46 protein-coding genes (1 of these 46 running past the window's edge) are annotated in these 57671 nt (G+C 62.6%); 32 read left to right on the top strand and 14 right to left on the bottom strand.

What is annotated here, in order from left to right; all coding sequences use genetic code 11:
- The 5 genes from KB449_RS34280 to KB449_RS34300 all read right to left on the bottom strand — a co-directional run.
- Positions 1-133, bottom strand: the 5' end (the start) of a protein-coding gene (locus KB449_RS34280; RefSeq protein ID WP_282912646.1) for an ABC transporter substrate-binding protein. The gene continues 1214 nt to the left of window position 1, outside the view; only the first 133 of its 1347 coding nucleotides appear in the window; it begins with the start codon at positions 131-133; its stop codon lies off the left edge, out of view.
- Between the two features lie 305 nt (positions 134-438).
- Complete coding sequence (locus KB449_RS34285; protein ID WP_282912647.1) at positions 439-1974, bottom strand: response regulator; 1536 nt, start codon at positions 1972-1974, stop codon at positions 439-441.
- Positions 1967-3760 carry a cache domain-containing sensor histidine kinase gene (locus KB449_RS34290; protein ID WP_282912648.1) on the bottom strand — a complete coding sequence of 598 codons (1794 nt, stop codon included), beginning with the start codon at positions 3758-3760 and terminating at the stop codon, positions 1967-1969. The genes KB449_RS34285 and KB449_RS34290 overlap by 8 nt, the downstream gene beginning before the upstream one ends.
- A gap of 53 nt (positions 3761-3813) precedes the next feature.
- Positions 3814-4641 (bottom strand): carbohydrate ABC transporter permease, encoded by an 828-nt coding sequence (locus KB449_RS34295; RefSeq protein ID WP_282912649.1) that lies wholly within the window; start codon positions 4639-4641, stop codon positions 3814-3816.
- Positions 4642-5535 (bottom strand): carbohydrate ABC transporter permease, encoded by an 894-nt coding sequence (locus tag KB449_RS34300; RefSeq protein WP_282912650.1) that lies wholly within the window; start codon positions 5533-5535, stop codon positions 4642-4644.
- A 258-nt stretch (positions 5536-5793) separates the two neighbouring features.
- On the opposite strand from KB449_RS34300, the gene KB449_RS34305 reads away from it, so the two are divergent.
- From KB449_RS34305 to KB449_RS34315, 3 genes are all read left to right on the top strand, one after another.
- Positions 5794-7149, top strand: a complete 1356-nt coding sequence (locus tag KB449_RS34305) for a CynX/NimT family MFS transporter (protein WP_282912651.1) — start codon at positions 5794-5796, stop codon at positions 7147-7149.
- Between the two features lie 234 nt (positions 7150-7383).
- Positions 7384-7815, top strand: a complete 432-nt coding sequence (locus KB449_RS34310) for a DUF1641 domain-containing protein (RefSeq protein WP_277568086.1) — start codon at positions 7384-7386, stop codon at positions 7813-7815.
- 36 nt (positions 7816-7851) lie between these two features.
- The gene (locus KB449_RS34315; RefSeq protein WP_282912652.1) at positions 7852-9033 is read left to right on the top strand and encodes an NAD(P)/FAD-dependent oxidoreductase; all 1182 of its coding nucleotides are present in this window, start codon (positions 7852-7854) and stop codon (positions 9031-9033) included.
- 60 nt (positions 9034-9093) lie between these two features.
- Here KB449_RS34315 and KB449_RS34320 read toward each other — a convergent pair whose 3' ends face one another.
- On the bottom strand, positions 9094-9645 hold the full coding sequence (locus tag KB449_RS34320; RefSeq protein WP_282912653.1) for a hypothetical protein: 552 nt from the start codon (positions 9643-9645) through the stop codon (positions 9094-9096).
- A gap of 362 nt (positions 9646-10007) precedes the next feature.
- On the opposite strand from KB449_RS34320, the gene KB449_RS34325 reads away from it, so the two are divergent.
- The 3 genes from KB449_RS34325 to KB449_RS34335 all read left to right on the top strand — a co-directional run bounded on the left by KB449_RS34325 (position 10008) and on the right by KB449_RS34335 (position 14072).
- Positions 10008-11015 carry an ABC transporter substrate-binding protein gene (locus KB449_RS34325; protein WP_282912654.1) on the top strand — a complete coding sequence of 336 codons (1008 nt, stop codon included), beginning with the start codon at positions 10008-10010 and terminating at the stop codon, positions 11013-11015.
- A 110-nt stretch (positions 11016-11125) separates the two neighbouring features.
- A complete protein-coding gene (locus tag KB449_RS34330) occupies positions 11126-11410 on the top strand; it encodes an alpha/beta-type small acid-soluble spore protein (RefSeq protein ID WP_282912655.1) in 285 nt (94 codons plus the stop codon).
- A 154-nt stretch (positions 11411-11564) separates the two neighbouring features.
- Complete coding sequence (locus tag KB449_RS34335; RefSeq protein ID WP_282912656.1) at positions 11565-14072, top strand: ATP-dependent DNA helicase; 2508 nt, start codon at positions 11565-11567, stop codon at positions 14070-14072.
- Here the strand turns inward: KB449_RS34335 and KB449_RS34340 are convergent.
- Positions 14069-14704, bottom strand: a complete 636-nt coding sequence (locus tag KB449_RS34340; RefSeq protein ID WP_282912657.1) for a hypothetical protein — start codon at positions 14702-14704, stop codon at positions 14069-14071. The two genes, KB449_RS34335 and KB449_RS34340, sit on opposite strands and share 4 nt — an antisense overlap.
- Before the next feature lie 281 nt (positions 14705-14985).
- Here KB449_RS34340 and KB449_RS34345 point away from each other — a divergent pair, with 281 nt between their 5' ends.
- Both KB449_RS34345 and KB449_RS34350 read left to right on the top strand, forming a co-directional pair.
- The gene (locus KB449_RS34345) at positions 14986-16293 is read left to right on the top strand and encodes an HNH endonuclease (RefSeq protein WP_282912658.1); all 1308 of its coding nucleotides are present in this window, start codon (positions 14986-14988) and stop codon (positions 16291-16293) included.
- Between the two features lie 137 nt (positions 16294-16430).
- On the top strand, positions 16431-16709 hold the full coding sequence (locus KB449_RS34350; protein ID WP_282912659.1) for a hypothetical protein: 279 nt from the start codon (positions 16431-16433) through the stop codon (positions 16707-16709).
- 257 nt (positions 16710-16966) lie between these two features.
- Here the strand turns inward: KB449_RS34350 and KB449_RS34355 are convergent, their stop codons facing one another.
- Complete coding sequence (locus KB449_RS34355) at positions 16967-17224, bottom strand: hypothetical protein (RefSeq protein WP_282912660.1); 258 nt, start codon at positions 17222-17224, stop codon at positions 16967-16969.
- A gap of 299 nt (positions 17225-17523) precedes the next feature.
- Positions 17524-18420 (bottom strand): AraC family transcriptional regulator, encoded by an 897-nt coding sequence (locus KB449_RS34360; RefSeq protein WP_282912661.1) that lies wholly within the window; start codon positions 18418-18420, stop codon positions 17524-17526.
- A gap of 193 nt (positions 18421-18613) precedes the next feature.
- Here KB449_RS34360 and KB449_RS34365 point away from each other — a divergent pair, with 193 nt between their 5' ends.
- A complete protein-coding gene (locus tag KB449_RS34365) occupies positions 18614-19438 on the top strand; it encodes a phytanoyl-CoA dioxygenase family protein (RefSeq protein ID WP_282912662.1) in 825 nt (274 codons plus the stop codon).
- Between the two features lie 375 nt (positions 19439-19813).
- Here KB449_RS34365 and KB449_RS34370 read toward each other — a convergent pair whose 3' ends face one another.
- Complete coding sequence (locus tag KB449_RS34370) at positions 19814-20644, bottom strand: phytanoyl-CoA dioxygenase family protein (protein WP_282912663.1); 831 nt, start codon at positions 20642-20644, stop codon at positions 19814-19816.
- 204 nt (positions 20645-20848) lie between these two features.
- On the opposite strand from KB449_RS34370, the gene KB449_RS34375 reads away from it, so the two are divergent.
- The 7 genes from KB449_RS34375 (at position 20849) to bglB (ending at position 32259) form a co-directional block, all read left to right on the top strand.
- On the top strand, positions 20849-21721 hold the full coding sequence (locus KB449_RS34375) for an AraC family transcriptional regulator (protein ID WP_282912664.1): 873 nt from the start codon (positions 20849-20851) through the stop codon (positions 21719-21721).
- 63 nt (positions 21722-21784) lie between these two features.
- Entirely contained in the window at positions 21785-23425 is a 1641-nt protein-coding gene (locus KB449_RS34380; protein ID WP_282912665.1) for a response regulator transcription factor, read from the top strand.
- A 35-nt stretch (positions 23426-23460) separates the two neighbouring features.
- Complete coding sequence (locus KB449_RS34385; protein ID WP_282912666.1) at positions 23461-24543, top strand: glycoside hydrolase family 88/105 protein; 1083 nt, start codon at positions 23461-23463, stop codon at positions 24541-24543.
- Between the two features lie 12 nt (positions 24544-24555).
- Positions 24556-26343: a sensor histidine kinase gene (locus KB449_RS34390; protein WP_282912667.1), complete on the top strand. Its 1788-nt coding sequence runs from the start codon at positions 24556-24558 to the stop codon at positions 26341-26343.
- 1050 nt (positions 26344-27393) lie between these two features.
- Positions 27394-29286, top strand: a complete 1893-nt coding sequence (locus KB449_RS34395; RefSeq protein WP_282912668.1) for a heparinase II/III domain-containing protein — start codon at positions 27394-27396, stop codon at positions 29284-29286.
- 498 nt (positions 29287-29784) lie between these two features.
- On the top strand, positions 29785-31116 hold the full coding sequence (locus KB449_RS34400; RefSeq protein WP_282912669.1) for a trans-sulfuration enzyme family protein: 1332 nt from the start codon (positions 29785-29787) through the stop codon (positions 31114-31116).
- A gap of 51 nt (positions 31117-31167) precedes the next feature.
- Positions 31168-32259: a beta-galactosidase BglB gene (gene bglB / locus KB449_RS34405; protein WP_282912670.1), complete on the top strand. Its 1092-nt coding sequence runs from the start codon at positions 31168-31170 to the stop codon at positions 32257-32259.
- Here the strand turns inward: bglB and KB449_RS34410 are convergent.
- Positions 32256-32393 (bottom strand): hypothetical protein, encoded by a 138-nt coding sequence (locus tag KB449_RS34410; RefSeq protein WP_282912671.1) that lies wholly within the window; start codon positions 32391-32393, stop codon positions 32256-32258. The genes bglB and KB449_RS34410 overlap by 4 nt on opposite strands.
- 48 nt (positions 32394-32441) lie before the next feature.
- Between KB449_RS34410 and KB449_RS34415 the strand changes: the two genes are divergently transcribed.
- The 14 genes from KB449_RS34415 to KB449_RS34480 all read left to right on the top strand — a co-directional run bounded on the left by KB449_RS34415 (position 32442) and on the right by KB449_RS34480 (position 51820).
- Entirely contained in the window at positions 32442-33335 is an 894-nt protein-coding gene (locus tag KB449_RS34415; protein ID WP_282912672.1) for an ABC transporter permease, read from the top strand.
- Positions 33329-34309 carry a carbohydrate ABC transporter permease gene (locus KB449_RS34420; RefSeq protein ID WP_282912673.1) on the top strand — a complete coding sequence of 327 codons (981 nt, stop codon included), beginning with the start codon at positions 33329-33331 and terminating at the stop codon, positions 34307-34309. Before KB449_RS34415 ends, KB449_RS34420 begins: the two co-directional genes overlap by 7 nt.
- Positions 34310-34389: 80 nt before the next feature.
- Positions 34390-36036 (top strand): extracellular solute-binding protein, encoded by a 1647-nt coding sequence (locus tag KB449_RS34425; RefSeq protein WP_282912674.1) that lies wholly within the window; start codon positions 34390-34392, stop codon positions 36034-36036.
- A gap of 94 nt (positions 36037-36130) precedes the next feature.
- The gene (locus KB449_RS34430) at positions 36131-37840 is read left to right on the top strand and encodes a hypothetical protein (RefSeq protein WP_282912675.1); all 1710 of its coding nucleotides are present in this window, start codon (positions 36131-36133) and stop codon (positions 37838-37840) included.
- 51 nt (positions 37841-37891) lie between these two features.
- A complete protein-coding gene (locus KB449_RS34435; protein ID WP_282912676.1) occupies positions 37892-38893 on the top strand; it encodes a Gfo/Idh/MocA family protein in 1002 nt (333 codons plus the stop codon).
- Positions 38894-39030: 137 nt separating this feature from the next.
- Positions 39031-40797, top strand: coding sequence for a cache domain-containing sensor histidine kinase (locus KB449_RS34440; protein ID WP_282912677.1), 1767 nt, complete (start codon positions 39031-39033; stop codon positions 40795-40797).
- A complete protein-coding gene (locus KB449_RS34445) occupies positions 40772-42541 on the top strand; it encodes a response regulator (RefSeq protein WP_282912678.1) in 1770 nt (589 codons plus the stop codon). The genes KB449_RS34440 and KB449_RS34445 overlap by 26 nt, the downstream gene beginning before the upstream one ends.
- Before the next feature lie 547 nt (positions 42542-43088).
- Entirely contained in the window at positions 43089-44429 is a 1341-nt protein-coding gene (locus KB449_RS34450) for an ABC transporter substrate-binding protein (RefSeq protein WP_282912679.1), read from the top strand.
- 85 nt (positions 44430-44514) lie between these two features.
- Entirely contained in the window at positions 44515-45435 is a 921-nt protein-coding gene (locus KB449_RS34455) for a carbohydrate ABC transporter permease (protein ID WP_217595118.1), read from the top strand.
- Position 45436: 1 nt separating this feature from the next.
- A complete protein-coding gene (locus KB449_RS34460) occupies positions 45437-46261 on the top strand; it encodes a carbohydrate ABC transporter permease (RefSeq protein WP_282912680.1) in 825 nt (274 codons plus the stop codon).
- 302 nt (positions 46262-46563) lie between these two features.
- Positions 46564-49329 carry an alpha-L-rhamnosidase gene (locus tag KB449_RS34465; RefSeq protein ID WP_282912681.1) on the top strand — a complete coding sequence of 922 codons (2766 nt, stop codon included), beginning with the start codon at positions 46564-46566 and terminating at the stop codon, positions 49327-49329.
- Positions 49326-50060: a cyclase family protein gene (locus tag KB449_RS34470; protein ID WP_282912682.1), complete on the top strand. Its 735-nt coding sequence runs from the start codon at positions 49326-49328 to the stop codon at positions 50058-50060. Before KB449_RS34465 ends, KB449_RS34470 begins: the two co-directional genes overlap by 4 nt.
- Positions 50057-51034, top strand: a complete 978-nt coding sequence (locus tag KB449_RS34475) for a C-terminal binding protein (RefSeq protein WP_282912683.1) — start codon at positions 50057-50059, stop codon at positions 51032-51034. The genes KB449_RS34470 and KB449_RS34475 overlap by 4 nt, the downstream gene beginning before the upstream one ends.
- A gap of 21 nt (positions 51035-51055) precedes the next feature.
- On the top strand, positions 51056-51820 hold the full coding sequence (locus KB449_RS34480) for an SDR family NAD(P)-dependent oxidoreductase (RefSeq protein ID WP_282912684.1): 765 nt from the start codon (positions 51056-51058) through the stop codon (positions 51818-51820).
- Between the two features lie 192 nt (positions 51821-52012).
- Here the strand turns inward: KB449_RS34480 and KB449_RS34485 are convergent, their stop codons facing one another.
- A complete protein-coding gene (locus tag KB449_RS34485) occupies positions 52013-52954 on the bottom strand; it encodes an NHL repeat-containing protein (RefSeq protein WP_282912685.1) in 942 nt (313 codons plus the stop codon).
- A gap of 200 nt (positions 52955-53154) precedes the next feature.
- Positions 53155-53961 carry a phytanoyl-CoA dioxygenase family protein gene (locus tag KB449_RS34490; protein WP_282912686.1) on the bottom strand — a complete coding sequence of 269 codons (807 nt, stop codon included), beginning with the start codon at positions 53959-53961 and terminating at the stop codon, positions 53155-53157.
- Positions 53962-54078: 117 nt separating this feature from the next.
- Here KB449_RS34490 and KB449_RS34495 point away from each other — a divergent pair, with 117 nt between their 5' ends.
- A complete protein-coding gene (locus KB449_RS34495) occupies positions 54079-54987 on the top strand; it encodes an AraC family transcriptional regulator (RefSeq protein ID WP_282912687.1) in 909 nt (302 codons plus the stop codon).
- 31 nt (positions 54988-55018) lie between these two features.
- Here the strand turns inward: KB449_RS34495 and KB449_RS34500 are convergent, their stop codons facing one another.
- A complete protein-coding gene (locus KB449_RS34500; protein WP_282912688.1) occupies positions 55019-55603 on the bottom strand; it encodes a death domain-containing protein in 585 nt (194 codons plus the stop codon).
- A 256-nt stretch (positions 55604-55859) separates the two neighbouring features.
- Between KB449_RS34500 and KB449_RS34505 the strand changes: the two genes are divergently transcribed.
- On the top strand, positions 55860-57410 hold the full coding sequence (locus KB449_RS34505; RefSeq protein WP_282912689.1) for a GGDEF domain-containing protein: 1551 nt from the start codon (positions 55860-55862) through the stop codon (positions 57408-57410).
- The last annotated feature ends 261 nt before the right edge of the window (positions 57411-57671 follow it).

The following is a 57671-nucleotide window of genomic DNA, read 5'->3' on the forward strand; positions in this document are numbered from 1 at the left end:
ACGCGCTCGCGGAAGGGGCCGAAGCGGAGGCGGAACCGCCGTTCGCCGCGTTATTCTTTTCGTTGCCGCCGCATGCGCCGAGCGACGCAGCCATCAACACCGACAAGCCGATAACCAACCCTTTTTTTCTCATATTTACTCCTCCGGTTCGAATGGGATAAGGCACAATTCCATGCTAGGGAAAATGGCGGCGAAAGCCTATGACTTAAAATTCGTGTTTGTTCCTTTATTTTCGGATGTCGGCCGCGGCGGCCGCGCCGCGCAGACGAACGAAACGATTTGCCGTGAATTTCGAACGATTTTCATAAAAGGAATGAACCGGACAAACCGTATGCGCGGCTGCGCAGGACGGCATATCCGGCTCATGTTAGGAAGTAGGGGAACGCTTGTGCGCCGCTTCGTATCGGGCGGCTGTCGCTTCCAGGACGACGGACCGCGTCAAGGTTCCTCGCGTGCGGATCCGCCGTAGCCGGCCTGCTCGCGATATTGCGTCGGCGTCCTGTCGAAGCGCTTGCGGAACAGCGTGCTGAAATATTTGGAGCTCGTATAGCCGACGGCTTCGCACACCTCGTACATCTTCATGTCGGTCTCCTGCAGCAAACGGCGCGCCTCGTCCAGACGGACGTCCGTTATGTAATCGATGAACTTCTGTCCCGTGGACGCCTTGAACAGCTCGCTCAAGTAGGTCGGGTTCAAGTATACGCTCGCCGCGGCTTGCTCTAGCGTAAAGCTCGGCTTGGCGTACTCGCGCCGAATCATCTCCTTCACCCTGCCGATGATCTTGCGCTCTTCGGGCAGGGCATGCCGGGCCGAGGCGATCCGCCCGGCGAACGCTTCGATCTCGGCCAGCAGCGCGGACGGATCGCGGGAGAAGAGCAGCCGGCCGGTCAAGCTCGCCAGTTCGGGCTGCAGCGCCCGGATCAGGGGATTCATCCCGCGGTTCATCTGCGGTCCCGTGATGAACGAGATCAAACGGTAGGCGCCCTGCATCGTCAGCGCGGCATCCGTCCTGAGCCAGGCCGCCCACTGGCGGATCGCCGCCGCGGCGCTGGCGGGATCGTTCGTCTCCAGCGCGGCCGTCAGCCGGGCCGCGTGCTCGGACTCCGCCTCGGAAGCCGCCTCCATCGTTGCCGTTCCGCTTAGCAGACGTCCCTGGACGGTCCTGAACAGCGTGGGCAGGTCCGCGGGATCGGCGACGGGGTCGCCGCAGCCGGACAGGGTGCACGCCGCTCGTTCGTCTTCTGTCACCGGCAGCTCCGCGGCGACCGGCAGCCCCTCGCCCGCAACGAACAGCAGGTCGCACGTCTCGGCGAGCGGCACGACGACCCATTTGCGGACGACGGCGCCCGCGCGCCGAAGCGCGTCGAGATCCGCTTCGACGCGCACCTGGCGAACCCCCTTGCCGGGTACGAGATCGGACGCACAGGCGCCGTCGCCGTCCCGCAAGTAGATCGTCAGCTTCAAATTAAAGCTCGCTCCCGGACGCAGGAGCCCGTCCTCGGCCAGCAAGCGATTGAGGGCCTGAAGCCGCTCCGGCTTGCCTGCAACAATCCATTCGCCGAGCGCTTGCACGAACAGCAGGTCGCGCTGCCTGCGCTTCGCTTCGATGCGTTCCTCGGCCTTCATAATCGCCGCCTTCAGCTCGTCGCGCTGCACGGGCTTGAGCAGATAATCGCTGACGCCGCTGCGGAGCGCGGCCTGAACGTGATCGAACTTGTCGAAGCCGGTCAGCATGACGATCGCGATATCCGGCTTCTCGCGCGCCAGACGATCGGCGAGCGCGAGGCCGCTCTCGCCGGGCATGCCGATATCGAGAATAAGCAGATCCGGACGTTCTGCGGCGATGGCCGACCACGCGGACGCTGCATCCTCGCACGCGCCGATCACTTGCCAGGACGGCAGCAGCCGGGGCACGATCTGCGACAGTCCCGCCCGGATCATCTCCTCGTCGTCCACGATCAATAGCTTAGGCACCGCGATCACGCTCCTTATGGATGTCGGTCAACCGGATCTCTACGACCGTGCCCCCTTCGGCGCGGTTCGAGACGAACAGCCCGTAGCCGTCGCCGCACAGGAACCGGATCCGGCGATGGACGTTGCGCAGGCCGATATGCTCGCCGTCTTCCGCCTCCTCGGTCTCCGCCGCGCTCAGGCGGACGCGGAGCCACTCTAGCCGGTCCGGGGCGATGCCCGTGCCGTTGTCCTCCACGAAGATCGTCAATTCGCCGCCTGCGCCGGCCTTCGCCCGAACTCGAATCCAGCCCTCCTTTTTGGCGGGTACGCGTCCGTGAATGATCGCATTCTCGATGAGCGGCTGAACGATCCACTGCGGAACGTCCAGCGCCAGCAAGCTGTCCGGAATGTCCGTCTCGAACGTCATGCGGGGGAACCGGATACGCTGGAGGCGCATAAACACGCTTACATATTCCAGCTCGCGAAATAGCGGAACCGTCTCGGCCTCCGAGCGAAGGGAGAGCCGGAACAGCTTGCCCAGCAGCGTCACCATGTCGGCGACCTCGTAGTCGCCGTTCATCTCGGCCTTCATGTTGATCGATTCGAGCGTATTGTACAAAAAGTGCGGATTGATCTGGCTTCGCAGCACGGACACCTGCGCTTGCTGACGGTAGATTTTCATATGAAGCACATGGTTGACCAACTCGTTGAGCTTGGCCACCATCGCGTTGAAGCTGCGGCCGAGCCGGTTCATCTCATCGTTCGAGCGCGTCTGGAACTTGACGTTGTAGTCGCCCATCTCGACCCGATGCATCAGGCGCTTCAGCTCCTTCAGGGGGCGGTTGATCGTCGTCGTCAGCAGTCCGGTCAGCGTGATGGAGACGAGCAGCAGCACGATGGCCGAATTCCACAGCAGCCTGCGGAGAATGACGAGCTCGTTGGACAGATGGCTGACCTCGATCGTGTTGACGAGCGTCCAGCCCGTCGCGGGGGAACGGACATAGTGGATCATCGTGGCGACGCCGCCGATATCGTCCTTGTAGTAGCCGTAGGAAGCATCCGTCTGAAGCGGGAAGGGCTGGAGCATGCGCGCAGGGTCCGGATGGTAGGCGATGCGTCCGCTGCCGTCGAGAATGAACAGCGTGCCGGCTGCGGAGCTTTTCAGATTTTCCGTCAGGTCTTTAAGGCCGTCCGTCGAAAAATCGAGCAGCAGGACGCCGTAGGACTGCCGATTGCTCACGTTGACGATGCTGCGCGCATAGGACAGCACGAATTTTTCGCCCGACCTCGTATTCACCTTGTACGGCGGGATTAACAGTCCCTTGCCGTCCATCTTCAGCACCTGTTCGTACCAGCCGGCCTCCTCGAAGCCCGTATGGTCGATCCATTCGCCAGTGCCGTATTGGGAGTACATCACCTGGCCGTCCCCGATCCAGTACGCGCCGAGCAGATCGGAGAAGGGGATGGCCAGCAAAATATTGCGGAGCGCGCGATCGACCATCACCTTCTCGCGGAAGGCGTCGGCGGGGTTGCCGCGGTCGATCTTGGGGCTGATCGTGTCCCAGACGTCGAGATAAAAGGTCGAGGCCATGCGATCGATCTGCTGTACGTACGTGTCGAGATTTTTGCTCACCTGATCGGTAAGGCTCAGGCCGTATTCGCCGACCTTGCGCTGCAGGTTTTCATTGTAGCGCTGGAAGCCGAACATCGTCAGCAGAATGACAGGCACGATGATCGTGACCGAATAGAGTGAGATGAGCTTGGCGTTAAGATTCCATTCCCGAATCGGGAAGGGCCGCGGATTCATGGCGTCGCCCCCTGAGGATGATGAACCTGCTGAACGAGCGTCGCCTTGCCCGCCTACCCTTTGACGGAGCCGGCGGCGATTCCTTTAATAATATACTTTTGGAGGAAAAGGTAAGCGGCCAGCAGCGGAATCACCGACAGCACCATGCCGGGAAACAGCAGGGACCAGTTGGTGACATGCTCGCCGACGAACATGTACAGCTCGATCGTGATCGTCCGCCGGTCCTGATCCTGGAGGAACAGCAGCGGGATGATAAAATCGTTCCACGTGCTGAGCGAGCACAGCACCGCGACCGTCGCAGTCGCGGGCTTGACGATCGGGAACACGGCGACCCAGAACGCTCTGAAGCGGGAGCAGCCGTCGATCCAGGCGGCCTCCTCCAGCTCTCTGGGCGTGGCCTTCAGAAATCCGGCATAAAGAAAGATCGCCATCGGCAGGTTGATCGCCGAATAGATCAGCACCGCGCCGTGGTAGGTATTTACCAGATGCAGCGCGTTGACGAATCGGTACAGCGGGACCATGGCCAGCTGGAACGGCACCATAATGCCGGCGATAAAATAAATGTACAGAAAATTATAAATTCGGTTCGATTTCCTGGCAAGCGGGTAGGCGGCGAGCGAGCCGAACAGGACGAGCGCCGCCACGGCGCTCGCGGTGATGAGCAGCGTGTTGCCGAGCACGGTCGGGAACCGCATCATGCGCCAGGTGTCCGCATAGTTGTCGAACCGGAGCGAGCCGGGCAGGGAGAGGGGAAAACCCGCCATCTCCTCGGGCGATTTGAATGTCATGGCGACGATGAAGTAGAACGGAATAAAAAAGACGGTGGCTGCGGCGATCATGACGGCTTCAAGGACGATGGTGTTGCGTCGCGCGGTATTCATTCAGGCGGTCACCTCTCTTTTGCGAAGCAGGAAGATCTGCAGGACGGAGACGATCAGGACGAGGAAAAACATAACGACGCCGATCGAGGTGCCGTAGCCGAACTGGTTGCGGGAGAAGGCCGTACTGAACAGCAGCGTCGTGATCGTCTCCGTCGCCTGAAAAGGTCCGCCCTTCGTCGTTACGTAAATGATATCGAAAGCCTTCAGGGAGCCGATGCTGGCCAGCACGATATTGATCGTGAGCGACGGCGCCATGAGCGGGAAGGTAATCGATCTGAACTTACGCCAGCCGCCGGCCCCGTCAATATCTGCGGCCTCGTAGTAATCGCCCGGAATCGATTGGAGATTGGCCACGAAAATGACCATCGAGTACCCGACATATTGCCACAGCACGATCAGCACGATGGCGTACAGGGCGAACCGGGGATCGCCGAGCCAGGGCTGCTCCCAGTCTCCCAGACCGACGGCCCGAAGCAGACTGTTGAGCAGGCCGCTCTGCGGCTGGTAGATATAGAGCCACGTATAGCCGACGACCAGCGGACTAAGAATGGCGGGCGAGAAGAACACCGCGCGCAGCAGCGCTTTGGTCTTCAGCTTGGCGTCAAGCGCCAGCGCGAGGGGGATCGCCAGTCCGTTCTGGAGCAGGACGACGAGTACCGTGAACAGGAACGTATTGCGGAGCGCCTTGAGGAAGGCCGCGTCCGACGCCAGATGCGCGAAGTTGCGCAGGCCGACGAAGTCCATCGTCTTGGAGAGCCCGTTCCAGTTCGTCATGCTGTAATAAAAGCTGGTGACGACGGGCCCCAAAAAGATAATCGTATAGATCAGAAACGCCGGTGCGATAAACAAGGCCCAGCTTGCGTGCTCTCTTTTGCCGAGCGACCATTTTGCCACTTCCATCTCTCCTTGCTGCGCTGCCCGGCGAGCGGCGGGCGGCTTGAATTACGTCTAGCATACAAGCGTGGGAATGGATTCAAAATGATGTAAAATTCATGTTGCTTCTCTTTTTTTCGGCTTTTTGAAATTTGGAGGGGACCGCACTGTGTTACAATGCTAAGCGGAACGGATGGCGACGCCTGAAGGTTGAATCGCATGACGGACGAAAGCGCACGCTATTCAAGCGAGCCGCGGACGCGCTGGAGGATGAAAGAATTGAACAAACAGACGAAAATACACAATTCGCGGCCGGCGGCGGATGCGTACGCGCATTCTGAACAAGAAGGCGCGCAATCCCGGCGCGAGCTCGAGCTGGAGATTGCCCAGGAACGCGAGCGCGAGGTGAAAGCGAAACGCGGACGGCTGCTCTGGCTGGCCGTCGGCATCGTGCTCATCGCGGCCAACCTGCGCGGCGCCTTAACGGCGGTCGGTCCGGTCGTCGGCCGGATCAAGGACGACCTGAGCCTGTCCGGCGCGGGCGCCGGCATGCTCACGACGCTCGGCCTGCTTGCCTTCGCCGTGATCTCGCCGGTAGCGCCCAAGCTGTCGCGCCGCTTCGGCGCGGAGAACATGCTGCTTGCCGGCATGGCCTTGATCACGGTGGGCGTGATCGTGCGTGCCGCGCCTTATTCGGCGCTGTTGTTCGCGGGCACCGTATTGATCGGTATCGGCATCGGCGTGGGCAACGTGCTCGTGCCCGCGCTCATCAAGCGGGACTTCGAGAACCGCGCAGGCCTCATGACCGGCATCTATTCGGTCGCGCTGACGCTCGTCGCCGGCATCGCATCCGGCGTCAGCATTCCGATCGCGGACGCGCCGGGCTTCGGCTGGCGCGGCGCGCTCGGCGTATGGGGGCTCGCCTCGGCGCTGGCGATGGTCGCCTGGCTGCCGCAGGTCAGCCGCGGCCGGCGCGAGCGGGGCGTCAGCCGTCCGGCTTCGGCGTCCGCGCGCCCTTGGCGGTCCCCGCTAGCGTGGCAGGTATCGCTCTTCATGGGCTTCCAATCGATCATTTTTTACGTCAACGTCACCTGGCTGCCGGAGCTTCTGCAGGACCGCGGGATGAGCCCGGGCACGGCGGGGTGGATGCTGTCGCTCATGCAGATCATCGGCTTGCCCGCGAACTTCCTCGCGCCGGTGCTGGCTGCGCGGCGTCCGAGCCAGCGGGGCATCATGGCGGTCGTCATGGCGATGCTGCTCGTCGGTTACGGGGGCCTGCTTTTCGATTCCGGCACCGGGCCTCTTACGGTTGCGTGGGTGCTCCTGATCGGGATCGGCGCGGGCGCGAGCTTCAGCCTCTGCCTCGTGTTTTTCTCGCTGCGTACGCGCACCGCATCCGAGGCGACGGAGCTGTCGGGCATGGCCCAGTTCGTGGGCTACCTCGTGGCGGCCGTCGGCCCTGCTTTTATCGGCTTCGTTCACGACCGCTCCGGCGGCTGGCAGACGCCGCTTGTCGTGATGGTCGTTGTCGTGGCGCTGGCTGCGCTGTTCGGGCTCGGTTCGAGCCGCGCCGCCTACGTCTCGTCAACTTCCGCGCAAGCGTCCAACAATCCGACAAGCTCTGACACAAAATAGACACAATTAACCTTTTTAATTTTTTTACATCTGGGACGCAAACGGGTGTAAAATGGGGAACAAGGGTTCATTTCGACCTTCCGGATCGAATACGAAGAAGCCAAAGGAATAGCGGCACGCCTTTTTATGTGAAAAATGGTACAAATGTCGCCCGCCTCCCCGTGCCCCTTCGTCCGCCGAGACGGAGAATCGCAAGAGACCGCATGACCTTACTGTAAAGGAGGACTTTGTCTCATGACTACCACACCGCAATCGCAAGGCGCCGAGCAAGCCGTCGACGCGCAAAAGGCCCAGGATGTGCTGGATCAACTGATGAAGCCGGAAGTTCAACAATCGCTCACTACGCTGGTGGACAACCTGCCCAAGCTGACCGAGATGGTGACGACGCTGACCGCGGCGTACGACTTCGCTTCCGGCCTCGCGAAGGACCAAGTTTTCATCAACGATACGAAGGCGGGCATCGTCGAGTTTTTCACGCCGGTCGTCGACAAGGCCAAGGGTCTCGCATCTGCAGCCATCGAAGCGGGCGACCGCGCCGAAGCCGACACGCAGGCTGTGGGCCTGTTCGGTCTGCTCAAGATGCTGAAGGATCCGCAAGTGCAGAAGACGCTGCGCTACACCCAAGCATTCCTGAACGTACTGGCGGAGCGCCAGCAGCAACGCTAATCCCCAAACCACTGACTCACGAACGGAGGATGGACCATGGCTAAACAAATCTTGATCCTGGGCGGCGGTTACGGCGGATTGCTGAGCGCGCTGACGGCTCGTCAGCACCTGAGCGTCCACGAAGCGGCGATTACGGTCATCAACCGTTATCCGACCCACCAGATCATTACCGAGCTGCACCGGCTGGCTGCAGGCACGATCAGCGAACCTGCTGTTGCGCTGCCGCTTGCCAAGTTGCTGAAGAACCAAGGCATCAATGTGATCATCGATACGGTCAAGGAGATCAAGCCGAACGACAAAAAGGTAACGACGGCAGGCGGCGGCTCGTACACGTACGACAACCTCGTCATCGCCCTCGGTTCCGAGACGGCTTACTTTGGCATTCCGGGACTGCAAGAGAACAGCTTCGTGCTGAAGTCCGTCAGCGACGCCAACAAGATCCGCGAGCACGTTCATGCGCGCCTTGACGCCTACAAGGCGTCCAAGGACCCGGCCGACGCAACGATCGTCGTCGGCGGCGGCGGCCTGACGGGCATCGAGCTCGTCGGCGAATTCGCCGACAAGCTGCCTGAAGTCGCACGCGCCAAGGGCATCGACCCGGCCGACATCAAGCTCTACGTCGTGGAAGCCGGCCCGGCGATTCTGCCGATCTTCCCGCCGGAGCTCATCGCCCGCGCCCAAGCGAGCCTCGAGAAGCGCGGCGTCGAGTTCATCATCAGCGTAGCGATCACCGAAGCTTCCAAGGACACCGTCTCCCTGAAGGACGGCCGCACGCTCAAGTCCAACACCATCATCTGGACCGGCGGCGTCCAAGGCCACGAGATCGTCGCGAACTGCGGCATCGAAGTGAACCGCGGCCGCGCCTCGGTTACCGATACGCTCCAATCGACTTCGCACCCTGACGTCTATCTCGCAGGCGACTGCGCGGTCGTCATCCCTGGCGAAGGCGCGCGTCCGTATCCGCCGACTGCACAGCTGGCCTGGCAAATGGGCGAGCTCATCGGCCACAACCTGGCTGCCGTAATCAAGGGCGGCGTGCAAGACACGTTCCAACCGGTATTCTCCGGTACGCTGGGCAGCCTCGGCCGCAAGGACGCGGTCGGCACCGTCGGTGCGAGCGGCACCCGCTTTAAGGGCTTCCCTGCGACGCTGATGAAGGAAATGAGCAACATCCGCTATCTGACGCACATCAAGGGTCTGTTCGCGGTGCTTGAATAGGGTTTTCGCTCAGAAAAAAGTCGTTCCTGTCCGGTGTATGCCGGACTAGGAACGACTTTTTTATTTATACTCTAGCGCCGGGCCTTCCACAGACCAACTCGGTGTCGTACCCTTGCTAAGATTTTGATTTAGATTCACGACGACCACCTCGCCGTTTACCCGCTCCCAGAACAGTATCGCTTTTCCTTCGGATTTGTTAAGAAGCAGTGCCGGCCAATAGTCGCCAGACTTTAATGCTTCTTTCTTTACTTCGGAATTAAAGGCAGCATTAAATGAGAAGGCTTCTTTTTGCGTCAAATGATTGGTAAACTCAATATCCACATCTCCGCTGTTGATGAGTTCCCAAGCCTTGTCGTCTTGTACAGCTTCGATCTTGTTTGCTTCAAGCACTTTCAGTGCGCGATCCCAGCTGTCCTGGATCTTCTTTACGACGCTTTTGTCCTTGATACGGTCAAACATGGGTTGTTCGTAGTTGATATGAGCGGTTCCTTGATCTAATTTCTCTGCCAAGTTTGGCTCATTTGATGCATCCGTAACTTTGGTGGCCAGTATACCAGCTCCAGTAATTGATATCGCCAGGGCAGAAACCACAATTAGTTTTTTGATTTTCATAAAGTTATCCTCCTTAAACTTGATTAAGGGTTATAAACGACCTCACCGGAAAAATCGGCTGGATCGGTAAAGAGATCAGTCAATGAGAAAAACCTTTTCCTCATAATTGCTCTCTCATTTATAATAATTCTATATTATTACAAATAAAAGTGATTTGTGGAATAAATGCAATTGACCAGGAAATGGAACAGTTTTCATAAATAATAACTTTATAATTGGATTTGTTTTTGTTCCGGGCTGGCGTCTTGCCATTTCGCCAATTATCCGGTAATATAGTCCAAGTGATATTGAGAATCGTTATCGTTTATGTTCGCGGCGATCATGCAGAACCTTAACAAACCCTCCAAGGAGAGAATACTTACATGTCTAAAAAGCTTCGCAAATCCGGCTTGCTCCTCACCTTCATCCTGCTGCTCGTCAGCGTCGTTGCCGCCTGCGGCAGCAAGAACAACAATAACGCATCTTCCGGCGCATCCCCGTCCGGGAGCGAGAGTGCTTCGGCAAGCGCGAGCGCTTCGGCATCCGCATCCGCATCGTCCGATACGGGCGCGACGACAAAAAAAGTCACCGACGGCATGGGCCGCGAGGTCGAGGTGCCCGTGAAGGCGCAGCGCGTCGTCGCGCTCAACAACTTCGGCGATCTGCTGGCGCTTGGGGTCAAGCCGGTCGGCACGATCAACTACTACCTCGACAAGTACAAGGACGAGCCGGAAGCCGTCGCCGGCATCGAGAGCGTAGGCGACCAGGAAGCCGACAACGAGAAGGTACTGGGCGCGACGCCCGATCTGATCATCGTGAGCAATTACTTCAAGCCCGAAGTCGTCGACGCGCTGCAGAAGATCGCACCGACCTACGCGACTACGTTCGGCCGAACGCCATACGAGCAGCTGGACGATCTGGCCGCGCTGTTGAACGTCGAAGACCAGAAACAGGCATTCCTGGACAGCTTCAAGGCCGAAGCCGCGGACGCCAAGGAGAAGCTGAAGGGCAAGATCGCGGAAGGCGAGAAGGTCGGCATTCTGCAATTTTGGAGCAAGAAAATTTACGAACACCCGACCAAGGTGTTCACGCCGCTCTATGAGGATATCGGCTTCCTGCCGACCGAGCACGTCAAGACGCTGACCGCCACGACCGAAGTTACGCAAGAGGCCGTGCCGGCAAACGTGGCCGACGCCGATCGCCTGTTCATCATGGTCGACGGCCAACCCGACAGAGACACGTACGATGCGCTCAAAAACTCGGCTTGGAAAAACATCCCCGCGGTTCAGAAAAACCAAGTGTATCTCGTGGACAGCGGTCACTGGAACGACTTCAGCGCCGCAGCGCTGCAATGGCAGCTGCAAGACGTCGTCGAGCTGCTGAGCAAATAAGCGTCGCAAAAGGGAGTTGGCAGCATCTGCTGTCCGCTCCTTTTCTTTTTGGAATAACGGCGCGGCGAACGCGCAAGCTAGCATCATCCGATAAAAAGGTGGTGCGAGGCATGTCCAGAAGAAGATCGAGGCGGCTGGCCGTTCCCGGCGCCGAGCAAGGCGTGAACGCGTTTAAGGCCGAGGTCATGCGCAAGGAAGGCTATGCGGTGGATCCCGCGCATCCGGACGACGTAAAGTACGAGGTCGCCAAGTCGCTTGGCGTGCCGCTGACGCCGGGAGATAACGGTCATCTGACGACCGAAGACGCGGGCCATGTCGGCGGCAAGATCGGCGGCTCGATGGTGCGCGAGATGATTCGGCTGGCGCAGGAGAAACTGTCGGAAAAACAGCCCTGACCCCGCCCTGTCCCGACGGACGAACCCGCTGGCGCGCTCCGCGTCCAAGCGGGTTTGTTTGGCGTTCGCCTTTTCCCATGACGCCCGCGACGTGATACAATGAGAGAACAAATGTTCCGGCGGTAAAGCGCGAGGCGGCTTGGAGGACGGCGATATGCGAGGGACGGTCACGATCGCGGTGAGGCCGCTGGTCGAATATGCGCTGCGGAGCGGCGATCTGGCAAGCGGATTTCGCCAGACCGCATCGATGGCGGACGGCGTCAAGGCGCATCAGCAGGTACAGGAGGCTTACGGGGAGCGGGACCGCAGCGAAGTGCAGCTGCGCGCCGAGATTCTGTGGGGAGAGCTGCTGTTTGCGATCGAAGGCAGATGCGACGGCTTGCTGACCGGCGAGGATGGCGGCGTCACGATCGAGGAGATCAAGTCTACGGGCGGGAGTCTGCCGCTACTGGAGGCGGAGACGCCCGAGGTCCATTGGGCGCAAGCCTATTGCTACGCTTATATGTACGCGAATGCAGAGGGTCTGGACCGCATACGGGTGAAAATGACCTACGTGGAAACGGGAGGGGAAGGTGCCGCGCGCCGATCCTTCGAGCGGACGGCCGAATTCGTCGAGCTTGAACGCCGCATTCGGAGCTACGTAGAGAGCTATGCGCCTTTAGCGGAGCTCCAGCTGCGGCATCGCGCCGCCCGGGACGCCAGCATCGCGGGATTGGTTTTCCCGTATCCCGCGTACCGTACGGGCCAACGGAAGCTCGCGGCCGCCGTCTACCGCAGCATCGAGGCAGGCCACCAGCTGTTCGCCAGAGCGCCGACCGGCATCGGCAAGACGATGTCGACGCTCTATCCCGCCGTGAAGTCGATCGGCGAAGGCCGGCTGTCGCGCCTTTTTTACCTGACGGCCCGCACCACCACGCGCGCGTCCGCCGAGGACGCGCTCAGGCGGCTGCAGGACGGCGGGCTGCAAATGCATGCGGTGACGATCACGGCCAAGGACAAGCTGTGCTCGGCGGCTGCCGAACAAGCCGGCGGCGGGGGCTGCGCAGGCGGCTTATGCATGTATGCGGAAGGCTTTTTCGACCGGATCAACGGCGCGATCCTGGATCTGCTGTCGAACGAAACGTTGATTGGCAAGGACGAGCTGCTGCGTTACGCGGCCAAGCACCGGGTCTGTCCGTTCGAAATGTCGCTGGAGGCCGCTTATGTCGCCGATGCCGTCATTTGCGACTATAACTATATCTTCGATCCTCGTATCTCCCTCAAGCGAGTGGCCGCCGAATGGAAGGCTTCCTGCGCGCTGCTGGTCGACGAGGCGCACAATCTGCCGGACCGCGCCCGCGAGATGTACTCCGCCGAGCTGACCAAGCGAGACTTTCTGAATCTCGTACGCGCCTTCAAGGGCAAGGACAATGCCGTGCGCGCCGCGGCCAAGTCCGTCGACGCCGCTCTGCTTGCCATTCGCAAGCGGGACGAAGAGCAAGGCGCTTTTCTCGTGCTGCCCGAGGGATTGCCGGAAGCGTTGAATGAAGCGGTGGAGGCATTCGCCGAAGCGGCCGAGACGGCATTGGCCGGTCGTGAACGGAGCGCTGCTGGAGCGGACGACGCCCTGCGCGCATGGGAGACGCTGGCTATTCCTTCCTCCGGCGCGGTCAATTCCGTTGTCGCCGCGGATACGTCCGCGGATGCCGGGGACGGACCGACTGCCGAAGCGGACCCGTACGCGCTGCTGCTCGAGGCCTATTTTGCGGCTGTACACTGGATGCGAATCGTCAAGCTGTACGACGAGGAAAGGCATATCGTCTATGCCGAACGGCAGCGCGGCGACGTGCGGATCAAGCTGTTCTGCATGGACCCTTCGCGGCTGCTGCGGCAGATGCGCAAGGGCTATCGTTCGCAGATATGCTTTTCCGCGACGCTTTTTCCGCTCGGTTACTACATGGATCTCATCGGCGCGGAGGAGACGGATTATTCGGTCTCGGTGCCCTCCCCGTTTCGGGCCGAGCAGTGGGAGACGGAGGTCGTCCCGCTGTCCACCCGTTACGCGGACAGGGAAGCGAGCCGCGGCCGGATCGCTTCTCGGTTGCTCGATCTCATCTCCGGGCGACCCGGACGTTATTTGTATTTTTTCCCGTCCTATGCCTATTTGAACGCCGTTTACGAGACATTTCTCGAACAGGGCGGAGGCGTATGGCGCACGATGGCGCAGCGGCCGGACATGACCGAGGAAGAACGCGGCGCCTACCTCTCCGCGTTCGAAGCCGAGGAGGGAGCAACCTTGATCGGCTTCGCGGTGCTGGGCGGCGTCTTCTCGGAAGGCATCGATCTGGCCGGCGACCGGCTGCAGGGCGTTGCGATCGTCGGGGTGGGCATGCCGCAGCCGAGCTTCGAGCGGGATTTGATGCGTACGCATTACGATGAAGCCGGACTGCCGGGATTCGACTATGCGTACGTCTACCCGGGCATGAACAAGGTGCTGCAGGCCGGAGGGAGGCTGATCCGGACGGAGAGCGACCGCGGCGTGCTGGTGCTGATCGACGACCGGTACCGGCGCTCGCCTTATCGGCGGCTGCTGCCCGAGGAGTGGGGGGCGGACGGCGGCGGGCCAACGGAAAAATCCGCAGGGGAGCGCAAGGGCTCCGGGTCTGCGGATCCGTCATTTTAGAGATTGATATGTCCCGCCTTCATCGGACCTTCCTTGCCGGCATGGTAGACGTCCAGTCCGCCGTCAGGGCTCTCGAGAACCGCATACGGGCAGCAATCGTACAGGATCAGGCCGCGCAACGTACCCTTGACCGCATAGGATTCATGATAGCCTTTTTTCAGATCGCCAAAGTCATTGGCCGTATACACGTGCACGGTATCTCCGACCTGCTCGGCATAGTTGTGGTTCGTCCGGTTGGCTGCCTTCTTCATCGGTTTGAACGAGATATGGCCGCTCATGTATTCCTCGGTGGTGTTCTTTTCCTTGCCCTTGGCGAACTCGGGCCACAGGTCGCTGAACACCGTCAAGCCGGCCTTGTCGTTGTAAACGAGGATCAGCGGGATCGTCGCGGGGCCGTAGGGCAGCGTGAACAGGTCGATCAGCTTGCCGTCGTGGAATTTGCCGTTCGTCTGGAACAGCTGCTTCTCGCTGTCGTGCACGAATACGCGGTCGCCGACCTGCAGGGCGGCGAATCCCTTTTCACTGTCGGTCTTGACGACGGCGTTCGCCGCCTGGGCCGCACCGGGCGCGATCAGCGCGACGGCCAGCGCCGCTGCCGCAGTCAGGCGCAGCGCGGTTTTGTTGAATTTCATGCTTCGTCTCTCCTTCGTTCGTTCCGTCTCGAACGCCGCGCGAGCGGGCTCGACTATGGCATATTGTGGCACGGGGGAGCAGTAATTGGTAAGTTACCGCAGTCATGTGAAATGTAATGCCGAGGCGTGACGCGCAACTGCCGGAATAGACGGTTCCGGGGAGGCTGGAGGACGTACGCGGTGAGCGCGGCTTTGCCAGGGGCAGGGAGCGGCCAAGCCAAACGTTGGCAAATCAAGTATAATGGTCATAACACTTCTAACGAGATACGGAGCTGACAGCGTTGAGCAAGCCGACATCGACACCTGAGAGCCGGGCGGCGTCCGCGGAATTGAAGCAATGCGTGAGCTGCTTCGAGCTTAAACCGACATCGGAGTTCCGCCGCAGATCCGGACGGCGGGCGGGAGCGAACGCGCGCAGGGGCATCTGCAAGCAGTGCAGGGCGTCCTTGCCTGCAGCGGCGTCCGGCGCCGATCGCGCGCCGGGCGAGACGGACACCCCCGCTGCAGCGGCGGAGGCGGGCGTACCCGCCGGCGGCTTCGCCGAAGGCGCGGCGCCGGGCGGCAAGCGCGGCCGGCGCCGTCGCGGGCTGCCTGCGGCTGCGCCCGAGGCGGCGCTCGACGAAGCGGCTGCGCTTGCCGTCGCGCCCGAGGAGGCGCCGCGCCCCGCGCGCAAGCGCCGGCGGCGGCGCGGGGGAGCGCCCGCCGCGGGCAGCGATGCGCAGCAGCCGCAGGCGGAGCAGGCCGCGCCCGCGGCGCCGGCGGAGGAGCCGGCGCCTGCGGCTGCCGATGCGCCTAAGCGCAAGCGCCGCGGGCGGCGCAAGCGCGGTTCGGCTGCTGCGGCCGGCGCGAGCGCGCTGACTGCGCCGGAGCAGGCCGCGCCTGCGGCGCCGGCGGAGGAGCCTGCGGCGCCCGCGGCTGCCGGCGCGCCGAAGCGCAAGCGGCGCGGCCGGCGCAAGGGCCGCGGCGGCGGTGGCGCTGCAGCGCAGCAGCAGCCGGCGAAGGAAGCCGTGCTGCCGGCAGCGCAGGCAGCGCCCGCACGAGCGGCCGCGCCGCAGCCGAAGGCCGCCGCCGCAAGGCCGCAGCAGGCCAAGCCGCGCCAGGCGGCGGCCAACGAGGCTGCGCCGCGGGTTCAGCCGCGCGGCTCGGCCCGCGCCCGGGCGAGCGCGCCGGGCGGCACGGCGCGAGGCATCGACCCGCACGACGCGTCGCAGCTCCAGGCGACGCGCGAGGGATTCGTCCGCATGCGCGGCCGGACCGACAAGGGCCGCGGCTGGTACCAGGAGATCGACCTGGAGATGGCGGTCACCCTGGTGCGGGAGCACGCAGCCGTCGTCGTCAACCGCCATACGATACGCAGGCTGCTCAGCAACCGGGATTTCCGGCTGATGATCTTGAACCGGGACAAGTACACCTGCTATTTCTGTGGCGATTACGGCGATACGATCGACCATCTGCTGCCGCGCTCCAAGGGCGGGCATACGACGCCGGACAACTGCGTCTGCGCCTGCAACCTGTGCAACCAGACCAAGGCGAACCGCGACCTGGACGAGTTCGTGGCGGCGGGCATTCCTGTCAAGACGCAGGAGTAGCGCTTTGGGAGCGACAATCGAATCCGACCATAGCCGACAACCGCCAGGGCGCAGCCCTCGACGGTTGTTGTTTTGTACAGCGCCATAATGCCGGACCGCGCCATCAACTCGGCCGAAGTAGCGCTGCATAGCGCGCAATGCAGGACCGCGCCATCAACTCGCCCGAAGTGGCGCTGCACAGCGCCACAATGCCGGATCGCACCCCCAACTCGCCCGAAATAGCGCTGCACAGCGCCACAATGCCGGATCGCACCCCCAACTCGCCCGAAGTTGCGCTATACAGCGCCACAATGCCGGACCGCGCCATCAACTCGCCCGAAGTGGCGCTGCACAGCGCCACAATGCCGGATCGCGCCACCAGCTCGGCCGAAGTAGCGCTGTACAGCGCCACAATGCCGGACCGCGCCACCAACTAGCCCGAAGTGGCGTTGCACAGCGTCACAATGCCGGCTCGCGCCACCAACTAGCCCGAAGTAGCGCTGCACAGCGTCACAATGCCGGCTCGCGCCACCAACTAGCCCGAAGTAGCGTTGTACAGCGCTACATTGTGGGATCGCGCCACCAACTAGCCCGAAGTAGCGCTGTACAGCGCCACAATGCCGGCTCGCGCCACCAACTCGGCCGAAGTAGCGCTGTACAGCGCCACAATGCCGGCTCGCGCCACCAACTCGGCCTAAGTAGCGCTGTACAGCGCCACAATGCCGGCTCGCGCCCCCAACTCGGCCGAAGTAGCGCTGTACAGCGCCACAATGCCGGACCGCGCCGCCCACTCGCCCGAAGTGGCGCTGTACAGCGCCACAATGCCGGCTCGCACCCCCAACTCGCCCGAAGTAGCGCTATACAGCGCCACAATGCCGGCTCGCGCCACCAACTCAGCCGAAGTAGCGCTGTACAGCGCCACAATGCCGCGCCATTTATCGCGGCAGTACACGCCCTTGGTCTCCCCCGCAACTCTGCGTCCTTCGTCTTCCCCGCAACTCTGCGTCCTTCGTCTCCCCCGCAACTCTGCGCCCTTGGTCTCCCCCGCAACTCTGCGCCCTTCGTCTCCCCCGCAACTCTGGCCCTTGGTCTCCCCCGCAACTCTGGCCCTTGGTCTCCCCCGCAACTCTGCGCCCTTCGTCTCCCCCGCAACTCTGCGTCCTTCGTCTCCCCCGCAACTCTGCGTCCTTCGTCTTCCCCGCAACTCTGCGTCCTTCGTCTCCCCCCCGCAACTCCGCGTCTCCGCCGCCTTTACACCAATCTCCCCATCCGCCTGTAAGCGCCCGGCGAACAGCCGACCCGGCGCTTGAACAGGCGCGTGAAGTGGTGGACGGAGCCGAAGCGCAGCCGTTCGGACGTCTCTAGCGCGCTCAAGTTCTCGTCCGCCAGCAGCTTCTTGGCGAGCTCCAGCTTGCAGCCGAGGAAGTACTCGTGAGGCGACTGGCCATACAGCCTCGCGAACAGGGCGGCCGCGTGGTTTTCGTGGTAGTGGGTCCAGTCAGACAGCCATTCCCGCCGATAGGGTTCATCCGCGCGCTCGCGCAGTCTCGTCCTGACGGTCTCGAGCAGCGAGGCGGCCGGATCCTGCTCGACGCGAGCTTGCCTGACGCGCTCGTACAGCTCGGTCAGGAAGCGGATGAGCAGCGCTCTTCCGCGGAGGTGATTCAGAACGTCCGTCAAACGGAAATACTGCGCGGCCGAGGCGAAGAAGGGCTCGGCGAACCCTGTAGGCAGCGAGATGTATTCGGGGACCGCGAACCCGCTCGCGGCATCGCCCAGCACGAGCTTCGCTTCGGCCAGCGGCGGCGTTTCCGCCCCGCGCCGGATGTCGACGGGCAGCTCGTAGGGGATCGCCCCCGTCGCAGGCAGCTCGCCGATCGGCGCAAAGTGGAGTCCGTACAGGACGAAAGGCGCGTCGTCGTCGGCCTCGAACCGGTGGGGAACGCCGGGACCATAGTAAAATAGATCGCCAGGTTTTGCATCGTAGGCTCTCCCCCCGATCTCGGCGCGCCCCCTGCCCTCTGCCGTGTAGATGAACTGGTGATCCTTTACGACGCGCGGTCCGAACGCGAAGCCGGGATCGCAGGCCAGCCTGTTGGCATACGAGACGACGGGATTCAGCGCCTCCCAGCCGATCCTCCGTTCCATCTTCGATTCCTCCAGTCCTCAATGTTCAACATCTTTGCAAAGATCAAAGATCGTAAGCGCGAATCAAATACGCCTATGAATCTGCGTATTATGATGATCCTGTAGTTCATTGAACAAGTCAATCTCAAGTAGCGGCCAGTGCCGTAAGGCAAGCCGGCCTTCGCATTTGCCGCGACAACAAGGAGGAATACGAGTGTCGGAAACAAGCGGAAAGCCGCTCGGAGAGCTGGAGGATTCGATGGGGCTGCTGCACGATATCGTCGCGCTGCGGAGCCGCCTGCGCGAGGAGGGCTATCTCTTTTTTAGAGGACTGCTGGACGCTGACGAGCTGCTCGCCATTCGCGGGGATATGCTGAAGCTGGCCGACGATGCCGGATTCGTGAATCGCGACAGGCCGCTGTCGGAAGGCATCTATTCGGGGAAAACGTTCCCGGCGTCCCGCAAATTCGAAACGTCGTCGTTGTACCGCAGCATCTTGGAGCTGCCAAGGTTTAACGCCTTCGGAAGGAATCCCGTGCTGATGCTGTTGTACGGCGGCTTGCTGGACGGCCCCGTGCTGGAGCACCGCCGCCGGATCGGCCGCATCACCTTTCCGCAAAGCTTCAACAACACGACGCCCCCGCATCAGGACTACTTTTATATCAAAGGAACGCCCGATACGTACACCTGCTGGATTGCGGCAGGCGATTGTCCCGCCGAATTGGGGGGCTTGGCTGTTATGCCGCGAACGAATCATCTTGGCTATATCGAGCACGAGCCGATGTCCGGCACCGGCGGTCACGGCGTTCCGCACGACAAATGCGAGTCGCTTGGGTTGCCTTGGCTGACGACGGACTTCAAAACCGGCGATTTGCTCCTGTTCCATGGACTGACCCTGCACAAGGCGCTAGACAACCGGACCGAGAACCGGCTGCGCGTATCGCTCGAATTCAGGTATCAGCGCGCGGGAGACCCGATCGACCCGTCGTCGCAGCAGTATCACATGCAAGGCGCATTTGAAGCGGAAGAGGCAAAATAGGAGAAGCCAGGCAGAGGACAGGCAGGACAGGCAAGGCAGGACAGGCAAGGCAGGCATGCAGGCATGCAGGCAAGCAGGCAGGCAGGCAGGCAGGCAAGGCAAGGCAAGGCAAGGCAAGGCAAGGCAAGGCAAGGCAAGCAAGGCAAGCAAGGCAAGCAAGGCAGGCAAGGCTAGGCAGGCTAGGCAGGCTAGGCAGGCTAGGCAGGCTAGGCAGGCAGGAATAGTTAGACAGGCAAAATCGAAATCAGGCCCGCGTTTACGCGCTATCCCTGCCCTACTACGAACAGCCGTGCGTCGGTTCCGCGCCCTGATAGGCGCGGCCGGCGCGCGGCTGCTGCGTTCGTCAACGAGCGGGACCGATCGAATCCGGCAAGGTCAGCACTCCGCGCCCGTCAGCTCGTTGGTGAACACGCGCTTGTACTCCTGCGGCGACATCTTGTCGGACGTCTCCAGCGCGTAGTGGAATTGGAGGGCGCGCCTGCGCTTGTCGGACGTGTTGTTCGGAGTGCCGTGGAAGAGCAGTCCGTGGAAAAAGAGCGCCCCGCCCGGCGCGAGAGGCACGGCGACGTCGCGCTCGACGGGCACCGCTTCGTCGCACAGCTGCCAGTCGCGAACGGCATAATGCGGCACGGCGCCCGACATCTGCGAGCGTGGGATAACGTGCATGCAGCCGTTGTCCAAACCGGCCGCGTCCAGCGCGATCCAGACGCCGACGACCGCCTGGTGGTAAGCCAGCGGACCGTACGCCATGTCCTGGTGCCATGGCTTTTCTCCGCCACCCGTTGGCGGCTTCAGCAGCGCCATATCCTGCACGAGCTTCGCCTTGCCGCCGAGCAGCTTTTCGACGATGGACAGGATGTTGGGGTGGTAAGCCATCGCGCGCAACTGTTCGTCGTGCTCGACGAACTCGTACACCTTCCGGACGGCGAATTCCCGCTCCGCGTCGTCCTTCAGCTCGCGCTGCGGCTTCGTGAACTGGACCTTTGCCCGCGTATCCGGATTAAAGAGGATGCTCATGATCGCATTCGACGATTGCCGGACTTCGGCGGCGCTCAGAATGTCGGCGACGGCGATGAAGCCCTGCGTGCGGTAATGAAGATAATCTTCGTCGCGGAGGTTCCCCGTTCCCGGCAGCGCGGCATGAATCCCGCGGTGCTTATACAGCTTTTCGTTGATTTCCTCCGGATTGAGCGGCTTGAGACTCATCGTGATCACTCCTTCTCGTCTTTGCAGCCAGTATAGCGGCTTGCCGGGAACGCAGGAATGGAGCGAGCGGAGCCGATTTGTATGAAAACGCAACGCATGAAAATAATCCGCGGAAAGCCTTCCCGATTTTCCGGGCTTATGTATAATGTTAGGCAAAGGACGAACCAGGTGCGCATGAGGGCGTCACGGAGGGGGAGCGGCGGCATGGAATCGGAGACAAACGGGGAAAAGGCGGTCGTCCTGGACGTTCGTCCGCTGTCCGGCGTCGTGTTCGAACCGGGACGCATTATGGGCAAAGCGCGCTGCGAGCCGGGCTGGAGCTGGCATGTGCACGCGATGCCGGATTACGATTTTTGGCATGTGCTCGCTGGAACGGGCAGCATGACCGTCAACGGCAGCCGGTACCCGATCGCCCCCGGATGCTGCTTCACGCTGCGCCCCGGCGACCGGATCGACGTGGAGCAGCATCCGGACGATCGGCTGACGGTCATCTATTGCCATTTTCGCAAGGCTGTCGAGGACGCGGGCGGAGAAGCCGGGCGTTTCTCGCCGCCGCGCAGGCGGGTGGAGGTGCACGACGGCGCGCGCTTCGAGGCGCTCATGGGCAGGCTGCTGGAGCTGCGCGACATGCCGCCGTTATGGTCGGAGGTCGAGTTCGACTATACGGTCAAGCTGCTCCTGCTGGAGCTGTACCGGAGCGAACGGGAGTCGCATCCCGCCGGCAGGGCGTCCGCGCGTCACCGGGAGCTCGTGCGCAGGGCCAGCGACTCGCTCCGGCAGGGCGCTTGGGCGGAGGCCGACTTGGAGGCGGCAGCCGCGGAAGCCGGCGTCTCTCAGCGTTACTTGAGCCAGCTGTTCAAGCGGCATACCGGCCGGACGCTGAAGTCCTATGCGGCGGGACTGCGCATGGAGCGGGCCCGGCTGCTGTTGGCGGAGTCCGACATGCCGGTCACGCAGATCGCCGAAACGCTGGGCTACGCCGACTTGTACTCGTTCAGCAAGCTGTTCAAAGCCTACAGCGGGACGTCGCCGAGCGGGTACCGCAAGCGTTCGCCGGCCGCTACGCCTTTAGATTAGGGATGGCAGCCATTTTTGCAAGCGGTTCCAATTCATGAGGCTTGTGGCGAGGAGGGTTATGCCATGAAAATGACCGTCGTGGTCATCGACGATAAGCCGCTTATTTTGCAGTCGATCGTGCGTACCGTGGACTGGGAGCGCCTGGGCTGCACCGTCGTCGGGCAGGCGATGGACGGCGTCGAAGGCAAGCGGGTCATCGACGAATGCCGCCCGGATCTGTTGATTACCGACATCAAGATTCCCGGCGTCAGCGGACTGGAGCTCGCCGCGCATATGCACACTGAGCTGCCGTACTCCAAGACGATCCTCATCACCGGCTATCAGGACTTCGAGTTCGCCAAGCGGGCGGTCAGCCTCGGCGTGAAGGAGATCGTCGTCAAGCCGATCCGCAACGACGAACTGGAACGCGTCATCGGGCAGGCGGTGGACGAGATCGCCGGAGAACGGGAAGAGACGTCACGGCGGGCCGAACGCGAGGAAGCGTTCAGCCGGTTGACGGAGCGGCATCAAAGCTCGCTGCCGACCCTGCGCAGCAAGCTGGTCTCCGAGCTGATCGCCGGCGGCGGACCGGACCGGGACGAGCTCGCGAAGACTGCGGCGGAGCTCGGCGTGACCTGCAGCCGCTGCGCCGTCGTCATCGTCCGTTCGAAGCGAGCTTCGGGCGCCGCGCGGGGGGACGGCAGCCAGCGCATCGACCCGCGCCTGCGGGACGAGGTGGCTGCGCTTGCGAGGGCGGCCGCGGACAAACGCGACTTCGAGACGATCGACGGCGGGGTGCGCGACGACCTCGCACTGGCCTGCCTGTTCCCGAAGCCGCTCACGCCGCGGGAGCTGCGGATGAAGCTGCAGAGCTTCTGCCACGACCTGGTCGAGCTGGCCAGGGAGCGCCGAGGCTTGTCGTGCTGCATGGCGGTAAGCCAGGCGTACAAGCGGCTGGAGGAGCTCGGGGAGGCGTTCGCCGAAGCCTCGGCGCTGATGGAGACGAGCTTCTTTCGCACCGAAGAGCCTGTGCTGCTGCCCGCACCCGACGAGTCCGGGACGGAAAGCGGCCGGTTCGCGATCGTACGGGACCTGGAGACGTTTAACCGGATGCTGGAGCAGTCGACGGCCGAGGAGATGGGCGGCCACCTGGAGCGGTTTTTAGAGCGCGTCCAGCTGTACAGCGAGGGCAATATCCGGGTCGCGAAGGGCTTGCTGTCCGAAATCTGCCTGGCTGCCGCTCGTTACTACTATCGGACGACGGGGGACGAGCTCGGCTTCGGCAAGAGCATCGACGAGATGCTAGAGGACGTGTACCGTCTGGCGGACATGAAGGAGGCCTCCGAATACGTGGCGGCCCTGATCCGGACGGTCAAGGACAAGCTGGACGGCGGGGACAAGGACTACAGCCTCGTCGTGAAGAAGTCGATCGACTACATCAACGCGCATTTCGCCGAAACGATCAGTTTGACTTCGCTTGCCGACCACTTCGGACTCAGCTCGGGTTACCTCAGCCGTCTGCTGCGGGCGGAGACCGGCATCAACTTCGTCGATCTGGTCGTGAAGGCGAGGATCGAAGCGGCCAAGCGTCTGCTGCGGGATCCCAGGCTCAAGGTGAACGAGGTCGGCGAGACGGTCGGTTACAAGGAGTACGCCTACTTTTACCAAGTGTTCAAGAAGGTCGAGGGCGTGTCGCCCAAGGAATACAAGAACCGAAGCGAATAATTCGTTTGAAGCCGCAAAGTCGGGGAGGAAAAGCGATGGCGCCCGTGCAACCGGAGAGGGCTAAAATCGAGGACCTGATCGTTAAGGTCGTCGGAGGCATGCAGCGGCTGGAGATCGCGATCGAGGAGGATACGCCGGTCAGCATCATTTCGATGGAGGAATGGGACTGGTCGCAGGGCGTGGGCTTGTTCTCGCTCTATTTGTATTACAAAAACACGGGCGACGACCGGATGCTCGCCTATCTGACGGCGTGGTTCGACGACCGCATCGAGGAGGGGCTGCCGCCCAAAAACGTCAATACGATGTGCCCGCTGCTGACGCTGAGCTACTTGTACGAGGAGACGCGCAACCCCGAATATCTGGCCGTCTGCGAGGAATGGGCCAGCTATGCGGCCGAGGAGATGCCGCGCACGCGGGAGTTCGGCATCGCGCACTCGACGCTGGACGGGCTCAACGCCGAGGAGCTGCGTAGCGAGACTTTGTATATGACGGTGCTGTTCCTGGGGCGCATGGGGATGGCGATGAAGCGTGAGCACTACGTGCAGGAGAGCGTGCGTCAGTTTCTCGTGCATCTGAAATATTTGACCGACCGGGAAACGGGATTGTTCTATCACGGCTGGTCGTTCGCTCGCCGGGACCATTACGCAGGCGCGCTCTGGGGACGGGGCAACGCCTGGTATATGGCGGGACTGGTCGATTATCTCGATATCGTCGAGCTGCCGCTCGGCATCGAGATGTACCTGATCGCCTCGATGGAGCAGCAGGTCCGCCGGCTTGCGGAATGCCAGACCGTCGGCGGCATGTGGCGCACCCTGCTCGACGATCCGGACAGCTACGAAGAGACGTCGGCGACGGCCGGCTTCGCTTACGGCATTTTGAAGGCGGTGCGCAAAGGTTATATCAGCGAAGAATACCGCGCCGCCGGCATGGCCGCGATGCGTGCCGTCATCCGGCAGATCGATGCAGAGGGGCGGGTGCAGGGCGTGTCTTACGGCACGCGGCTCGGGACGACCAAGTCCTTTTACCGGAACGTGCCCCGTTGTCCGATGCCCTACGGCCAGTCGATGGCGCTGCTCATGCTGGTGGAGGGGCTTCACCATGTCGACGATCCGCAATAACGAGCAGGGACGGTGATCGCTTTGCGCAGCCTTAGACGTCTATATGCGGACGCGAAGCTGAGGACGAAGTTCCTGCTCGCGTTTACGGTTATCGTCATGATTACGGTATCGCTCATCAGCGGCATCAACTACTTCGTGTCGCTCGGCGTCATCAAGCGCAACTCGGGCGAATTTTCGCAATATCTGATCGGCCAGATCGGCATCAACGTCGACAAGCTGACGACGGACGTCGAGCAGGCGGCCTTCCAGCAGTTCCGCAACTCCTCGCTCAGCCAGACGCTCAGCCGGGAGCCGGACAGCGAAGCGGAGGCGTATGCGCGGAACCGGTACATCAACGATTTTCTGAGCGACCTCTTGTTCTTCGAAGACTACTACCGGTCCGTCTCCATTCTGGACGCCGCGGGACGGCCGTATTCCATCAAGCGCAAGGCCGTGAAGGACAGCGAGGACCTGATGGCGCGGATCGATCTGGCGCAGGTCCGGGAGATGCGCGGCAGGGCGCTATGGTTCAGGGACGGCGACGATACCCTCTACATGGCGAAGGCGCTGTACGACATCGAGACGTCGAGCTATGTGGGGGTCATCGCGATCGGCCTGGAGAGCGACTACGTCGGCGAGATCTTGGCGAACGTCAAGAATCTGATGGACGGGGACGTTCTTATCCTCAACGAGTTCGATCAACTGTTCGTCTCGGGCGCGCTCAGCGGCGCCGCCGAGCATTATCTCGACCAGAACCTGTACTTGTCGGGCAAGGCCAAGAGCGACTTCGAGTACGGCGGCAAGCATTATATCTCGAGCGTCCTGTCCACGGATTACGACAAGTGGAAAATCGTGCAGATCATCGACGTGGGCCGTCTCACGCGCGGGACCGAGAGTCTCAAGTACTGGACGATCGGCACGCTGCTGGCCGCGCTGCTGCTCGCTTTTCTCATGGCCGCCCGAATCTCCAAGAGTATCACCGCGAACATCCGCTTGCTGCTTCACAGCATGTCCAAGTTCACGCTCGACTCCAAGCATGAGATCATCGTCCCCCGCAGCCGCGACGAGGTGGGCATGTTGGCCGCCAGGTTCAACTCGATGGCCGAGAAGATCGACGATCTGTTCCACTCGGTCTATCGCGAGAAGATGCTCGTCCAGCAGGCCGAGTACCGTTCGCTGCAGCTCGATTACAAGGCGCTTCAGGCGCAGATGAACCCCCACTTCCTGTACAACACGCTCGAGACGATCTACAGCATGGCCAAGCTCAAGGGCGAGGAGGAGATCGGCGAGCTGATCTACCTGCTCGGCAGGCTGCTGCGCGAGAGTCTGGGCAAAAAAGGCGACGATATCACGCTCGGCGAGGAGCTCGAGTTCGTCGGCAGATACCTCGCCATTCACCAGATCATCTACGGGGACCGGATCGAAGTACGGATCGACGACGACCCGGCGCTGGCGGATTGCCGCGTCCCGAAGTTTATCCTCCAGCCGCTCGCCGAGAACGCAATCGTGCACGGCATCGAGGAAAAGCCGGGCAAGGCGCTCATTCGCATCGCCTGTCGGGCGGAGCACGGGGATCTCGTGCTCGAAGTGTCCGACAACGGCGTGGGCATGGAGCGGGAAAAGGTGGAGCGGCTGCTCCGTCCCGAGCTGTACGGCGAAGCGGGCGAAGGCTCCGGCAAGCACACCAATGTCGGCGTCATCAGCGTGCACAAGCGCATCCGGATTCTGCACGGCGATGCCTACGGACTTTCTATCGCGAGCCGCCCGGGCGAAGGGACGACCGTCACCGTCAGGCTGCCGGCCGTGCGGCGGGAAGAGTAGGAGTGGACGGGTCTAACCCGCTCGTCCACATGGCGATAAGCGCATTTGGGCGCTATCGTCCCCATCTGGCAGCTCAACCGCCCGGCGATAAGCGCATTTGGGCGCTATCGTCCCCATCTGGCAGCTCAACCGCCCGGCGATAAGCGCATTTGGGCGCTATCGTCTCCATCTGGCAGTTCAACCGCCCGGCGATAAGCGCATTTGGGCGCTATCGTCCCCATCTGGCAGCTCAACTGCCCGGCGATAAGCGCATTTGGGCGCTATCGTCCCCATCTGGCAGCTCAACCGCCCGGCGATAAGCGCATTTGGGCACTATCGTCCCCATCTGGCAGCTCAACCGCCCGGCGATAAGCGCATTTGGGCGCTATCGGACCCATCTGGCAGTTCAACCGCCCGGCGATAAGCGCATTTGGGCGCTATCGTCCCCATCTGGCAGCTCAACCGCCCGGCGATAAGCGCATTTGGGCGCTATCGGACCCATCTGGCAGCTCAACTGCCCGGCGATAAGCGCATTTGGGCGCTATCGTCCCCATCAAACCGCTCAACAGCCCGGCGATAAGCGCATTTGGGCGCTATCGGACCCATCAAACCGCTCAAATGCCCGGAGATAAGCGCATTTGGGCGCTATCGTCCCCATCTGGCAGCTCAACCGCCCGGCGATAAGCGCATTTGGGCGCTATCGTCCCCATCAAACCGCTCAACTGCCCGGCGATAAGCGCATTTGGGCGCTATCGTCCCCATCTGGCAGCTCAACCGCCCGGCGATAAGCGCAATAAGGCATTAACGGATGCGCCTGATCGCGCACTGATCCCAATCGGCCTGTCCCCCTCTTTTCAAAAACGAATCAATGGTCCCCGCTCCGACGCCGCAACATCAAAATAGCTAATATAATCGCAAAATCACCCCATAGTAAGCGCTTCCGCCAATTGCGAAAATAAGCTTGCGCAGACGCGGCCCCGAGCCCGCCCCGCCACCGCCGCGGAGCGGCCCGGGGCCGCGCCTGTCGAATCGGCCTTGCCGGACGCAAGGCTACGCGAAGGAGTGCAGCAGATGACGAACCGCACGAAGAAGATGGTGAAGGACTGGCAGGCGGTAAGGGACAAGATCGCGAACTTCGATTGGGCCCGGGGGATCGTGGAGGGCTTCAAGCCGGATACGGACTGGTGGGTCGCCCATTATGCCGACGACGCCTCGCGGATCGCGGGGTGGGGACACCATTACTTTTGCGACAAATGCTTCGCCGCGCTGATATTCGATCCCGGCAAGCCCGGCGAACACCGCTGCAGCGGCTGCGGCGAGCTCCGGGTCGCTCAGGAAGCCGACGATGCCTGGTGCTATATATACAGAACCTCGGCTTGCACCCAAGTGTTTCACGCGGCCGTGCTTTACAACCTGTACGGCGACCCGGCCTATCTTGCGTTTATCCGCAAGGTGCTCGGCTTCCTGTGCGACAACTATGGCAGCTTCGAAGTGCGCACGCCTCCCGGTCAGGAGGGCAAGTTCACCGGCTGCGACCTGACGGACGGCGTGGCCGTCATTTGGCTGCTCAACGGCATGGAACTGATCAAGGATGCATTCACGGACGAAGAGATGGAGCATTACAAGCAGACCTTTTTCATTCCCGAGGCGGCCTTCCTCATCGAGAAGGTGGGGGTGACGCCCAACATCATCTGCTGGATGAAAGCGGCGGCGGGCATGATCGGCCTGTTTTTCGGCGAAACGATCTGGTGCGAACGGGCCGCCGAAGGCGAGCACGGCATCAAGCGGAAGCTGGCGGAGGGCTTGCTGCCCGAGGGCTTCTGGTACGAGGCTTCCTTCCACTACCACTTCTACTGCGCCGAAGGGATGACCTATTACCTGGCGTTTTGCAAATTGTACGGCTACGAATTCCCGATCCTCGAGGACGCGCTGCTGCGGATGTATCGGTATCCGGTCAAGTATGCCTTCGCGAGCGGCGAGTTTCCGAATCCGAACGACGGCTGGCCGCTGCTGCGGTTCGGCAACTACGCCCACCAGTACGAATGGATCCGCGCCGTACAGGATGAAGTGCCGTTCCGTTACGCGCTGTCGCGCAGCTACGACGAGCCGAACAAGGCGCATCCCGGCGCCAATATCGGCGGTCTCGCGCGGCTGCTGTTCGGTCGGGACTGGGAAAACGAGCGCTTCGACGAAGTGCCGGCGGGGAGCGGCCTTCCGGACGGAATCTCCCGCTACGACAAGGATATTTACTTTGCTCAGCTGCATGCCGGGGAGGCGTCGGTTTTTCTCAAGTACGGCTATGTCATCGAGGGGCATGCGCATGCGGACATCATGAACTTCGAGCTGTTCGTGAAAGACGAGATCGTGTCGCGGGACCCTTCCAACAGCGGGTACGGATCGGCACTCTTCAGGGAGTGGCAGCGCAAGACGATCGCGCACAACTCGCTGATGGTCGACCGGCGCAACCAACCGAACCGCCCGAACGGCCGCATGGACCGGTTCGATGCGCAGCGCAACCTGTGCGCGGTATCCGCGGACGACGTATACCCGGGCATCGGATTTGCGCGTACGCTGCGGCTGGAGGCGGACCGGCTGCACGACGAGTTCGAGGTCAAGCCCGCTGCAGGGCACGAAGGCGTGCACGAATTCGACTGGCTGTTCCACTGCGCGGGCGAGTTCAGCTCTACGCTTGCATTCGCACCCTGCGAGCCGCCGGGCGTCGAGGACGGCTATTCGCTCATGCTGGAGACGGCGCGCTGCGACGTCGACGGCGACTGGGAGGCGGTGTGGACGCTCGCCGACAAACAGGTCACGCTCCGGATGACGGGCGCGGCCGGCACCTCCGTCTACCTGTTCAAGGGCTATGAGCATCGGCTCGACAAGCTCCGCTGGGGCGTGCTGGTCCGGCGGACGGGCCGGGAAGCGAAGTATCGGGCGACGTATAGCTGGCAGACTGAAGATTAAAGATGAGCTGCCCGCACCGCTGACGGGATAGGTACAAGGGCGTGTTCCGCGGCGTTTGAACAGTATCCCCTTCAGTCAGGAACCGAGGCGGCGCAAGGGTTTGGAGGCCACGGCAGCAGAAATCTGCGGCATTAGGCTACGCTTGCAATCGCTGTAATGCTGCAGGTAGCTTCAGCCGTCGTCGGATCGCTATAAGCGCAAAATTTTCCTCTGCAGTCCGCCTCAGCCGCTGTCGGATCGCTCTAAGAGCAAAGTTTACCGCTACAGTCCGCCTCAGCCTTCGCGGAGCCGCTGTACGCAAAATTGCGCTCTATTTCTAAACGACTCATCACTCGGTTGAGACGTAAGCGAGCTTTGCGAGGTTGCGCGGCAACGCGAAAATGCCCGCACCTGTGCGAAGGGGATACCGTTAAAACGGGCGGCGGCAGGCTGTGGGGCACGGCGGGCATGCGACGCGAAACATGGTTACTCAAACTGACCGAGACAGGGGCGAAGGAAATGAACGAGGTTACTGGAGGAGGACGGGGAGCGAAGCCGAACGCCGGGAGAGGCGAGCGGCAGGACCTGAGCGAACGGGATACGATTGTGCCCGGCGCCGGCGAATCGCTTTCAAACGAGGAGCTTGCCCCTGGCGAGCCGCTCCCGCCCGGGTCGCCCCCGGCCAAGCCGTCCTCACTCAAGCCGACGCTTAGCAAGCAGGACATTTGCCTGCATCTCGGCGACGACTACGACCGTCATCTCGGCGCGATCGTGCCGCCGATTTTTCAGAATACGCTGTTCACGCGCAAGACGACGAACCATGGCTACACCTACACCCGCGTCGCCAATCCGACGACCGAGATCGCGGAGCGGAAGATCGCGGCGCTGGAGGGGGCGGAGGCGGCTCGCTGCTTCTCCTCGGGCATGGCGGCGATCTCCGCCGCGCTCATGAGCGTCATGGAGAAGGACTGCCATATCGTCTGCCCGCTGAACGTGTATCCGCCGGTCAAGGGATTTCTCGACGTTTACATGAAGCGGTTCGGCGTGGAAACGACGTTCGTATCGGGCACCGACGTCGGCGAGATCGAGGCCGCGCTCCGCCCGAATACGCGGGCGATCTACCTGGAGACGCCGCTGTCGAACGTGTTCACGCTGCAGGACCTGCGCGCGATCGCGGCGCTGGCGAAGGCGCATGGCGCGACGACGATCGCGGACAACACGTGGGCGACGCCGCTGTACCAGAATCCGATCGCCTTCGGGATCGATATCGTCGTGCACTCCGCGACCAAGTATATGGGCGGGCACAGCGATATTCTGGCGGGCGTCATGGTAGGCAGCCTGGCGCGGATGGAGCGCGTGACGCACGAAGAGCGAGGCCTGTTCGGCGCGGCGATGGATCCGCATCAGGCGTGGCTGCTCATCCGGGGGCTGCGCACGCTGCCGCTGCGGATGAAGCAGCATCAGGAGAGCGCGATGCGGATCGCCGCGCATCTCGAGGCGCACCCGCTCGTGGAGCGGGTGCTCTATCCGGGCCTGCCGAGCCATCCGCAGCATGCGCTGGCCCGCAGCCAAATGAGCGGCTGCGCCGGCCTGCTCAGCTTCGTGCCGCGGGGCGCGCGGGAGCAGATCGTCGGCTTCGTCAAAGGCTTGGCTTTGTTCGAGGAGGGGCCGAGCTGGGGCGGCTTCGAGAGCCTGGTCAACACGCCGGGACTCGGCATCGACGAGGAGACGTCGCTGCGGACGGGGATGCCGCAGCGGCTCGTCCGTCTCTCGATCGGGCTGGAGGACGCGGACGCATTGACGGCCGATATCGATCAAGCCTTGGCAGGTATGCTCCGTGGGCGGGCCTAAGGCCTAATTTCAACATACAGACCTACAAACATCCAAACGGGAGTGGAAGCCATGATTGCACGGCAGCTAGACAGGCAGGAGGCGCAAGCGCTGATCGAGCGGGTCATCGCGGGCATGCGGGGACTGAAGGTGGCGATTCAGGAGGATACGGCTGACAGCATCATCTCGATGGACGTGTGGGACTGGTCGCAGGGCGTGGGGTTGTTTTCCCTCTACCTGTATTACAAGGAAACCGGCGACCCCGGCCTGCTCGATTATCTGACGTCCTGGTTCGACCGCCATCTCGAGCGCGGACTGCCCGGAAAAAACGTGAATACCATGTGCCCGCTGCTCACCCTCAGCTACCTTTACGAGGAGACCGGCAAGGCGGATTATCTAAAAGTCTGCGAGGAATGGGCCGACTATGCGGCCGTCCGTATGCCCCGCACGCCGGAGTCCGGCATCGCCCATACGGCGGTGGACAGCCCGAACGAGGGCGAGCTGTGGGACGACACGCTGTACATGACGGTGCTGTTCCTCGGGCGCATGGGCGTCCTGCTGAAGCGCGAAGACTACGTGGAGGAGAGCGTGCGGCAGTTTCTCGTGCATCTGAAATATTTGACGGATACGGAGACCGGCCTGTTTTTCCACGGCTGGACGTTCAAGGAGAATCATAACTTCGCCCGGGCGCGCTGGGGGCGCGGTAACGCCTGGTACACGGCCGGCCTGGTCGACTACCTGGATATCGTGGATGTATCGCCGGGCGTGCGGCGCTTCCTGCTGTCGTCGCTCGAGCGGCAGGCGGCCAAGCTGACGGAGCTTCAGGAGCCGTCCGGCATGTGGCGAACGCTGCTCGACGATCCGTCCTCGTACGAGGAGACGTCGGCGACGGCGGGCTTCGCCTACGGGCTGCTCAAGGCGGTGCGCAAAGGGTATCTGGGCGCGCGGTACAAAGAGCCGGGCCTGCGCGCGCTGCAAGCCGTCGTCGGACGGATCGACGCGGACGGCGCCGTGCAGGACGTATCCTACGGCACGCGAATGGGGCACACGCTGGACCTTTACAGGCAGATTCCCCGCTGTCCGATGCCTTACGGCCAATCGATGGCGCTGCTCATGCTGGCCGAGAGTCTCAAGCATGCGGCCGAACCGGTGCAAGAAATCTAATAAAACGTCCAATTTTCCGCATTTAAAACGCTTACAAACCCCTCTACACTAAAATCAGCAACATCGACAAGACCAGCATCATCGACAAGACCAGCATCATCGGCAAGACCAGCATTATCGGCAAGACCAGCCACATCTTAAGCCGCCGAACGCTTCGGCATTTCGCAGGGAGGGAGCGGACCGTGAAGGAATGGAAAAAAAACTATGATCTCTATTTGCTCCTCGTGCCGGCCGCCGTCTTTTTCATCGTTTTCGCCTACGTCCCGATGGGCGGGCTCGTCATCGCCTTCAAGGACTACAATCTGTTCCGGGGCCTCTGGGGCAGCGATTGGTCGGGACTCGCCAACTTTCGGGAAATGTTCTCGATCCCCGAGTTTTTCCGGATCACGCGCAATACACTGCTGCTGAATCTGCTCGGGCTGATCGTCTGCTTTCCGGCGCCGATCCTGCTCGCGCTCATGCTAAACGAGGTGCGGTCCCGGTCGCTCAAGAAAATATCGCAGTCGATGCTTTATCTGCCCCACTTCATGTCCTGGATCGTGCTCGGCGGCATCGTGTACGCGGTGCTGTCGCCGAAGTACGGCGTCATCAATCAGATTCTTCGCTGGCTGGGCATGAAGGAAATCTACTTCATGGCGGACCAGACGTGGTGGATCATCACCTACACGCTGTCGGCCGTCTGGCAGAGCGCGGGCTGGGGGACGATCATCTACCTGGCGGCGATCACGGCGATCGATCCGGCGCTGTACGAGGCCGCGTCCATCGACGGCGCGGGCCGCATCCGCAAGATCGCCAGCGTCACGCTGCCGAGCATCATGCCGACGATCGTCATCCTGTTCATCCTCGCCGTCGGCAACATGGTGTCGATCGGCATCGAGCAGCCGCTCGCGCTGGCCAATTCGGTCGTCAGCAACGTATCCGAGGTGATCAGCACGTACGTGTACCGCGTCGGCATCAAGCAGGGCGAATTCGGGCTGACGACGGCGGTCGGCATGGTGCAGTCGGTCATTAATCTATGCCTTGTCGTCGCGGCCAATCATTTTGCGAAAAGGGCGGGAGGCGAGGGACTATGGTAGGCGGCACCGCAAGCAGCTCGGCAAGCAGCTCCGCAAGCGGCGAGGCGAAGCCGACGGGCGAGCTCGCCCGTCCCGCTCCGGCGACCCGTCCGAGGAAGGCCAAGCGCACGCCCGGCGAACTCGTCTTCGACATCTTGGTTTACAGCGCGCTCATCGTATTCACGTTCATCTGCCTGTTTCCCTTTCTGAACACCCTTGCAAACGCCTTCAGCAGCAGCACCGCGATCCAGACGGGCAAGGTCCTGCTGTGGCCGGTCGAGTTCCAGGTCGGTTCCATGAAGATGATCCTGGCCGACAGCTCGGTCATGCGATCGCTGTTCGTCACCGTCTTCCTGACGGTCGTCGGCACGACGCTGAATCTGCTGTTCACGATCATTACGGCTTATCCGCTGTCGCGCCGGGATCTCAAGGGCCGCGGAATCTTCATGCGGTTTATGGTCGTCACGATGCTGTTCAGCGGCGGCATGATCCCGCTCTTCCTCGTCGTCAAGTCGCTCCATCTGCTCGATACGCTGTGGGCGCTCATCATACCGGGCCTGATCAGCGCGTTTAACGTCATCATCATGAAAAGCTTTTTCCAGACGATTCCCGACGAGCTGCGGGAAGCATCGGTCATGGACGGCTGCGGCAACATGCGTTATTTGATCCGGATCGTGCTCCCTCTCTCGGGGGCGTCGCTGGCGACGATCGGCCTGTTCTATGCGGTCGGCCATTGGAACGCCTACTTCGGCGCGGTGCTTTACATCAACGATCCCGACCTGCTCACGCTGCAGGCGAAGCTTCGCAACATCCTGCTGCTGTCGCAAATGGATACGTCGCTGGAGCAGATGACGATGGAGAGCAAGTTCACGGTCATCCAGGAATCGCTCAAAGCCGCCGTCATCGTGGTCGCGACCGTGCCGATCCTGATCGTATACCCTTTTTTGCAAAAGTACTTCGTCAAAGGCTCGATGCTCGGCTCCGTAAAAGGTTGAACGTCCGGATCGCGCGGCGCCGCGCCGTTCGGGTTCACGATAGCGCTACTTCAGTCTTGATTACCAAGGAGGCAACCGGAATGATGGGGAGTTGGAAAAAAGGATTGCAGACGGCGCTGGCGATCGCGCTGGTCACGCTGCCGCTCGCGGCATGCGGAGGCAATAACGACAACAGCGGCGCATCGAGCGCAGCTGCGACCGGCGGAACGTCCGGCGCGACGCAGGCGGGGGACGGCAAGCTGGAGAAGGTTCGCGTGTCGCTGTGGGACCGCTCGAATTCGCCGAACGGCCAGAAGCTCGAAGACACCGTGATCGTCAAAAAGCTGCAGGAGGAAGCCCGCAAGGAAGGCCTCGACGTCGAATACGTCGTCCTGCCGCGCTCGCAGGAAAGCGAGAAAAACAACATCTGGATGGCTTCCGGCGGCGGTCCCGACATTATCATCACTTACGATATGAACGCCATGTTCAAATGGGCGGAGCAGGGCGGCCTGTGGGAGCTGGACGATCTGCTCGAGCAGTACGGCCCGGACATCAAAAAGCTGATCGGCCCGTCGCTCGAGGTGGCAGGTACCTACAAAGGCAAGCGCTACGCGATTCCGGCGATGCGGATGAGCACGGCGGCGGCTTCCAACATGAAGATTCGCCAGGACTGGCTCGACAAGCTCGGCATGAAGGCGCCGACGACGCTCGACGAGCTGTACGAGACGCTCAAGGCGTTCAAGGAAAAGGACCCGGGCGGCGTCGGCAAGGACAATGTCGTGCCGTGGGCGCTGCCGGCGATCTCGCAGGGCATGAAGGGCTTCTTCTTCGGCCCGATGTGGGGCGCGGGCGTGGCGATCGACGGCCCGGCGACGGAGATGTATATGCCGAGCGGCAACTTCGCGGACGGCGTGTTCCACTCCGCGGTCGCGCTGAACGAGGGCAAGGAGTTCTTCCGCTTCCTGAATAAGGTGTACAAGGAAGGTCTCATTTCCAAGGAATTCGTCACCGACGTCAACTCGCAGCAGTTCATCCAGAACTACACGTCCGGCGTGTCCGGCTTCATGGACTCGAACGAGGACCCGTGGACCGTCACCAAGGAGACGCGCAAAACGGTGCCCGAAGCGAAGTGGGTGACGCTCGATCCCCTCGTGCGGCCGAACGGCACGCAGGCGATGACCGAGGCCAACGTATACGGACTGCTCAACATGATTCCGAAGTCGTCCAAAAATCCGGCGGCCGCGGTCAAGTACCTGAACGTCCTGGCGAAAAACATCAAGCTCGTCCAGGCGGGCATCGAAGGCGTGCACTTCAAGGAGGAGGACGGCCTGTACGTGGCGATCGATCCGGTCAAAAACGCGGAGGAGATCGACTGGTACTTCAAAGACCTGAACCTGCTCACCCAGGGCTACATGGGCAATCCGACGAAGGATCAGATGAAGAAGCAGTTCGCCAACGAGCCGAATCCAGACGAGATCGCCGATATTCTTGACCCCTACTTCAAATCCTTCGAGAAGTTCGGCAAGCAGGGGCCGCTCATCGACACGCCGCGGCCGGTATCGGACAAGAGCGTCGCCAACATCACGAAGTTCCTGTACGACGCGCTCTCCAAGGCGGTCATCGCCAAAGACTTCGACGCGGAGTGGGAGAACGTCGTGTCCGGCTGGAAGAAAAACGGCGGCGAGGAATACGACGCCGAAGTGACGCAGAACCTGGTCGCCATGAACTGGAAGACGACGAACGAATAAACGCTTGGGGCGCATGCCCGGGCAGGCCGAAGGACGGACCGGTCCGCGAACCGTCCGTCCTTCTGTCTGTCCTCGGGCGGGAAGGAGGAGGCATATGCAAACGACTGCCGAAGCGCGGATCGCCGAGCTGGTCCGGCTGCAGGAGGCGAGGCTCGCGGAGGAATGGAAGCTGATGGAGGCCGAAAAACGAAGCGTCCGCAAAAAGAGGGTTCAGGGACGGGAGCTGAACCGGCTGACGCTGCTGGCCGTGCTTTACTGTCAGCCGCAGTCGCGGTATTTTCGCGATCCGGCGCTATTGGCCGCGCTGGAGGAGACGGCGGAGGAGCTGCTCGGCATCCAACTGCCGAGCGGCAACGTATCGCTCTACAACTGCAACATCGATTCGCCCCCCGATACGGCGTTTACGTCGCATCTGGTCGCGCTTGTCGCGCAGCTGCTGCTGCGGGACGCGGGGCAGGAAGCGGCGAAGGCGACGAACGCCGTGCTGACGTTTCTGCGGCACGCCTCGCCCGCACTGCTGGAAGGAGGCATTCATACGCCCAATCACCGCTGGGTGATGGCGTCGGCGCTGGCCAAAATGGAGGAGCTGTTCGGCGGGGCGGCGTACCGCGAGCGGGCGTTCGAATTTTTGAACGAAGGCCTGGACATGACCGACTACGGCGAGTGGACCGAGCGGAGCAATTCGATCTACAACGCGATTTGCGCTTATTACCTCTATGACGTCGGTATGGTGTTCGATTATGCGCCTGCGCTGGACGCCTCGGCGAGCACGCTGCGGATGATGCGCTACATGCTGCATCCGGGGGACACGATCGCGACCGAATATTCCGGGCGCCAGGATCTCGGGCAGGTGGCGCGCATGGACGACCGCTACTACGTGGCGTTCCATTTGATCGCCGCGCGCGAGCGCGACCCCGAGCTGGCCGCGCTTGCGGAAATCGCGGACCGGACGGCGCCGCGCGGGAGCGTGGCGCTGCTCCACTGGATGCGCATGCCCGAGCGGATGACGCCGACAGTTGCGCCTGCCCCGCCAAGAGAACGGTACACCGTGCTGTTCGGGGAGGGCAATCGCACGCGGGTTCCCGACCGCGTGCCCTATCTCGGCCCGGTCGTCAAGCATCCGCACGGCGCGCCCGTGCTGCGGCACCGGCGTGGGCCGCTGAGCGTCACTGCCATGGCGGGGCAGGCGGAGTGCTTGTACGTCCAGTACGGCGATGCGCGTTTGCTCGGGCTGAAGCTCGGCGTCGGCTGGTTCGGCGCCGGCGCGGTGTCCTTTCCGGGCATCGAGCCGATAGGGGACGATCGGTATCTGCTCCGTGCGGAGCTGGAGGGCTGCTACTTCGGCCCGCTCGCGGACGAGCACACGCTTCATGCCGGCGGGCGCTACGTCGACATGCCGAACCATCTGCGTCGCCGTATCGGTACTGTGCGCACCACTGTCGCTATCGAGCTGACGCTGTTGGAGGACGGGCTGGACCTGCGGGTCGTCTCGGACGATCCGCGCGGCATCTACCTGCAGGCCGTCTGCCTGTTTCCGCCGGAGGAGGGACAACTGAGCGGGGAAGGACTCGAAGCGACCGGGCTTGCGACGATGCGCCTGTCCGCGGGCGCGGCCGTGTACAGGTCCGGCCGGTACGGCATCCGCATCGAGGGCGGCGCGGACGAGCATGACGAGATCGCGATGCGCAACGATCCGCCTGACGCGCGCACGCGTGCCGTGATGGTTAACTGGAGCACGCCGACCGACGCGACGCTGCGGATTCGCGGCATTGCATTCGACGAGCCGGGCGGCAAGGAAGAATAGCGGACGGTGTGAATGAACGCGGTTTGGCATGACAAGAAGGGGGCGCTTTTCATGAATATCGGCATTATCGGCATTGGCGTAATCGGCTTAAGGCATATCGGCAATCTGGTCAAAAGGGACGACGTCCGCATTGCCGCCGTCTGCGGTACGGACGCCGACAAGACGGCCAGGATCGCGGGAGAATACGGAGCCGAGCCCTTTACGGATTACCGGCTGCTGTTCGAGCGCACGCCGCTGGACGCGGTGTTCGTCTGCACGCCGCCGGGCGTGCGCAAGGGCCCGATCCACGAGGCAGCGCAGCGGGGCATCGCCTGCTTCGTCGAGAAGCCGCCCGCGCGGTCGGTAAGCGAGGCGGAGGAGATCGCGGCGATCGTCCGCGAGAGCGGCATCGTATGCGCGGTCGGCTTCATGTACCGCTACGCGGGCGCCGTGGCTGCGGCCAGAGAGCTGATCGCGCGCAGCGGCGCTCCGGTCCCGATCGTGCGCAGCGTGCATGCCTGCGCCGCCGGCCTGCCCGAAGCGCCGACCCCGCGCTGGCTGCTCGACAAGGCCAAGTCAGGCGGACCGATGTTCGACCAGGCGATTCACCTGATCGACGCGGCCAGGTATATCGCGGGCGCGCAAGGCGGCGAGGTCGAGGCGATCCACGCCTTCGGCGCCAACGTACAGCGGCCCAAGAGCGCGGACTATACGGTCGAGGACAACTTCGTCGTCAATCTGGCTTACGCGCATGGCACGGTCCAGACGCATACGCACTCGTGGGGCGTGGAGCGGCCGCGGGTCGAGATCGAGCTGCTGGGCCGGGATTACCGGCTCACGGTCGATCTATCCCGCCTGGGCAGCCGGCTGTACGGGGACTTCCGCGGCGAGGAGGTGTCCGCGCATTTTCCGGAGGAGAACATGTACGTGGACGAGGCGGCAGCTTTTCTCGAAGCGGCGCGTTCCGGCGACCCGTCGGGGATCCGCTCCTCATACGCGGATGCGGCCAGATCGCTTGAACTGGTCGTGCGGGCGAACGAGTCGGCGGACGAGGGGCGGGCGATCAGGTTGTAAAAAAGGCCCTGAGGAGGGCATCGGAGACAATGCTGGAAACGGCGGCGAAGGCATTGCGCCCGGCGAACGAACATGTGTTAGAATGATGGCGATAGCGCTTCCATGAGAGACCGGCGCCGTCGGACGGGAGTGTCGCCATGAACATCTTCAAGCTGCGTCCGCCGGGATGGCGTCGCATCCGCCTTCCTTTTAAGCTGCCGCTCGTCTATATGCCCTTGATTCTGCTGCCCGCCCTGGCGGGCATCTACATTCTGACGGACAGCTACACGGCTTCGTCCAAGGCGCGGACCGCCGAGTATGCGACCGACCTGCTCGCGCTGATGGCGCAGAAGATCGACGACCGGCTGGGCAGCTACGAACAGCTGAGCAAGCAGATTATGACCGACGACGAGCTGCTGTCACGGCTTGCGGTGAAGCCGGCCTCGGTGTACGAGCGCTTCGAGATCCAGAACGCGATCAACGAGCGTCTCAACGTCTTCTGGCTCGGCTCGGACCAAAATGCCTATATCCGCGCCATCAAGCTGACAACGCCGGACGCCGAGTATACGTACGGCACCGACGCGATCGACGGCTTCGGGGCGGACGATGCCGACTACCAGGCGCGCGTGGCCGAGATGAAAGGCGGGGCCGTCTGGTTTCGCCCGGAAGCTTACAGCGACGGCTATGCATCGTTCGACGCGTTCCGGCTTGGCCGGTCGATCCGGGACAAGAAGCTGAGCGCGCTCGGGACGCTCACGATCGTAATCCGGACCGACGCGGTCACGGATATTTTCAGCCAGACGAAGTTTAGGGAAAACGCAGCAATTCGGCTGTTGACCGGCAAAGGCGAGGAGATTCTGGACAACGGGAAATCGGCGCAGGCAGGGGAGCGGCAGCTGCTCACCTACTCGCGGGACAGCATTCGCAACGGCTGGCAGCTATCCGCGCAGCTCCCGCTCAACCAGCTGTACGAGCCAATCTATCGAACGGCCCGAATGGCGACGTTTATCGTGCTGGGCTGCATCGTCCTGGGTCTCGTCCTGACGCAGCTGCTCGTCATCGACCTGGTCATCCCGATCCGGCGGCTCATGGTCAATATGAAGCAGGGCGTAAAAGGCGTGCGTCCCGGGCGGCTCAAGCGGTTCGGGGGCGCGATCGAGATCGTGGAGATGAACGATACGTTTATCTCCGTCATGTACGAGATCGAACGGCTCATCGAGGAAGCGTCCCGGCAGGAACGGCAGAAAAAGGAGGCGGAGATCCGCGTGCTGCAAAATCAGCTGTCTCCTCACTTTCTGCACAATACGCTGAACTCGATCCGCTGGATGGCGATGATCCAGAAGCAGGACAATATCAAGGAGACGGTCGACTCCCTGAACCGGCTGCTGACGTACGCGCTCCGCGGCGGCGGCGGGCCGGTGCCTCTCGGGACGGAGGTGGGGATGCTGCAGAGCTACGTCACCATCCAGAAGGTGCGGTATCAGCACTTCGGCTTCGAGTCGCGGGTTCCGCCGGCGCTCGAGGATGCGCTCGTGCCGAAGTTCCTGCTGCAGCCGCTGATCGAAAACGCGCTGCTGCACGGACTGGCGGACGCCGACCGGCCGGGAGAAATCTCGGTCGAGGCCGCGGCTGCGGGCAGGACGCTCGTGCTGACGGTGTCGGACAACGGCGTCGGCATGTCGCCCGAGCGGCACGCGGCGGTGGTCGCGAGCCTGGACGGCGCCGACGGACGGCAGCGGCCCGAGGAGGGCGGCGCGCGGATCGGGCTGCGGAGCGTGCACGAGCGGGTGCAGCTGCACTACGGAGCGCAGTACGGGCTGCGGGTCGCGAGCGCGCCGGGCGAAGGCACGACGCTGACGGTAAGGCTGCCGCTGCTGCGGGAGGAAGGGGGAGAGGCGGATGCGCAGCGTCATGATCGTGGATGACGAATCGCTCGTCCGGATCGGCCTGCAGTCGATGATTGACTGGGAGGCGCACGGATTTCGGATCGCGGGCGTCTTCAAAAACGGAGAGGAGGCGTTGGCTGCATGCGCGCAGCAAGCCTTCGACGTGGTGCTCACGGACATCCGGATGCCCGGCATGGACGGCTTCGAGCTGATCCGCGGGCTGCGGACGGCCGCGCCTGCCGCGCGGGTCGTCATCTTAAGCAGCTACAACGATTTCGAGCATACGCGCCAGGCGATCCGGCTCGGAGTGCAGGATTACATCTCCAAGTATGAAATGGAGCCGGAGGAGCTGCTGCGGGTGCTGGGCGGACTCGAATTCGAAGCGGCGGAAGGCGCGGAGCGGAGCGAGGGTGCGGGGGGGCAAGGCGGCGCAGGCGGAGACGCCGGCGGAGAAACCGCGCTGGCCGAATCGTCTCGGCTGCTGCTGGCGCGCACGGACGTTCGCGCTTCGGCGTCAGGGGACGCGCCGCCGGCTGATTCGGCGGCGTTTCCGGCGATCGCGGCCGCGCTGGCCGGTCGCGGCCGTCTTTTCCGCTGGGCGGCGCTGAAGCCCGTCCCGCGCGAGGGCGGCTACGCCGCGGCGGAGCGGCGGGCGATGCTGCATCTGGCGGAGGAGCTGTTCGCGCGGCTGCGCCTTCCCGTGCTGTTCGGCGAGAGCGAGGACATGCTGCACGGCGGCTGCGCCTGCGAAGCGTCGGCCGCGGTGCACCGGTCCGATGCTGCGGCCGGCTCGCAACGGGCTGCCGACAAGCGCGCGAATGCGGCTAAGCGGGCGGATGCGGATGCGGATGCGGATGCGGATGCGGATGCGGATGCGGATGCGGATGCGGAAACGTCGGATACGGTTGCGGCGGCGGACCGCGAAGCCTTTGCCGGGATGGCGCAGGAGTGGGCGGCCGCCTTCCAGCAGAAGCTCAACGTGACGCTGGCCATCGGGTTTTCCGCGCCGCAGGATATTGGCGGCGACTGGACCGCTGCGAGGCGCGGCGCCGAGTCGGCGGCAGACGTCGCGCTGTTCGAGGGCGGGGTCCGCTTCCGCGAGACGGCGGGCGAGCGAGGCACGATCCCGGATGCAGAATGGCTGGCGCTGTACAAAGGCTTTAAGCAGCGGCTTCGGCTGCTGCAGCCGGGCGCGCTCGCTGACGATCTGCTCGCGCTTCGCGCGGAGCGCGGAGACCGGTACAGGCCCGCCGAGTGGCTTCGGCTGGGCGTGGCGGCGGCTTCGCAGCTCGCGGACTTCCTGATCGAGCGATATAATCCGGGGCCGGAGGAGCTGCGCGAGCGGTTCGGCGCCCTGTGGCCCTTCGCGGAGGCGGCGGGAAGCGTCCGCACGGCAGAGGAATGGAGCCGGACGCTCGGCGCCATCGCTGCGAATGCGGCGGATTTGGTCGCGCGCAAGCAGGCGCGCGACGGCTGGGTCGCGCGGGTGCGGGATTACGTGGACGCGCATTATGCCGATCCGATTCGCCTGGAGGACGTGGCCCAGCTGGCCGGGTTCAGCGAGAATCACTTCGGCCAGCGATTCAGGCAGGAGACGGGCAAGTCCTTTTCGGACCACCTGACGGACGTGCGCATCAAGGAGGCGGTCCGGCTGTTCCGCGAGACGGAGCTGTCGACCGAGGAGATCGCGTCGCGCGTCGGCTACGCCAATCCCAATTACTTCGTCAAGGTGTTCAAGCGGGCCACGGGCCAGACGATCAGCCATTTCAAGGGCCGGCGTTGATTGCTTGCGGTAGATAAGGCGCAAAAGCGCTTATCGGCAGCTTGCGGGGGCTTGGCGGTGCCGAGATAGGGCGCAAAAGCGCTTATCGGCGGCTTGCGGGGGCTTGGCGGTGCCGAGATAGGGCGCAAAAGCGCTTATCGGCGGCTCGCGGGAGCGTGGCGGTGCCGAGATAGGGCGCAATAGCGCTTATCGGCGGCTTGCGGGGGCTTGGCGGTACCGAGATAAGGCGCAAAAGCGCTTATCGGGAGCTCGCGGGGGCTTGGCGGTGCCGAGATAAGGCGCAAATGCGCTTATCGGCTGCGTGCCCGCTCCCAGCCGACGGGCGGCGGCACCGTCTTCACGCGTTCCGCGTTGATCGTGGCACGAGATTCGTTGAATTTGGCATACGAACGGAATCTGGCACAGCAGGTTCCGTTTTTTATGGCACGGAACGCGGGGCGGCGTGCATGGAACGGATAACGTGGTAACGCTTACAATAAAGTCAGATCGCGATCCGCTGTTCCTTGCGCCACCATCTAAGGATTTGTTTATTCAGGAGGGGTTCATCTTGCAAAAAAGCAAACCGTTCGCCGTCCTCGCCGCCGCCGCCCTGCTCGCGCTGACGCTGCAAGCCTGCGGAGGCAACGACAACAACGAAGGCAGCGCATCTTCCGGCGCACCTGCGCCTTCCTCCGCCGGTTCGTCCGCATCGGCTTCGCCGAGCGCCGCCGCTCCGTCGGGAGAAAACGTCACGCTCAAGGTATGGGGCGACCTGGGCAACCAAGCCGTGCTTGAAGAGCCGTTCAAAAAGATCAACGCGGCCTTCGAACAAAAGTATCCGAACATCAAGCTGACCTACGATTTCGCCCAAAACGACCAAAGCCTGAACGTGGCCCTCCAGGCCAACGAGCTGCCCGACCTGTTCTGGGTGCAGGGCGACAAGACGTCCAAGATGGGCGAGATGGTCAAAAACGGATTTCTGCTCGACCTGACGTCCTACAACATGGACCTCAGCCGCAACGCCGACCCGGAAAAAGCCTACTGCACCGTTGACGGCAAGCTCTACTGCTCGCTCCCGTCCTTTTTCGATACGAACGTCGTGTACTACAACAAGGACTTGTTCGATAAAAACGGCTTGAGCGTACCCGCCAACTGGGACGAATTCGTCCAGGGCCTCGACAAGCTGAAGGCGGCAGGCGTCACGCCGATCGCGCTGGCGGGCAAGAGCGAGTGGGATCGCGCGTGGCCGATCTTCGCCTTCGCCCCGGCGTTCGCAAACGCCGCCCTGCAAAAGGCGCAAGCCGGCGAGGGCAAGCTGACGGATCCTACCGTCGCCGAGACGCTGCAGGCGTTCCGCGACTTCGCCGACAAAGGATACTTCGGCAAAGACTTCCTCGCCCAGGACATGGCGGGCGCGCAGTTCGCCTTCACCAACGGCAAGGCGGCGGCCATCATCGACGGCACCTGGAACAACGCCACCTACGTCGCGTCGGGCGTCAACCTCGGCCGCTTCCCGGTCCCGAACAAGGAAGGCAAGCGCGTCGTGCAATCGAGCTACAGCAACTTTATGACCTACGCGATCTCCTCCAAGTCGGAGCATCCGGCCGAAGCGGTCAAGTACCTGGAGTTCCTCAGCAGCCAGGAAGCGCAGCAGATCATGGAGGACTCGACGGGCCTCGTGCCGACGATCAAGGACATCACGCCGAAAGACGAAGGCGTCAAGGAACTCGCCGTATTCGACGAAGCCGGCCTTAACATCTACTCCGTGCTCACTGCGCTGTCCACGCCGGAGTCCAACGCCGCGGACATCATGATGAAGGACGTCATTCCGAAGCTGATGACCGGCGCGATCACGGGCGAAGAGGGCGCGGCCATCCTCGACAAGGCAGCCAAATATCCAGGTCAATAAGGCACGGTTCTCCACGAAATCCGAGTACGTCGGGCGGCGGCGCATCGCCGCCCGCGCGTCTTGCGCATGAAGGAAGGTGGCCGCCATGGCCTGGATCCGCAGCAAGCCGTTTATCTGGTTCATCCTGCCGGGCTTCCTGCTTTATTCGCTCTTTTCCGTCTATCCGATCTTCTCGGCGATCCAGATCAGCCTGACGCGCTGGGACGGCATCGGCAAAAAGACGTTTGTCGGCTTCGGCAATTACGGCGAGCTGTTCTCGAACCCGGAGCTGTTCCGCCAACTCACCAACGCCTTGGGCCACAGCGCCACGATCTTCGCGCTGAACGCGCTCGTCGTGCTGCCCGCGCAGCTCTATCTGGCCTATCTTATCTACGGCAAAATCCGGGGGCACCGCTTTTTCCAGGCGATGATCTTCTCCCCGCAATTCATAGCGACGCCGGTCATCGTATTTATGGGCACGCTCGTGTTCGACGGCAACATCGGCGTGTTCAACAAGCTGCTCGAGACGGTCGGCCTGGGCGGTTGGACGCGGCCCTGGATGGGCTTGCCCGAGCTCGGCATCTACATCGTCTGGCTGCTCGTCGCCTGGTCGGGCATCGGCGTCGGCATGATTTTTTTCCTGGGCGCGATGAAAATGATATCCGGCGAAATCATCGAGGCCGCGCTGCTGGACGGAGCTTCTTATTGGGGACGTTTTTTCCGCATCGTGCTGCCGCAGATCAAGACGACGATCCTCAACATGCTGATCCTGACGTACATTTTCGCCATGACGCTGTTCGACTACAGCTTCATTCTCGGCGGCGCGTCGGGCGGCATCAATCGAAGCGTCGACGTCATGGCCTTGTTTTTCTACCGGATCTCGTTCGGCGACAACAGCGCGGTGGGCGGCACGACCAATGTGAACGCGATGGGCATGGGGACGACGATCGCCTGCGTGATGTTCGTCATCGTCTTCGCCGTCGCGCTCGTCCAGGTGGCCCTCACTTACCGCAGAGCGGAGGACTGACATGAGACTGAGACCGAAGCGGACGCCCGTCAGTGCGGCGATCCTCTGGATCTACTCGCTGCTGACGCTGCTGCTGCTCTGCTACATGACCTACCAATCGCTGCGTCCCAAGAAAGAGCTGCTCTCCGCCACCTTCGGCATGCCGAAGCATTTTGGCTTCGGCAATTTCCGCAAGCTGTTCGCCGAGGCAGGCTTCTTCACTTACCTGCTCAACAGCGCGCTCATCCTGTTCGGCTCGCTCGCCATCGTCGTGCTGTTGTCCACGATGGTCGCGTACGGGATCGGCAAGTTCAATTTCCGCTTCAAAGGCGGGCTGCTGCTCTACTTTCTGATCGGCCTCATGTTCCCCGTGCAGCTCGGCATCGTCCCGATCTTCCTGCTCATTCGCGACATGCATCTGCTGAACAGCCAGTGGGCCGTCATCCTGGTGCTCGCCTCGGGGCTGTCGATGCCCGTGTTTCTGCTGACCACCTTTTTCGCCAGACTGCCGCACGACCTGTACGAATCGGCCAAAATCGACGGCGCCGGGGAGTGGACGACCTTTTTGCGCGTCATGTTCCCGCTAGCCAGTCCCGTCACCTTCAGCGTCTGCATCATCATGTCCATGCAGATCTGGAACCAGTTCTTCGTGCCGCTCATCTTCCTCCAGAGCGAGAGCCGCAAGACGATCCCGCTCATGATCATGAAGTTCACGACGAACGTGCTGTACAACATGGATCTCGCGCTGGTCGGCTCGGTCATGGCGACGGTGCCGCTGCTCATCCTGTTCTTTTTCTTCTCCGGCCGCGTCATCGAAGGCGTGGCGGCGGGCGGCGTGAAGGGGTGACGGACGGGAGGACCGGGAGAGTCAGCGGGATAGCACCCCGGCACCCCGTCAAACCGGCACCCCGGCGCCGCTATTTTAACAAACGAGGTACTCTTGATGCTTCGAGCGGACCCAGGGGCCGCTATTGCCCCATGTGCAGCGTGGAAACGGGCGATTGGGGAGGGATAACGGCACTGGAGTCCGGAATGTGCGAAAAACGAAGGGCGATCGCTAAAATAGCGCCTCCTGAGTCCGCATGCGGACGCGCCAAGGAGCGTCGCCAGCATTAGTTATAAATCAAAAGCTTCAAAGGAGGAACAAACATGACGACGCTGCAAGCCGTACGTCTGCGTACGGAATATATGGAAGACCCGCTCGGCATCGACAAGCTCGCGCCGCGGCTCGGGTGGACGCTGTCGGATGCGGAGGGCAGGCGAGGGGCTGCGCAGACGGCTTATCGCATACTGGCCGCGTCTTCGCCGGAGCGACTCGCGGCCGACGAGGGAGATTTGTGGGACAGCGGCATCACGGCGTCGGCCTCCTCCGCTCATATTTTTTATAAAGGCGCTGCGTTACGTTCCGAACAACAGGTCTGGTGGAAGGTGCAGATTCGAGATGAACGCGGCGAATGGGGGGCATGGAGCGACAGCGCGCGCTGGACCATCGGCCTGCTGAGCCGAGGCGAATGGAAGGGGATCTGGATCGGCCGCAAGATCGGCCGCAAACCGACCCGCGAGCAGCCGCTGCCCGCGGTTTATTTGCGTCGCCGTTTCGCATCGCGCGCGGGCGTAAAGCGCGCGACCGTGTACGCGACGGCGCTCGGCCTGTACAGGCTGCACCTGAACGGCCTGCGCATCGGACGCGACGCCCTCGCGCCGGAGTGGACCGACTATCACGTCCGGGTACAGTACCAGACGTATGACGTCACGGAGCTGCTGCACGAGGGGGGCAACGCGCTGGCCGTCACGCTCGGGCACGGCTGGTACACCGGCTACATCGGCATGTACGGCTATCAGAAGTACGGGATGGATCCCTCCTTTTTGCTCCAGCTGAACATTGAATACGAGGACGGGACGACGCAGTCCGTATGCACCGACGAATCATGGCGCGTGAGCTACGGTCCGATCGTCGCCGCGGACATTCAGATGGGCGAAACGCATGACGCCAGGCTGGCGGAGCCGGAGTGGCAGGAGCCTGCATTCGACGACACGGCATGGTCCCCGGCGACGCACATGTACGATTACCGCGGCATGGTGGTCCCGCAGATGTCCCCGCCGATCCGCGTCACGCAGGAGCTCGCGCCAGCGGAGGTTAAGCTGCTGTCCGAAGGCCGCGCCCTCGTGGACATGGGACAAATGACGAGCGGCTACCTTCGCGTCGTCTTCGAAGCTGCTCAAGGCGTCCAATATACGCTGCGCTATGCGGAAGCGCTGGACGAGCGAGGCGAGCTGTACACCGCCAACCTGCGCTATGCGAGACAGACGGACGCCTACATCTGCGCAGGCGACGGGCGCGAGACATTCGAGCCGCTGTTCACTTATCACGGCTACCGCTACGTTGAGATTTCGGGCGGCCCGGCGCCCAAGCCCGAAGACATCGTAGGCGTCGTCGTGCATTCCGCGCTGCCCGAGGCGGGCTCGCTGGAGACGTCGGACCCGCTGGTCAACCGGCTGCTCTCCAACATCCGCTGGACGCAGCGAGCCAACTACATGAGCGTGCCGACCGACTGCCCGCAGCGCGACGAGCGCCACGGCTGGACGGGCGACGCGCAGATTTTCGCGCGGACGGCGGCTTACAACATGGACGTGTCCGCGTTTCTGGCCAAGTGGCTCACCGATCTGGACGACGGTCAGCGTCCGACCGGGGCGTATACCGACTTCGCGCCGTTTATCTTCGGGCCGAAGACGGAGTTCGACAATGACTTTACCTACACGCACACGGCCTCGTCCGGCTGGGCGGACGCGCCGCCCATCATAGCCAAGCTGCTGCACGAGCTGTACGGCGATCGCGAGGTGCTGCGGCGTCATTACCCGGCGCTGAAGCGCTGGATGGCCTTTAACGAGACGCTGTATCCGGACGGCATCCGCCGCGACGCGCCACAATACGGTGATTGGCTGTCGCTGCCGGAGCGGCCTTACGAGGAAGCGAAGGCCGAGCTCGGCTGGCTGATCGACAGCCTCTCGACAACGCCGTACGACGTGTTCGGCACCGCATACTACGCCAACGGGGCCGCGATCATGGCCGACATCGCGCGCGAGCTTGGCGAGCACGCCGACGCGGAGCGCTACGGCGCGCTGTACGGCCGGATCAAGGCGGCGTTCGCACGCGAGTTCGTAGCCGAGGACGGGCGCATCAAAGGCGATACGCAGACGGTGTACGCCATGGCGCTCGCTTGGGACCTGCTGCCTCCGGAGCGGCGGGAGGCTGCGATGGCGCGCTTGACGGGCAAAGTCGAGTCGGCAGGCGTGATGGCGGCGACGGGCTTTCACGGCACGCGGCTGCTCATGGACGTGCTGAGCGACGAGGGACGCGAGGATCTGGCTTTTGGCCTGTTGACGCGGAAGGCCTACCCGTCGTGGCTGTATTCGGTGCTGCAAGGCGCGACGACGATCTGGGAGCGCTGGGACGGCTGGACGGAGGAGCGGGGCTTCCAGCGGCCGGGCATGAATTCGCTCTGCCACTACGCGTTCGGCGCGGTCGGCGAATGGATCTACAAGCACGTCGGCGGCATCGCCCCCGATCCGGCTGCGCCCGGCTTTGGCCGCGCCATTATTCGGCCGCGTCCGCTCGGCGGATTCACTTGGGCGAGATGCGGCTACGATTCGATCCGCGGCCGTTACGAGGTCGATTGGCGGCTCGCGGACAGCGGCACGCTTGAGCTGGCGGTGACGGTGCCCGCGGGCGGGGAGGCGATCGTGTACGTGTCGGCCGACGCCGGGACCGCGGTGCTGGAATCGGGCGCGTCCGCGGCCGAAGCGGAGGGCGTCGAAGCGCGCGGGCGGCTCGGCGACTGCGAGACGTACCGGGTCGCGTCCGGGCGCTATCTTTTCACATCCCAATGGCATCCACAAGGAGGCTCGCAGCCATGACGCGAAGACTGATCGATCTGTCGATGGACATTTATCACGGAGCGCCGACGTTCGCCTTTGATCCGAAATGCGCCGTCATCGTCCACAACACGGTGGACTCGATCGGCTACAACATCTCTCAGCTGTCGATGAGCACGCACCAGGGCACGCATCTCGACGCCCCCTTCCATTTTCTGAACGAAGGCAATACGGTGGACCGCCTGGACCTGGACCGCTGCATCGGAGAAGCGCTGCTCGTCGACTTGTCGCACAAGCGTCCGAAGGAGCCGATCGGGGTGGCGGACTTTGCGCCTTTTGCGGACCGGATCGGCGAAGGGACCCGGCTCGTCTATCGCACGGACTGGCATCTGCAGTATCCGCGCAAGCATTATTTCAGCGACTTCCCGTACATGACGCTGGAGCTTGCGGAATGGCTGGCCGACCGGCGCATCGCGCTCATCGGGATGGACGTGCCGACGCCCAATCCGACCGACTTCGACCCGGTGCACAAGGCGCTGCTGCGGGCGGAGATCGTCATCGTGGAAGGCTTGGCGAACCTCGGAGCGATCGGCCGGGACGAATTTTTTCTGATGGCGGCGCCGCTCAAGATTACGGGGCGGGACGGCGCGCCCATCCGGGCGGTCGCTATTTTGGAAGACGACGGGCAGAACGGGATGGCGGAAAAGAAGGCATCCGGCGAAAATGCGGCCCAATCGAGCCGTGATGAAGCGGAAGAGGGGGAGCGATCATGACGGTGCAAGCAAGCTGGCGGGTCGCGGTCACGGACAGCGGCTTCCCCGATCTGGCGCCGGAGGCCGAAGCGCTCGCCGGCACGGGGGCGGTGCTGCTGCCCGGGCAATGCCGGACAGCAGGCGAGGTGGCGGAGCTGTGCGCGGACGCCGACGCGGTGCTGACGCAGTGGGCGCCCGTGACGGCCGAGGCGATCGAACGGATGACACGCTGCAAGGTCATCGTGCGGTACGGCATCGGCGTGGACAACGTCGACCTGGAAGCCGCGCGGGCCAAGGGTATCCCGGTGGCGAACGTACCGGACTACGCGATCGAGGAGGTCGCGGATCATGCGATGTCGCTGCTGCTCGCCTCGGTCCGCAAGATCCCGCAGGTCGCGGCACAGGTGCGGGAGGGCGTCTGGGAGATCGCGCCGCGGCGCCCGATCGTCGGCCTGCAAGGACGCAAACTCGGCGTGGCGGGCTTCGGCAACATTGCGCGGGCGGTCGTACGCAGGGCGCAGGCGTTCGGCTTGCAGACGATCGCGTACGATCCCTATGCGAATCCGGAGCTGTTCGCCAAGCATAGCACGGCGCGCGTGGACTGGGAGACGCTGCTGGCGGAGAGCGACTTCATCTCCGTTCATTTGCCGCTCGTGGAGGCGACGCGCAGGCTGCTCGACGACCGCGCGTTCGCCGCGATGAAGCCCGGCGCGCATCTGGTGAACACGTCGCGGGGCGGCGTCGTTGACACGGAAGCGCTCGTGCGGGCGCTCATGGACGGCAAGCTGGCTGGCGCGGCGCTCGACGTGCTGGAGGAGGAGCCCGTCCCTGCAGGACATCCGCTGCTGGCGATCGACAGCTGCATTCTCACGAGTCACTGCGCGTGGTACTCGGAGAGCTCGCTGATCCGTCTTCAGCGGTATGCCGCGCTCGAGGTCCGGCGCGTGCTGGAGGGCGGCCGCCCGCAGCATGTCGTAAACGGCGTGGGCGCATGAATCCAAAGGGGGATAAGGGAGATGCGGGGACTGGCTGGCAAGACGGCCGTCGTGACCGGCGGCGCGCAGGGACTCGGCGAAGCGATCGTGCGCAGGCTCGCCGAGGAGCGATGCGACGTATGGCTGCTCGATCGGAGCGAGACTGGCGAGGATACGGCACAACGCATCGCATCCGAGACGGGGCGTCCGGTTCGCTTCGAGCGGATCGATCTCGCGGACGCCGGGCAGATTGCCGCCCTGGCGGAACGCTGGACGCAGGGCGGCGTGCATCCGGCCGTGCTGGTTAACAATGCAGCGGCGTTCGTGTTCAAGGGCGTCGATGCGTCGCCGGCCGACTGGGACCGGATCCTCGACGTCAACATAAAGGGCACTTCCGCGTTGACCGGAGCCGTCGTGCCTTTGATGAAGGCTGGCGGGGGCGGCTCGATCATCAATCTGTCCTCCGTCAGCGGGTTCGTGGGACAGCGGCAGTTCGCCACCTACAACGCCACCAAGTTCGCGCTGCGCGGGCTGACCAAGTGCTGGGCGTACGACCTGGCGCCGGACGGCATCCGCGTGAACGCGGTATGCCCCGGCTATATTCGCACCGAGGCCTTCGAAAAATCCTGCGAGCTGCTCGGTATCGACCCGGACGAGGAGGATGCGCGCGTCTCGCAGCTTCATATGCTCGGCCGCCAAGGCCGGGCCGAGGAGGTGGCCGGCGCTGTCGCGTTTCTCGCGTCGGACGACGCCAGCTTCGTGACGGGCAGCGACCTGATGGTGGACGGAGGTTTTACGGCGATATGAGCAACGGGCAGATAAATGGTTCCGTAAGGGAAAAAGTTACTCTACAGCCTCGCGAACGGGTCTAAATGGCGCTGTAAGGGCAAAAAGTTACTCTACAGCCTCGCGGGGGCCGCTCGGGACCGCCGGCTGCGTTCCCCACGCAAAAAAAGCTGTCCCCGTTCTTGCAACCGGAGGACAGCTTTTTCCATTGACTCAAGCCTGCGGCACCCATTTCGTGATCCGGCCCTCCGGCACCCACTCCACGACATAGATGGCGCCTTCGCCGTCTACGTGCACCGCGTGGGGCGACACGAAGCCGCGCGCGGGCCATTCGGCAGGCGGAATGGCGGGCCATCTGGCGTCCTGCCAGAGCGAGCTCGACTCGCCCAGCCGGGCGATGACGTTAAACTCGCGATCCGCCACGACGACGCGGCTGTTCAGATCGGGGATGCAATAATAGTCGCCTGCGCCGACCAGATCGCACGGGAGCATGTAGTCTCCCCCGAACGTGCCGAGGAGCTCGCCGTCCGCCGCATACTGCACGAACCGCCGATGCCTGCGATCGGCGACGTAGACGGTCGTGGCGCCGGATTCGGAGCCGTCGACCCACAAGCCATGAGGCTCGTACAGCTTCCCGTCCTCCGCGTCTCCGCGTCCGCCCCAGCTTTGCAACCAGCGTCCGTCTTTGTCGTAGCGGTGAATCAGGTATTCCCCGTAGCCGTCCGCCACGTAGATATCGCCGTTCGGCGCGACGCCGACGTCGGTCGGACGATATTTGTCCGGCTTCTCGTAAATATCGGACAAGGGAGGGACGTCGAGTACGAGCACCTCGCGGCCGTCCAGCGTATGCTTGGCGACGCGATGCCTGCGGATGTCCGTCACGTACAAATATTCCGTGCCGTCCGCCTCGCGGTCCAGGCACAGACCGTGGGCGCCCGCGGCGTATTCTTCGCCCCAGGAACCGACATATTCGCCGTCCGGCTCGAATATCGCGACCGCATGCCGGCTCATGTTAAATACATAGATTCGTCCTGCCGTATCTTCAGCCAGTCCGTGCGTATACCCGAGGGCGACGCCCTCGGGCAGTTTGGCCCACCCGGCAAGAGGCGAGTAACTCGCCGCCTCCCGGATGCCGTTCTTGCGCATATCCGTCATTTTCGATCCGCCTTCCTCATTTTATCGCGCGCTCGTTTTTTTATCGACGCTCATATTATCGCTTCTCATTCTTATCGCTGCTCGCGCTCGCGGCCTCGTTGCCGCGCCCCGTCGTCTCCGGTCCGCTTCGCGTCTCTTCCCGTCGGCACCCGCCCGGGCAGGGGCAGGCGCCGGCGCATCCGCTCGACCTGCACATCGGCTCAGCCTTCCCTGGCGAGCAGCGGGAACCGGGGGCCGGCGATCGGCTGGCCTTTTTCCAGTCCCGTCCCGTCGGTAATGACGTGCGCGTCGCCGCTGTAAGTGACGCCGTCAGGCATGTAGATGATGGCCAGCACGCGCCGCGGACGGTCTGTCGAGTTGGCATGCGCATAGTGGAAGGTCAAGCCGTCGTGGAACGTGCAGCTGCCCGCCTTGAGCGGCACGATGACCGGCTTTTGCGTATCCGCCTGGCCGCCTTCCACGTAGTCGAATATGTTTTGCGGGTCTGCCAGATCGATGCCCTTCAACTTTCCGAGCCGGTTCGACTTTGGCACAAAGGCCATGCAGCCGTTGCGTTCATCTACGTCGTCGAGCGTCAGCCAGATCGACATCATGCCGGGATTTTTCTCGTTCACCGGCCAGTAGGGCGTATCCTGGTGCCAGGGCGTCTCCTTGGAGTCGCCGGGCATTTTCCACAGGCCGTGGTCGTGGAACAGCCGCATGCCCGACACGCCGGCCAGCAGTCTGGCCGACTCGGCGAAGCGTGGATGCGCGGTATAGCGGCCCATGCCGGCATGATCGCGCCATACGCTAACCTTCTGGTTCAACACCCGGTAGTACAGCCCGCCCTTTTTGTCCGTTTTGACGGCACGGTCTCCGTCGCTTTGCATCGCTTCCTCCAAATATTCGCGGAGCTCGGCAAGTTCTTCGGGCGTAATCATGTTGTCTACCTGCACGAACCCGTTCTCCCGGTAGAAATCGATATGCGCTTGCGTGATCGGCGTTTGTACTTGCGTCTGAGTCGTCATCGCGCTGAATCCTCCTTGTGGTTTGCTGTAGTTCAAGCATAATGGGTAGAGGCGTCGCGGTGGATGGATAGAAGTTCGCCGTATTTGTAAAAAAGTCGAAAAATAAGGAGCGCTTACATGCCTGTCCCGCAGAGGATCGATTATCGCCTGCTGTCGCCTTACGTCCGCTATGTGCACGAGATTGTCATCGCACCCGGCTCCCGCAACGGCGACCGGCATATTTACGATTACGAGTTCATCTTCGTCGTTCGCGGCGAAGGCAGGCTGTGGCTCGGCGATCGCGAGCATCCGATGAAAGGAGGCGATCTTTTCTACATCCGGCCGCATCTGATCAACGCGATGGAGATCACCGGACCGCAGCCGATGGATTGCTTTGCCGTTCATTTCGATTATATGTATCTGGGAGAAGGACACGAGTTTTCCCCGTATGCGGTATACATGGGTCAAGGCGTAGAGGAGAGAGCGGGGCGCCTGCACGAAAGGCCGGCCGTCGAGCCTGCGGAGCTCGACATTCCCGAGGCGATCGCGGTCAGCGACGTGAAGCGCTTTTACGAGACGTTCAGGGAGTTGAACGACTGCTTCAGCCGTGCCGGCATCGGTGCGCGGCTGCAGCTGAAGTCTGCCATGCTGCGGCTGCTCGGGCTTGTGTACGAAGAGCTGATGACGCGGGAAGGCGTGCGAATCGGACATCCGCACGCCGATATGGTGCTTGAGGCGATTCAGTACATGGAGGCGCACTACGCGGATCGCATCGATGCGCAGCTGCTGGCGGGCCGGGCCGGTTTCACGCCCAAGTACTTCGGCACGCTGTTCAAGCAAGCGACGGGCACCACGGTGTCGGCTTACCTGCTTCGTTTGCGCATGGAGCGGGCCAAGCAGCTCCTCGCGCAGCGCAGTCTTTCGATAGAAGAGGTCGGCGTCCGCGTGGGCATCGGGGATCTTTATTATTTCAGCAAGCTGTTCAAAAAAACGGAGGGCATGTCTCCGAGCCGGTACGCTTCGTCGATCGCCTGGCCTGCGAAATAGAGGCATTTGCAGGCTGGGCGCCCAACGGCGTTCAGGCAGCCAGCTTTTGGGCCATGGCGGCAGGCTGCTTTTGCGTCCAGTACTGGAGTGCCGTCGTCAGCAGCGGATCGTCGTTCGTCCAGCCGCCGTCCATCTGCGCGAACTTGCCCTCGCCTGCTTTTCCGGCGATGCGATAGACATCCGGCGCCTGCCCCTGATCGGCGCGAAGCATCAATAGGTAGCTCTCCCCCGAGCATAATAAGGAGCTGCCCGTGTTCGAAGACTGGACGATGCGGATGTAGCGTGCGGTGCCGCCTTTCAGCCAGTCGCGGACCTCCAGCGTCGTTACACTCGAATTGCCGTCCAGCGCGTGCGCTTCGGCGATGACGGTCCCGGTCACGACGGCGTCTGCCGCGTTCATCAGGTTCAACAGGCGGGCTGCGTCGCCTTGAACGGCGGGACCGCCCGCTGCGTCTTCTTGTCCGCCTTCGGGAAAGTCGAGGTGAACGGGAGGCAGCGGCACGATTTGCTCGGCCGGAGACAAGGCAAACGAGGGCGTAAGCGGGCCGTTCAGGAGCAAGCCGCCGACGAGCAGGGCAGCTGCGAGCAGGACGGATCCGAACAGTTTGATCGACATGAGGGGCACCGCCGTTTCTGAGTTGGTCTTTGACTTCTTGACGGAGCCTGCGGGGCAAATGTTCCACTTCGACGCAAAGTAACGATCGAACAATATATGGAAACGGCACCTGTAGTCCGATATGAACTGAAACTTTAAAAAAAGGTTGAATTGGATTTTCTTAGCGGTATCATTTGCGCACGGAATTTGTCGAAAAATTCCATTGGGCCGGGCGATCAGGTGGTATAATAAATGCCTGAACGGAGGTGCCTCCTCCATGGCGGCTTGGTTGTTTTTATTCGGCGGCGTGCTCTCGCTTACGGGGGTCGCCTATGCATACAGCTTGCGGAAGATGCCTGGCGCGCTTCCGCTTTTCGCGCTTTTTGCGCTGACCGGGATCATCATGTTCGCTTCCGGCAGGGAGGAGCTGCTGCCCGGCCTGGCGGACAAACTGCTGTGGCGCAACGTCCAGCAGATCGGCTATCTTTTCGCCCCGCTCTCCGTACTGTGGCTCGCCTTGACCTATACGCGAGAAGGCTCGCGGCTGACCCGCCAGACCATTGCCTTGATGCTTATCATTCCAACCGCAGGCTTGATTCTCATTTTTACCGACTCGTTGCATCATCTCATGCGCGTACAGGTCTACTTGAACGAAGCAGGGATGCTCGTCGTCCAGCGGACGGTTTTGAACCAGGCGATCTACGGTTTTTCGCTGCTCGTGTCGCTCGTCGGCTTGTTCGTCCTGATTCGAAGCGTTTTTTATACGCGCGGCGTACAGCGTCGGCAGCTGCTTTATCTGATTGTCGGCATGTATCTTCCCTCGGTGCTCGCGTTTATGCGAGGAGCCGGCTTGGTCGATTTTCAGGGCTATACGACTTCGATCGGCATCACTTATTTGCCGGGCCTGCTTATTGTCGGCTGGGGCGTGCTGCGCTACCACCTGTTCGATTCGGTTCCCTTCCCGCGCAACCGTCTGTTCGATATGATGAGCGAAGGGATCGTCGTGCTCGATGCGGACGGGCGACTTCAGGATCTTAACGGCGCGGCGAGGCGGATGCTTCGGATGGAAGGCGATCTGTGGCAGGGAAGGCATGTCTCGGACACGCCGCTGCCGTCGGTGCATTGGCTCACGGCGCATCGGGACCGGATCGAGATCGTTTCGTTCGACTTTGCCTTGGGCGAAGGAGAGGACGAGCGGCAGTTCACCGCCAAGATCACGCCGATTCTTCATCGGAACCGCGTGCTGCTCGGCTCGTTGTCCGTGCTGACGGACCGGACGGAGGAGCGACGCAGGGAGGTTGAGCTGCGGCAGGCGGCCGTGACGGACGGCTTGACGGGAATTTACAACCGCAACGGCTTTATCTCGGAGCTGACGCGCGTGCTGGAGAGCGCTCGGGAGCGCGGGACGCAGCTGTCCTTGCTCGTTCTCGACATCGACAGCTTTAAGAGCGTGAACGACAGGTTCGGCCATCTGACGGGGGATCGGACGATACGCGCTTTCGTGGATTCGGTGCGGAAGACGGCAGGGGAGCTCGGATTGTTCGGCCGCATCGGCGGCGAGGAGTTCGCGCTGGCGCTGCCCGGATTACAAGCAGAGGAAGCGTTCGAATGCGCGGAGGGCATCCGTCGCGAGATCGGCCATACCGTAATTGCGGACGGACTCGGCGGCACGTTCGGCATCACGGCGAGCATCGGGGTTGCGACCCTGAGGCCCGAGGATCGGTCGTTCGAATCGCTCTACTCGCGGGCCGACGCCGGCCTGTACGAGGCGAAGCGTCTCGGACGCAATGCGACTTGCGAAGGCGGCAAGACGCCGATCCATGCATAGCATGGAATGGTGGCAATTGGCGGACAAGCAGGCGCGCTTTCGCGGACAGGCAGGCGCGCTTTCTGCGGAAAGAGGCGGAACGGATGGGGGGCGGTTCGGATATGTGCGGTTTAAAATTGTGCGGTTCGGATGTGTGCGGTTCGAAAATGTACGTTTCGAAAAGGCTGCATTTGTACATCTATTTTTCATCGGCGCGCGACTCGGGATAAAAAGCCTGCGAATATGCAGGAAAAATCTGAGCAGCAGTGGCAAAAAGGGCGG

The sequence above is a fragment of the Cohnella hashimotonis genome (assembly GCF_030014955.1).
Classification (GTDB): Bacteria; Bacillota; Bacilli; order Paenibacillales; family Paenibacillaceae; genus Cohnella; species Cohnella hashimotonis.

Excerpts from the sequence above, each read along its gene's own strand:
- KB449_RS34290 (WP_282912648.1), bottom strand. The coding sequence starts at position 3,760 with ATGAATCCGCGGCCCTTCCCGATTCGGGAATGGAATCTTAACGCCAAG.
- KB449_RS34295 (WP_282912649.1), bottom strand. The coding sequence starts at position 4,641 with ATGAATACCGCGCGACGCAACACCATCGTCCTTGAAGCCGTCATGATC.
- KB449_RS34310 (WP_277568086.1), top strand. The coding sequence starts at position 7,384 with ATGACTACCACACCGCAATCGCAAGGCGCCGAGCAAGCCGTCGACGCG.
- KB449_RS34315 (WP_282912652.1), top strand. The coding sequence starts at position 7,852 with ATGGCTAAACAAATCTTGATCCTGGGCGGCGGTTACGGCGGATTGCTG.
- KB449_RS34320 (WP_282912653.1), bottom strand. The coding sequence starts at position 9,645 with ATGAAAATCAAAAAACTAATTGTGGTTTCTGCCCTGGCGATATCAATT.
- KB449_RS34325 (WP_282912654.1), top strand. The coding sequence starts at position 10,008 with ATGTCTAAAAAGCTTCGCAAATCCGGCTTGCTCCTCACCTTCATCCTG.
- KB449_RS34330 (WP_282912655.1), top strand. The coding sequence starts at position 11,126 with ATGTCCAGAAGAAGATCGAGGCGGCTGGCCGTTCCCGGCGCCGAGCAA.
- KB449_RS34335 (WP_282912656.1), top strand. The coding sequence starts at position 11,565 with ATGCGAGGGACGGTCACGATCGCGGTGAGGCCGCTGGTCGAATATGCG.
- KB449_RS34340 (WP_282912657.1), bottom strand. The coding sequence starts at position 14,704 with ATGAAATTCAACAAAACCGCGCTGCGCCTGACTGCGGCAGCGGCGCTG.
- KB449_RS34350 (WP_282912659.1), top strand. The coding sequence starts at position 16,431 with ATGCAGGACCGCGCCATCAACTCGCCCGAAGTGGCGCTGCACAGCGCC.
- KB449_RS34360 (WP_282912661.1), bottom strand. The coding sequence starts at position 18,420 with ATGGAACGGAGGATCGGCTGGGAGGCGCTGAATCCCGTCGTCTCGTAT.
- KB449_RS34370 (WP_282912663.1), bottom strand. The coding sequence starts at position 20,644 with ATGAGTCTCAAGCCGCTCAATCCGGAGGAAATCAACGAAAAGCTGTAT.
- KB449_RS34375 (WP_282912664.1), top strand. The coding sequence starts at position 20,849 with ATGGAATCGGAGACAAACGGGGAAAAGGCGGTCGTCCTGGACGTTCGT.
- KB449_RS34380 (WP_282912665.1), top strand. The coding sequence starts at position 21,785 with ATGAAAATGACCGTCGTGGTCATCGACGATAAGCCGCTTATTTTGCAG.
- KB449_RS34385 (WP_282912666.1), top strand. The coding sequence starts at position 23,461 with ATGGCGCCCGTGCAACCGGAGAGGGCTAAAATCGAGGACCTGATCGTT.
- KB449_RS34395 (WP_282912668.1), top strand. The coding sequence starts at position 27,394 with ATGACGAACCGCACGAAGAAGATGGTGAAGGACTGGCAGGCGGTAAGG.
- KB449_RS34400 (WP_282912669.1), top strand. The coding sequence starts at position 29,785 with ATGAACGAGGTTACTGGAGGAGGACGGGGAGCGAAGCCGAACGCCGGG.
- bglB (WP_282912670.1), top strand. The coding sequence starts at position 31,168 with ATGATTGCACGGCAGCTAGACAGGCAGGAGGCGCAAGCGCTGATCGAG.
- KB449_RS34420 (WP_282912673.1), top strand. The coding sequence starts at position 33,329 with ATGGTAGGCGGCACCGCAAGCAGCTCGGCAAGCAGCTCCGCAAGCGGC.
- KB449_RS34425 (WP_282912674.1), top strand. The coding sequence starts at position 34,390 with ATGATGGGGAGTTGGAAAAAAGGATTGCAGACGGCGCTGGCGATCGCG.
- KB449_RS34430 (WP_282912675.1), top strand. The coding sequence starts at position 36,131 with ATGCAAACGACTGCCGAAGCGCGGATCGCCGAGCTGGTCCGGCTGCAG.
- KB449_RS34435 (WP_282912676.1), top strand. The coding sequence starts at position 37,892 with ATGAATATCGGCATTATCGGCATTGGCGTAATCGGCTTAAGGCATATC.
- KB449_RS34440 (WP_282912677.1), top strand. The coding sequence starts at position 39,031 with ATGAACATCTTCAAGCTGCGTCCGCCGGGATGGCGTCGCATCCGCCTT.
- KB449_RS34445 (WP_282912678.1), top strand. The coding sequence starts at position 40,772 with ATGCGCAGCGTCATGATCGTGGATGACGAATCGCTCGTCCGGATCGGC.
- KB449_RS34455 (WP_217595118.1), top strand. The coding sequence starts at position 44,515 with ATGGCCTGGATCCGCAGCAAGCCGTTTATCTGGTTCATCCTGCCGGGC.
- KB449_RS34460 (WP_282912680.1), top strand. The coding sequence starts at position 45,437 with ATGAGACTGAGACCGAAGCGGACGCCCGTCAGTGCGGCGATCCTCTGG.
- KB449_RS34465 (WP_282912681.1), top strand. The coding sequence starts at position 46,564 with ATGACGACGCTGCAAGCCGTACGTCTGCGTACGGAATATATGGAAGAC.
- KB449_RS34470 (WP_282912682.1), top strand. The coding sequence starts at position 49,326 with ATGACGCGAAGACTGATCGATCTGTCGATGGACATTTATCACGGAGCG.
- KB449_RS34475 (WP_282912683.1), top strand. The coding sequence starts at position 50,057 with ATGACGGTGCAAGCAAGCTGGCGGGTCGCGGTCACGGACAGCGGCTTC.
- KB449_RS34480 (WP_282912684.1), top strand. The coding sequence starts at position 51,056 with ATGCGGGGACTGGCTGGCAAGACGGCCGTCGTGACCGGCGGCGCGCAG.
- KB449_RS34485 (WP_282912685.1), bottom strand. The coding sequence starts at position 52,954 with ATGACGGATATGCGCAAGAACGGCATCCGGGAGGCGGCGAGTTACTCG.
- KB449_RS34490 (WP_282912686.1), bottom strand. The coding sequence starts at position 53,961 with ATGACGACTCAGACGCAAGTACAAACGCCGATCACGCAAGCGCATATC.
- KB449_RS34495 (WP_282912687.1), top strand. The coding sequence starts at position 54,079 with ATGCCTGTCCCGCAGAGGATCGATTATCGCCTGCTGTCGCCTTACGTC.
- KB449_RS34500 (WP_282912688.1), bottom strand. The coding sequence starts at position 55,603 with ATGTCGATCAAACTGTTCGGATCCGTCCTGCTCGCAGCTGCCCTGCTC.
- KB449_RS34505 (WP_282912689.1), top strand. The coding sequence starts at position 55,860 with ATGGCGGCTTGGTTGTTTTTATTCGGCGGCGTGCTCTCGCTTACGGGG.